Consider the following 57,277-nt stretch of genomic DNA (forward strand, 5'->3'; position numbering starts at 1 on the left):
TCCTCGACGGCGGAAGCGACGGTCGCCGAGATTTCGCTGATGTTCTGAATCGTGCCGGTAATCGCCTGGATGGAGCTGACGGCCTGATCGGTGGCGTCCTGCACGGCGCGGATCTGCGCGGCAATGTCCTCGGTCGCCTTGGAGGTCTGGTTGGCCAGCGACTTCACCTCGTTGGCGACCACCGCGAAGCCCTTTCCGGCCTCGCCCGCGCGGGCGGCCTCGATGGTGGCGTTCAGCGCCAGCAGGTTGGTCTGGCTGGCGATGTCGGTGATCAGGCTGACCACCTCGCCGATGCGCTGGGCGGCGGTGGCGAGGCTGAGGACCTGTTCGTTGACCTCGGCGGCCTGGGAGACGGCGCCTTGGGAGATATCGGCCGAGCGGGAGACCTGCTGGCTGATCTCGGCAATCGTCGAAGACAGTTCCTCGGCGGCCGAGGCGACGGTCTGCACATTGGCGGCCGCCTGCTCCGAGGCGGCGGCGACGGCGGTGGCCTGTTGGCTGGCGCGGTCGGCGACGCCCGACATGGATTGCGCGGTGGCATGCAGTTCGGTCGAGGCCGAGGAGACGCTGCCGACCACGGCCTTCATGCGGCTTTCGAACTCCTTGGCCAGGGCTTCCATGGCTTGGCGCTTCTCCGCCTCGGCCCGCTGCTTCATCTGCTCCTGTTCCTGCTTCAGGCGCTCGGTTTCAAGCAGGGCGTCCTTGAAGATGACCACGGCGCGGGCCATGTCGCCCACTTCATCCTTCTGATCCGCCGCCGGGACGGTCTGCTGCAGGTTGCCTGCGGCCAGGGCGGTCATGGCATCGGTCAGGCCTTGCAGCGGAGAGACGACGTAGCGGCGGACGACCAGCGCGGATAGCAGGATGCCCGTCAGCACGGCCAGGACGCCGACCAGCTGCATTCCCAGCATCACCGAGGAATGGAACTCTTCCAGCTCCACCGTCAGTTGGTTGATCTTCGCGCTGTTGTTTTCCGCCAGGGTCTGGAGTTCATCGTTGAAGCGCTGCCGGGCGGCACGGTTGGCGTCGTTGTCGCCCAGGCGCTGCGCCGCCTGCGGGCCTTCCTCGCGGCCGGCGCGGATCATTTCGTGACGGAACTGGATGAAAGTGTTCGCCTGGTTCTGCACTTCAGCCATGGTGTGGCGCTCGGATTCCGGGACGAGGCTCGTCCATTCCGCAAGCAGGGCCTCCATGGTATTCAGGTCCTGGAGCATCGGCTTGGAGAAGCGCTCGGTGCCGGCGGCATCGGGGGCCGTGTACATGCCCCGGGAATTCAGTCCGATAAGATTGACCAGGCTGTTGATCCGCTCGCCGATGAAGGCGCGGGACGAGGCATTCTTCATTTCCTCGACCTTGGCGGAATAGGTGGTCATGCCCCAATAGCCGAAGCCGCTGACAGCCGCCACGGCAGCCACAAGCACTGCCATGACCAGATAGATTCTGGTCGAAATACGCACTCTCATCTAGTCGTCCTCCCAAGGCGCGCATTCTGCGCGCCTCCTTCACTTTGTCGTTGATGCCATCTATGGCTTATTTACGTGAAGAGGAGGTTAGCACCCTGTCCAATGGCGACGGAATTAGATCGAAAGATAGGGTGCCTGGACGTAAGGAATAGAATAAAGGCAGCGGTTTCAACGAAAACCGCTGCCTGCCTACTGTTCAACCAATAAGTGTGCAGACTTTAGGTATAGGCGCGGAGCGTCTCTCCATTGCCCTGATAGGTGGCTTCGGCCAGCTGCACGAAGCTGTCGGTCACGCTTTCCGCACTTGGCAGGCTCTCGGGTTTTTCCCCGGGGAAGGCCTCGGCGCGCATACGGGTGCGGACGCGGCCGGGGTCGATCAAATTGGCGCGCACATTGGTCTTGGCCATTTCCCCGGCATAGCAGCGGACCATGGCTTCCAGCGCCGCCTTGCTGGCGGCATAGGCGCCCCAATAGGGCTGGTTGTTGGTTGCGACGCTGGAGGTGACGAAGATGGCCCGGCCCGCTTCGGACTGGCGCAGCAGCGGGTCGAAGGCGCGGATCAGGCGGTAATTGGCCGTGACGTTCAGGTTCATGACCTTTTCGAACAGGCTGGGCTTGTAATGTCCCACGGGGCTGAGCCCGCCCAGCTGGGCGGCATTGCCGACCAGGATGTCCAGGCGGCCGAAGCGCTGGAACACGCCGCCGGCCATCTGGTCCAGCTTGTCGTAATCGGTCAGGTCCAGCGGCGCCAGGATCGCCTTGCCGCCGTCGCCGCGGATCTGATCGTCCACTTCTTCCAGCGCGGCCTGGGTGCGGGCGACGAGGATGACTTCAGCGCCCTCGGCGGAGAAGCGGCGGGCCACGGCGGCACCGATGCCGCGCGAGGCACCGGTGATCAGGGCCACGCGGCCTTCAAGACGTCCGCTCATTCTTTCAGTTTCCTCCAGCGGTCATGACGGTAACGGCGGCCTTGCTGTTGCCTTCTTCCTGATCGGTCAGGCGCACCGGATATTCGCCGGTGAAGCAGGCATCGCAGAATTGCGGATCGGCGGGATCGCGGCCTTCCTCGCGCCCCACGGCGCGGTACAGGCCGTCGATGGAGATGAAGGCCAGCGAGTCGACGCCGATCAGTTTGGCCATGCCTTCGGTGTCGTAGGCGGCGGCCAGCAGCTTGTTCTGTTCCGGCGTATCGATGCCGTAGAAGCAGGGATTGACCGTCGGGGGGCTGGAAATGCGCATATGCACTTCCGTCGCCCCGGCGGCGCGGACCATTTCGACGATGCGCTTGGACGTGGTGCCGCGGACGATGGAATCGTCCACCAGGATCACGCGCTTGCCCGCGACATAGGCGCGGTTGGCGTTGTGCTTCAGCTTCACGCCCAGATGACGGATGTTGTCGGTCGGCTGGATGAAGGTGCGGCCGACGTAATGATTGCGGATGATGCCCAGCTCGAAGGGAATGCCCGCCTCGCCGGCATAGCCCAGGGCGGCGGGAACGCCCGAATCGGGCACCGGGATCACCACATCGGCCTCGACGGCGCTTTCGCGGGCCAGTTCGGCGCCGATGCGCTTGCGCACCTCATAGACGCTGGTGCCATCAGCGACGCTGTCGGGGCGGGCGAAGTAGATGTATTCGAAGATGCAGAAGCGGCGCTTCTGGGGCGGGAAGGGCTTGACGCTGCGCACGCCTTCCTTGGTCAGGATGACCATCTCGCCCGGCTCGACATCGCGCACGAAATCGGCGCCGATGATGTCCAGCGCGACCGATTCCGAGGCCATGATCCAGCTTTCGCCCAGCTTGCCCAGCACCAGCGGGCGGATGCCCAGCGGGTCGCGCACGCCCAGCACCATGTCCTTGGTCATGGCGACCAGCGAATAGGCGCCCTCGACTTGGCGCAGGGCGTCGATCAGCCGGTCTTCCACGGTGGAATAGAGGCTGATGGCGATCAGGTGGATGATGGTTTCGGTATCGGTGGTGGACTGGAACAGGCAGCCCCGGCGGACCAGGCTCTTGCGCAGGGTCACGGCGTTGGTCAGGTTGCCGTTATGAGCGATGGCCAGCCCGCCGAACTCGAAATCGCCGAACAGCGGCTGCACGTTGCGCAGCATGGTCTCGCCGCTGGTGGAGTAGCGCACATGGCCGATCGCCATGCTGCCCTTCAGCCGCTTGATGACGCTTTCGGTGCCGAAATTATCAGCCACATGGCCCAGGCCGCGATGATTGTGGAAATGCTCGCCGTCGCAGGACACGATGCCGGCGGCTTCCTGGCCGCGATGCTGCAGGGCATGCAGACCGAGCGCCGCATGGGCCGCGGAGTCGTGATGGCCGAAGATGCCGAAGACGCCGCATTCTTCACGCATCTTGTCGTCATCGAAGGGGTTCGTGGTCAGCATTGCCTGAGCCGGCTCCTGGGTCATGTGAGAACTCTGGTCACTGGTTGCTTTGGAACAGGCGGTCCATGTCCCGCCTTTCGGACGCGCCATAGCTGGGCGTCTGCTGCTCGGGGGCGGGCGTCGGGTTTGCCTGCCGGGGCTGCGGATTAGCCAAGTTGTCATAGGCGCGCTTCAGTTCCAGGGCTTCGCGCGTCTGGTCGGCGGCCCGTCGCGCCTGGGTCTCGCCCATGTTGTATTCGCTGGGCAGCATGGCCTGGATCATCCCGGCCCCTTGCGCCATCAAGGGCCGCGATTTGGCATCGGCCAGCCAGCGGGGATGTTCGCTGGGGTCGACCAGCCAGAGCGCCAACATATAGGCCAAAGAGGCAAGCAGTGCACCCCTTATAAGGCCGAAAACAAAGCCGAGCGAACGGTCTACACTATTTAGTGCGCTGTCCCGGACCTGTTTCGAGATGGTCTTCGTCAGGATCGACAGGATCAGCAGGGTCACCAGGAACAGGACCGCCCCGGCGGCCAGGTCGGCGGCCCAGGCGGTGGGGATGTATTGATGGGCGATGGGGCGCGCCAGCGGCAATCCGTAGAGGGCGGCGAAGGCGGCGCCGACCCAGGCAGTTATCGCCAGGACTTCATGCACGAAGCCGCGCATGAAGGCGAAGAGGCCGGACAGGATCAGGACGGCGATAACGATGACGTCGACGGCATACATTCAGCTTTTATCCCCGCTGGCCTTTCCGTTCCTGGAGGCGGATGGGCTGCCTTCGAGCGGCCTGAACATCGCCACCAGATCCTGGACATGGCCGATCTGGCGGATGCTCGGCGAGACGGCGGGCGCCACGGGCTTGCGGTCCTTGCGGCGGCGGGCAGGCACCAGGGCCTGGGCGAAGCCCAATTTGGCGGCTTCCTTCAGCCTGGTATCCGATTGCGCCACGGCGCGTACTTCTCCCGATAGGCCGATTTCGCCGAAGACCACCATATCGGCGGTGACGGGAATATCGGTGATGGACGAGACCAGGGCCGCTGCCACGGCCAAGTCGGCGGCGGGTTCCGAAATCCGCAACCCGCCGGCGACGTTCAAATAAACGTCATTGCCGCTCAAGGCAAGGCCGCAGCGGGCGTCGAGCACCGCCATGATCATGGCAAGGCGGCTGCTGTCCCATCCGACCACCGCCCGGCGCGGGGTGGAGAGGCTGGATTCGGCGACCAGGGCCTGGATCTCCACCAGCACCGGACGGGTGCCCTCCATGCCGGCAAAGACGCAGGAGCCCGAGACGTTGCCGCGCCGTTCGGCCAGGAACAGGGCGGAGGGATTGACCACTTCCTGCAGACCGGCATCGGTCATCTCGAAGACGCCGATCTCGTCGGTGGCGCCGAAGCGGTTCTTGACGCTGCGCAGGATGCGGAACTGGTGGCCGCGCTCGCCCTCGAAATAGAGCACGGTGTCGACCATGTGCTCGAGCACGCGGGGACCGGCGATCTGGCCTTCCTTGGTGACATGGCCGACCAGGAACAGGGTATAGCCCTGGCGCTTGGCGTGGCGGATCAGCTCCAGGGCGCAGGCGCGCACCTGGGCCACCGTGCCCGGCGCGGAATCCAGGCTGTCCATGTACATGGTCTGGATGGAGTCGATGACCACCACGTCGGGCGTGTCGGCATCGAGCGAGGCGATGATGTCGCGCAGCGAGGTGGCCGAGGCCAGCTGCACCGTGGCATCCGCCAGGTCCAGGCGCTGGGCGCGCATGCGGACTTGGTCCACCGCTTCTTCGCCCGAGATGTAGACGCAGCGGCAATGGCTGGCCAGGCGGGCGACGGCCTGCAGCAGCAGGGTGGACTTGCCGATGCCGGGATCGCCGCCGACCAGCAGGGCGGAACCGGGCACCAGCCCGCCGCCGCAGACACGGTCGAATTCCTCGATGCCGATGATGCGCCGGGGCGGCGGCTTGGCTTCGCCCTTCAGGCCGACGAACTGGATGCGACGTCCCGACTTGCCGCTCAGGCCCTTGGGCGTCGCCTCGCGCGGCTGTTCCTCGACGATGCTGTTCCAGGCGCCGCAGGCTTCGCATTTGCCGATCCATTTCGGATAGTCGGCGCCGCATTCCTGACAGACATAGCGGGTCGAAACCTTCGCCATCAAGAGCCCTTCATATGATGAGGAAGGGGCCTTTCAGCCCCTTCCCAGCTTTCTACCGGCGGATTTCCATGCGGATCGGTCCTTCGGCGCGGCCGTGGATGAACTGGTCCACATAGGCATTGCCGGAATTGTCGATCTGGGACACCGGACCGACCCAGATCAGCTCGCCCTTGTAAAGCATCGCCACACGGTCGGCGATCTTGCGGGCCGAGGCCATGTCGTGGGTGATGGAAATGGCCGTCGCGCCCAGATCCTTCACGCATTTCACGATCAGGTCGTTGATGACATCGGCCATGATGGGGTCGAGGCCGGTGGTCGGTTCGTCGAAAAAGATGATTTCCGGCTCGGTGGCGATGGCGCGGGCAAGGCCGACGCGCTTCTGCATCCCCCCCGATAGCTCGGACGGAAATAGAGCGGCGACATCGGCAGACAAGCCCACCTGGGCCATTTTCTCGATGGCGCGCTCCTTGGCCTCGTTGCGCTTCATCTTCTGGCCCTGGATCAGGCCGAAGGCGACATTCTCCCAGACCGGCAGGCTGTCGAACAGGGCCGCGCCCTGGAACAGCATGCCGAACTTGCGCAGGACGCGTTCGCGGTCGCGCTGCCCCATGCCGACGGTTTCCTCGCCGTCGATGCGGATCGAACCGCGGTCGGGGCGCATCAGCCCCAGGATGCATTTCAGCATCACCGACTTGCCGGTGCCGGAACCGCCGATGATCACCACGGATTCCCCGCGCGCCACGTCCAGCGTCACGCCGTTCAGCACCGTCTTGGGGCCGAAGGACTTGTGCAGATCGTTCAGCTCGATCTTGGCGGGCGCGGATTTGGGGATCTGGTTCATTGGGCGAAGAACAGCTCGGTGATGACGTAGTTGAAGACCAGGATCAGGATCGACGACGACACCACCGCCGCCGTGGTCGCGGCCCCCACGCCCTGGGCGCCGCCACGGGAGTGATAGCCGTTATAGCAGCCCATCAGCGAGATGATGAAGCCGAAGACCCCCGCCTTGACCAGGCCCGAGACCACGTCCATGACCTCCAGCGCCTGCCAGGTGGAACGCAGATAGCCGGCAGGGTTGAAGCCCAGCTTGAAGGTGGCGACCACATAGCCGCCGAAGACGCCGATGATGTCGCCGACCAGGACCAGGCAGGGCAGCATCAGAAGGCCAGCGATCAGGCGGGGCGCAATCAGGTATTTGTAGGGATTGGTGGACAGGGTCACCAGGGCGTCAATCTGTTCGGTCACGCGCATGGTGCCGATCTCGGCGGCCATGGCGGCGCCGATGCGACCGGCCACCATCAGCCCCGCCAGGACTGGCGCGAGTTCGCGGGTGATCGACAGCACCACGACGAAGGCGACGGCGCCCTCGGCCGAGAAACGGGCGAAGCCGGAATGGCTTTGCAGTACCAGCACCATGCCGGTGAAGATCGCGGTCAGCCCCACCACCGGCAGCGAATAATAGCCGATGTCGATCATCTGCCGCAGGATCAGCCGGGGATAGAAAGGCGGCCGGAAACAATGCGACACGGCGATGGCGGTGAAGACCGCCAGTCTACCGGCATGGGACAGGAAGGCGATGAAGATGCGGCCAACCGCAGCGAGGAACTGCATCCTGCTAAGGAGTCCCGACGACATAGCGCCGGTGGTAGCGGTTTCCGAGGCTGGTGAGGATTTCGTAGCCGATGGTGCCGGCTTCTGTTGCGAGAGCGTCGACATCGTGATCCGGCCCGATCAGGTCTGCAAATGCGCCGGCATGGGCGAGGGGAGAGGGAATGTCGGTCACGTCCAAGGTGATCAAATCCATGCTGACCCGTCCCACCACAGGCACGCGGAACCCTCCAATGGAAGCACAACCCTTGTTGCCCAGATAGCGGAGATAGCCGTCGGCATAGCCTACCGCCACGGTTGCGATCCTGGACCTTCGGGTTACGCGATGGGTGGCACCATAGCCAACGGTCTGGGGGCTGTCAACGTCACGGACCTGGATGATCCGCCCCTGCAGCCGCACCACCGGGGCCATGGGATTGGCGGAGCCGGGGCAGGGATTGACGCCATAAAGAGCGACGCCGGGCCGCCCCAGGTCGAAATGATAGTCGGGGCCGAGGAATATCCCCGAGGAATTGGCGAAGCTGGCGCGGAGGGGGCGGCCTAAGAGCTTTTGCAGCCGGGCCAAGCCTTCGCGGAACTCGGCCAATTGGCGGGCGTTCATCTCGTTGCCCGCTTCGTCGGCGCAGGCGAGATGGCTCATGACCAGGGCCAGCGGGATGTTTTTCAGGTCCTCGGGCCGCAGGGCATCGCGCTCGGCGGGCGTCAGGCCCAGCCGGGCCATGCCGGTATCCAGGTGAAGGACGGCGGACAAGGGCCCCCGGCGGGCGCAGAGGGCGCGCCAGGCGGCGATCTGTTCGGGGGAGTTGAGGACCGGGATCAGGCGGTGCTCGGCGAAATCTTCCTCGCAGCCCGGCCAGGGGCCGCCGAGGACGATGATCTCGGCCTCGGGCAGCAGTTTCCGCAGGGTGATTCCTTCGTCGATGATGGCGACGACGAAGTGACGGCAGCCCGCTTGCGCCAGGGCCGGGGCGATGGCGGCGATGCCCAGCCCGTAGGCGTCGGCCTTGACCACGCCTGCGCATTCCTTCCCGGGGCCCAGGCGGTCGCGCAATTGCCGCCAGTTCGCGGCCACGGCCCCCACATCGATGGTGAGCAGGGCGCTGGCGCGGGCGGCGGGCAGGTCGGGGGTCACTCGTAGCTGTCCGAGCTGACGTAGCGGTCTTCGGCGAGATCGCCGAACTTGGTGTAATCGCCGTTGAAGAACAGCCGGACCGTGCCGACGGGGCCGTGACGCTGCTTGGCGACGATCACTTCGCCGGTATTCCACACCTCCTCGCAGCGCTTCTGCCAGGCCGCGTAGCGGTCGTTGAACTTGTCGTCGCTCTCGTCGGGACGGCGCGCGGGTTCGGCGCGTTCGAGATAATACTGCTCGCGGAAGACGAACATGACGATATCGGCGTCCTGTTCGATCGAGCCCGATTCACGAAGGTCGGAAAGCTGGGGCCGCTTGTCCTCGCGCGATTCCACCGAACGGGACAACTGGGACAGGGCGATCACCGGCACGTCCAGTTCCTTCGCCAGGGCCTTCAAGCCGCGGGTGATCTCAGAGACTTCCTGCACACGGTTTTCCGAGCGGGTCGAGGAACCGCGCAGAAGCTGCAGGTAGTCGACCACGACCAGGCCCAGGCCGTTCTGGCGCTTGAGGCGTCGGCAGCGGGTGCGGACGGCGGAAATCGACAGGGCCGGCGTGTCGTCGATATAGAGCTTCAGCGCGTGCAATTCCTGGGCGGCGAGGACCAGGCGCTGGAATTCCTCATTGGACATCTCGCCCTGGCGGATCTTGTGCGACTGCACTTCGGCCTGTTCCGACAGGATACGGGTGGCCAGCTGTTCCGCCGACATTTCCAGCGAGAAGAAAGCCACCACGGCGCCGTCGGCGGCCTTGCGGTTGCCCAGGGCGTCCACCTCCTCGCGATAGCGCTTGGCGGCGTTGAAGGCGATGTTGGTGGCCAGGGCCGTCTTACCCATCGACGGGCGCCCGGCGAGGATCAGCAAGTCGGAAGGGTGCAGGCCGCCCAGCTTCTTGTCGAGGTCGCGCAGGCCGGTGGGCACGCCCGAAAGCTGTCCGGCGCGCTTGTGCGCGGCCTCGGCCATGTGCACGGCGTTGATGACGGCGGTCTTGAAGTCCTGGAAGCCGCCTTCGATCTGGCCGGTGGTGCCCAGTTCATAGAGCTTGGCCTCGGCCTGGCTGATCTGGTCGAGGGCGCTCGTGTCCACGTCGCCTTGGAAGGCGTCGTTCACCAGTTCCTCGCCCAGGTCGATCAATTCGCGCCGCAGATGCAGGTCGAAGATCAGGCGCCCGTAATCCTCGGCATTGATGATCGTCACCACCGATCCGGCCAGCTGCGCCAGATAGTGGGTGCCGCCGATCTCGGCCAGCGCCTGGTCCTGTTCCAGGATGGTCTTCAGCGTCACCGGATTGGCGATCTGGCCGCGATTGATCAGCTTGCCGCAGGCATCGAAGATCCGCGCATGAGCCGGGTCGGCGAAATGCTCGGGACGCAGGAATTCCGAGACCTTCTCATAGGTCCGGTTGTTGACCAGGATGGCGCCGAGAAGCGCCTGCTCCGCCTCGTAATTGTGAGGCGGAGTGCGGAAGGTGGTGGCGGAATGCTCTTCCGCGCCCGGAGGCGAGACCATGGAGGTAGGCATGGCCGGAGGTTAGCAGAAGGCAGCCCCGTTTCGCATCGGGATTTTTTATTTCTGCCCCGCAGTATCCAGTTGCGGAACCGTCGCGGCTTTGTGGACCCGCTCGAATTCATAGATGTAGTCGCGGGTGAGCGGCACGGTGTCGATCCGCCGGGAAAGCTGGATCTGGAAGACCATCATCAGGCCATGGCGGAACGTGGCCTCGCATCCGGCCAGATAGAATTCCCACATCCGGCAGAAGCGTTCGTCGTAGATTTCGGCGGCGCGGCTGCGGTTGGCCTGGAAGCGCCGCGCCCATTCCTTCAGGGTGTCGGCGTAGTGCAGGCGCAGGATCTCCACGTCGGTGACGATCAGCCCGCTGCGTTCGATGGCGGGGAAGACCTCGGACAGGGCCGGGATGTAGCCGCCGGGGAAGATGTATTTCCTGATCCAGGCATTGGTCTGGCCGGGGCCGTCGGCACGGCCGATGGAATGGATCACGGCGACGCCGTCCTCGGCCAGCAGGTCGCGGATCTTCGAGAAATATTCCCGGTAATGCAGGGTGCCGACATGCTCGAACATGCCGACCGAGACGATACGGTCGTAGCGCCCCTGGTGCTGGCGGTAATCCTCCAGGCGGAAGCGCACCTGGCTCTCGAAATGCGCCTGCGAGACGCGATCGGTCGCCATCTTGAGCTGTTCCTCGGACAGGGTGATGCCGGTGACGTCGACATCGTTCATCCGGGCCAGCGTCAGGGCCAGGCCGCCCCATCCCGAACCGATGTCGAGCACCTTCTGGCCGGGCTTCAGCATGAGCTTCGCCGCCAGATGGCGCTTCTTGGCGGCCTGGGCCTCTTCCAGCGAGGTGCCGGGCGCCGGGAAATAGGCGCAGGAATATTGCCGGTCGGCGTCGAGGAAGAGGTCGTAAAGGGAGGAGGACAGGTCGTAGTGATGGGCGACATTGGCCCGCGACCGTCTGACGGGATTGTAATGCTGCAAGCGCCGCCCCAGCATCGCCAGGCGTTCGACGAACCCGATCCCGCAGCCTAGGCCAGCCTGCTGGATATTCTCGGTCAGCAGGGCAAGGCAATTGTAGAGGCCGCCTTCCTCGATGGTCAGCGTGCCGTTCATATAGGCTTCGCCGAAGGCGAGGTTGGGATGCAGGGCCAGCTTCCAGGAAAGGCTCGGATCGTGCAGCCGGATGACGCAGGGAACGAAATCAGGGGAGGGAAGGCCGCTGCGGCGATAGGTCCTGCCCTTGGAGTCAATCACGGTCAAGTCGCCGAGACGGACGAGTCTGTCGAGTAAGCGCTGCAAGAGCATCTTCCGCTCCTTTCCCTAGAGGCTTTTCCGATAGGCTGGAAACGCTCTGATGCTTGAGGGCCGGGGCCATAGGGCGGCGGGACGAAGCGTCCTCAAGCACAACTCGGGCGCATGCATTTTTACCGTCAGATAGAAAATGCCTTCGCCAATAGATAGGGGGGCGCGGGGGGTTGTCCAGTATCTGGTTGATCTAGACGAAAGTAATATACACCAAATGTGCGAAAGGGACGCGCCCTGGCGGGCACGTCCCTCGACGCGGCCTTGGGGAGGGAAGGCGCCTTATTCGGCGTCTTCGGCCTCGACCTCGGTTTCGGTCTCGCCGGCTTCGGCTTCGGCTTCAGCTGCGGCGGCTTCGGCCGCTTCAGCTTCGGCTTCTTCCTGGGCGGCCTGAGCCTGACGCTCGGCTTCCTGCTGCGAACGGGCGACGGTGACGGACACGGTCACGGCCACTTCCGGGTGCAGGGAAACGCGAACCTGGTACTGGCCCAGGCTCTTGATCGGCAGTTCCAGGTTGACCTGGTTGCGTTCGACGGTGAAGCCGGCTTCCTTGATCACGTCGGCCAGATCGCGGGCCGAGACGGAACCATAGAGCTGGCCGCCTTCGCCGGCCTGGCGCACGACCAGGACGTTCAGGCCCGCCATCTTGTCGGCCACGGCCTGAGCTTCTTCACGACGCTTCAGGTTGGCGGCTTCCAGTTGCGCGCGCTGCGCTTCGAACACGGCCATGTTGGCCTTGTTGGCGCGGAGCGCCTTATGCTTCGGCAGCAGATAGTTGCGGGCGTAGCCGGGCTTGACCTTGACCACGTCGCCCATCTGACCGAGCTTCTCGATCCTCTCGAGCAGAATGACTTCCATTACTTTTCCTCCTGACCGCTGCCTCCGGCATACCGCCGGCGCAGCCTCGCCCAATGCCTAATCAAACCAAGTCCGGCGATCACGAAGACCATCCAGCCGGACGCCACAATGAACACCACATAGAACAGCGCCAGCAGCAGCTTGGCGTTCGGCTTGCTCCGCACCGCCCGGTGGACCACGGCCAGGCCGACGAAGACATAGGGGGCTGCGAACAGCACCGCCAAATTCCCCGCCAGATAGCCCAGCGTGCCCCCGGTCAGCAGCGAGGCGATTGCCGTCACCACCAGGGCTCCGGCCACCCAGTCCGGCAGGTCCAGTTCTTCGGACCAGACCGGCGAGGTCCGGATCGCATGGCCCGAACGGACCAGCAATGCCTGCGCCATCGCGCCGTTCACCGCCGCCCCGACCAGCCAAGCAATGCCGACCAGAGCGGGGAACAACGGCGTCCACAATTCAACGACCTGCGTGCGCATGCCTTCCGGAACGTCAGCCGCCATCGCCGACAGCGCCTGCGTCAGCAGGTCATGCACCGCGCCCCGCAGCCCCTCGTCATGCGCCGGGGCCATGGCCGCGCCGATCAGCAGCAGAATCGCCGCCACCGCCGACAGCCAGCCCAGGATGAGGCCGGGCGGATACCATTCCGTTCCGCCATCTTGCGTCGGCCGGCCCAGCAGGGCCTGGCGGACGATGATGACGGCGGGCAGGGCCGCACCAATCGCATAGACCGGGGCCAGGATGCCGCTCGTGGCCAGGGCCGACCCGGCAATCCCGACGCCGGCGGCGATGAGACTCGCCGTCGTCCCCAAGGACAGTCCGACTGCCATCAGGGGAAGGGGTGCCAGATAGGTCAGCAAAGGACCTAGGGCGACATTGCCGACGACCGTCATGAAGAGCAGTGCACTCAACAGGCCGGCAGCCAGCGATAGGCCGTAAAACCGTGTCATGGGGCGTCCTGGATTGGATGAAACCCGGCCTCGGGCCGGGCGGTCATCCGTGATCCGTCTTGCCTTACTTCACCACGTAGGGCAGCAGGCCCAGGAAACGGGCGCGCTTGATGGCCTGGGCCAGGGCGCGCTGCTTCTTGGCCGAAACCGCCGTGATGCGGCTGGGGACGATCTTGCCGCGTTCGGAAATGAAACGCTGAAGCAGCTTGATGTCCTTGTGGTCGATCACCGGAGCATTGGCGCCCGAGAACGGGCAGGTCTTGCGGCGGCGGAAGAAGGGACGACGGGCGGGGGACTTCATGCTTCGGCTCCTTCAGAGTACTGGCGGCGACCACGCGGACGGTCGTCGTCACGGCGCGGACGGTCATCGCCGTCGCGGCGCGGACGTTCGTCGCGCTGGTTCTTGCTCTGCATCATGGCCGAGGGGCCTTCTTCGAGGGCCTCGACGCGGATGGTCAGGAAACGCAGGACGTCTTCGTTCAGGCTCATCTGGCGCTCCATTTCCTTCACGGCTTCGGAAGGCGCGTCGATGTTGAACAGGACGTAGTGACCCTTGCGGTTCTTCTTCATCCGGTAGGCCAGGTTGCGCAGGCCCCAGTATTCCCGCTTGGTGACGTTGCCGCCGCGCTCGGTGAGCACGTTGGCCATTTCATCGGACAGGGTTTCCACCTGCGGGGTGGAAATGTCCTGGCGTGCGATGAACACGCATTCGTATAGTGCCATATCAATGGACTCCTTATGGCTTCTCTCTTCCCGCGGGTTTCAGCCACGAAACCACAGGCATAGCCGGCCCCATGCCGGCAAGGAGCTGGAAAGGGGCGCACTATACATGAATTCGGCCCCCGCGCAAGCATGGGTGGGCCGTTTCTGTCAAGCTGCTTGACAGGGCGGCGGCACCGGCTATTCCTTGAGCCCTTTTTGCATTTCTGTTTCCGTTTTTAGGGGGATGTCCCGATGACTCGCGCGTTCGTCTTTCCCGGCCAGGGCTCGCAGGCAATCGGCATGGGCCGTGATCTGGCCGAAGCCTTCGCCGCCGCCCGCCATGTCTACGAAGAGGTGGACGATGCGCTGGGGCAGAAACTCTCGCGCCTGATGTTCGAAGGCCCCGAAGGCGAGCTGACCCTGACCGAGAACGCCCAGCCCGCGCTGATGGCGGTCAGCATGGCGGTGATCCGCGTGTTGGAAAGCGAGGGCGGTTTCGACCTGGGCGCGCAGGTGGCCTATGTGGCCGGTCATTCCCTGGGCGAATATTCCGCCCTGGCTGCCGCCGGTACCTTCACCATCGCCGATGCCGCCCGCTTGCTGAAGACCCGCGGTCAAGCCATGCAGAAGGCCGTGCCGGTGGGCGAGGGCGCCATGGCCGCGTTGCTGGGCCTGGATCTGGATGCCGCGCAGGAAGTGGCCGAGGCCGCTTCGAGCGCCAACGACATCTGCCAGGCCGCCAACGACAACGCGCCGGGTCAGGTGGTGGTGTCGGGCCACAAGGCCGCCGTCGAGCGTGCCATCGCCCTGGCCGCCGAGCGCGGCGCCAAGCGGTCGGTGCTGCTGCCCGTCTCCGCCCCCTTCCATTGCGGATTGATGGAGCCCGCCGCGCGGGTCATGCAGGAAGCCCTGGCCCAGGTCGCCATGAAGGCGCCGGTGGTGCCGGTGATGGCCAATGTGACCGCCTCGCCGGTGCAGGAGCCCGATGAGATCCGCCGCCTGCTCGTCGCCCAGGTGACCGGGACCGTGCGCTGGCGCGAATGCGTGCTCGCGATGAAGGATCTGGGCGTGACGAATTTGGTGGAAGCGGGCGCGGGCAAGGTGCTGACCGGCCTCGCCAAGCGTATCGATAAGGAGATGACGGCCCAGGCGCTGAACACGCCGGCCGATATCGAAGCCTTTCTGAAGTCTCTGTGATTCAATAGTAGGGGGAGAAGATCCGCATGTTCGAGCTCACCGGCCGGACGGCCCTCGTTACCGGCGCCTCGGGCGGCATCGGCGGGGCCATTGCCCGCGCCCTGCACGCCCAGGGCGCCACCGTCGCCCTGTCGGGCACCCGCAAGGAAGCCCTGGAGGCCATGGCTGCCGAACTGGGCGGCGAGCGCGTCCATGTGGTCGTCGCCAACCTGTCCGATCCGGCCTCGGTCGAGCAGTTGGCCAAGGACGCCGAGGCGGCCCTGGGGTCGCTCGACATCCTGGTCAACAATGCCGGCCTGACCCGCGACGGCCTGGTGCTGCGCATGAAGGACGAGGACTGGCAGAGCGTGCTGGACGTCAATCTGACGGCCGCCTTCCGCCTCTGCCGCGCCGCCGTCAAGGGCATGATGAAGCGCCGCTTCGGCCGCATCGTCAACATCACCTCGATCGTCGGCGTTACCGGCAATCCCGGGCAGGTGAACTATGCCGCCTCCAAGGCCGGCATGATCGGCATGTCCAAGTCGCTGGCCCAGGAAGTCGCCTCGCGCGGCATCACGGTCAATTGCGTGGCGCCGGGCTTCATCACCTCGGCCATGACCGATGCTCTGAATGACGAGCAGAAGGCCCGCCTGCTGGCCGGCATCCCCGCCGGGCGCATGGGGGACGTGCGCGAAATCGCTGCCGCCGTGACTTATCTGGCGAGCGACGAAGCGGCCTATGTGACCGGCCAGACGCTGCATGTGAACGGCGGAATGGCGATGATCTGAGGGCTCTCTGCGAGAGCCTTGTCCCCTAGCGCTAGGCAACGGCGGAAAAGTGTGTTAGGAAACGCCACTTTTTGCCGGATCAGGGGCGGCGTTGGCGCCGCTTTGCCTGGGTCGCCAGCAAGAGATGAAAACTTCCAAGGGAATATTCAGAAATGAGTGACGTCGCTGAGCGGGTTAAGAAGATCGTCGTCGAGCATCTGGGCGTCGAAGAAGCCAAGGTGACCGAGAATGCGAGCTTCATCGACGACCTGGGCGCCGACAGCCTTGATACCGTCGAACTGGTCATGGCTTTCGAGGAAGAGTTCGGCTGCGAAATCCCGGATGACGCCGCGGAAAAGATCCTGACCGTCAAGGACGCCATCGACTTCATCGAGTCGCACCAGTCCTAAAGGTTTGGCGCCGGCTTCGGCCGGCCGCCGACTGACTGTCGTAGTGAAGCACCAGGGCCTTTTTCTATGAGACGTGTTGTCGTCACCGGTTTGGGGATGGTGACGCCGCTCGGTTGCGGCGTTTCCGCCAACTGGCAACGCCTGACCGCCGGCGAGTCCGGTCTTCGGGCCATCGATAGCTTCGATACCTCGGACCTTCCGGCGAAGATCGCCGGTCTGGTGCCGAAGGGCGAGGGCGGTCACCTCTTCAACGCCGAAGCCTTCGTCAGTACGAAGGACCGCCGCCGCATGGACGAGTTCATCGTCTATGCCATCGCTGCGGCTGCCGAGGCGATCGAGGATTCCGGATGGAATCCCGAAAGCGAGGAAGACCGCGAGAATACCGGCGTGATGATCGGATCGGGGATCGGCGGCTTGCCCTCCATCGCCAACACGTCCGTCACACTGGAGACGGGTGGTCCGCGCAAGGTCAGCCCCTTCTTCATCCCGGCCAGCCTGATCAACCTGGCCTCCGGCCATGTGTCGATCCGCTACGGCTTCAAGGGTCCGAACCATTCCGTGGTCACGGCCTGCTCGACCGGTGCGCATGCCATCGGCGATGCCGCGCGCCTGGTGATGCTGGGTGATGCCGATGTGATGATCGCGGGCGGCGCCGAAGCTGCCGTCTGCCGCCTCGGGATCGCCGGTTTCGCCGCCGCCAAGGCTCTCTCCACCGGCTTCAACGATACCCCGACCAAGGGCTCGCGCCCCTGGGACAAGGATCGTGACGGCTTCGTCATGGGCGAAGGCTCGGGCGTGGTGGTGCTCGAGGAATACGAGCATGCTAAGAAGCGCGGCGCCAAGATCTATGCCGAAGTCGTCGGTTACGGCATGTCGGGCGATGCCTATCACATCACCGCCCCGGCCGAGGACGGTAATGGCGGTTTCCGCGCCATGCGCAATGCGCTGAAGCGGGCCGGCCTGAATCCCGAGGACGTGGATTACGTCAATGCCCACGGCACCTCGACGCCGCTGGGCGATGAAATCGAACTGGGTGCCGTCAAGCGCCTGTTCGGCGACCACGCCTACAAGCTCAGCATGTCCTCGACCAAATCCGCCATCGGCCACCTGCTGGGTGCCGCCGGTGCGGTCGAGGCGATCTACTCGATCCTGGCGATCCGGAACAACGTGGTTCCGCCCACGCTGAACCTGGATAATCCCTCCGAAGGCTGCGACATCGACCTGGTGCCGCATCAGGCCAAGGAGCGGAAGGTCGATGTGGCGCTGTCGAATTCCTTCGGGTTCGGCGGCACTAATGCGTCGCTGGTTTTCCGCCGGGCGACGTAAGACCGGCCGATGAGGAAAATTCTTTCCTTGCTTGCCGCCGCGCTGGTCCTGACCGGCGCGGCGGTTGCGTTTGTGGCCTGGCAGGCGCAGCAGCGCTTCGTCTCGCCCGGTCCCTTGCCCGAGGAGCGGGCCGTTATCGTGCCGCGCGGCAGTGGCGTGGACGGTATTGCCCGCCTGCTGGAAGAGCAGGGGGTGATCGAGGATGCCCTGCTGTTCAAGATCGGCGTCAAGCTGACGGGGGAAGCGGGGCGGCTGAGGGCCGGTGAATTCGCCTTTCCCGCCCATGTCAGCCCGCGCGGGGCCATGCAGATCCTGACGGAAGGCCAGACGGTGGTGCATCGCCTGACGGTGCCGGAAGGGTTGACGGTGCGTCAGGTGATCGAACTGCTGCGCCAGAACGAGGCCTTGTCAGGCGAGATCAGCAGCGAAATCCCGGAAGGCAGCCTGCTGCCCGAGACCTATCACTTCACCCGGGGCGACAGCCGCGAATCCGTGATCCAGCGCATGCGCGACGCGATGACCCGCACCCTGGACGAATTGTGGGAAAGCCGCCAGCCCGACCTGCCGCTGCGCAGCAAGGAAGAGGCCGTCATCCTTGCCTCGGTGGTGGAGCGGGAAACCAGCATCGCCGCCGAACGTCCGCGCGTGGCGGGGGTCTTCATCAACCGCCTGCGCCGGGGCATGCCCCTGCAATCCGATCCGACGGTCATCTACGGTATGTCGGAGGGGCTGGGCGTCATCGACCGGCCGCTGACCCGCCGCGACCTGACCGTCCATCACGAATGGAACACCTATACCATCCCGGCCTTGCCGGCGACGCCCATCGCCAATCCCGGCCGGGCCTCGCTCCAGGCCGTGCTGAACCCGGCGAAGACCAGGGACCTGTTCTTCGTCGCCGACGGCACCGGCGGCCACGCCTTTGCCGAGACGCTGGAACAGCACAACCGCAACGTCGCCCGGTGGCGCCGTATCCAGCGCGGGGAGCAATAGAGGATATGTTTTTTTTAAGAAACAGATGAACACAGATGCTTTTAATGCCGCTGCGCGGCAGGAGATTTTTTTATCTGTGTCTATCTGTGTTCATCTGTGTCTCATAGAACATTAAAAAAGCGGAGGCCAAAAACCTCCGCTTTTTTTCTTACACGTCCAACTCGTCCTTGACGAATTTCGCCCGCTCCTGAATGAAGCGGAAGCGCAATTCGGGGCGGCGCCCCATCAGGCTTTCGACCAGGCGCGCCGTGTCCTGGGCGTCTTCGTGGTCTTCCTCGGTGCGGCCATGGGGCACGACCACGCGCAGCAGCGTGCGGTTGGCCGGATCCATGGTGGTTTCCTTGAGCTGTGCCGGAGGCATCTCACCCAAGCCTTTGAAGCGGCTGATCTCGACCTTCTTGTTCTTGAAGGTGGTGCGCAGCAGCTCCTCCTTGTGCTTGTCGTCGCGGGCATAGACGGCGGTGCCGCCGGCGGCGATGCGGTAGAGGGGCGGCATGGCAAGATAGAGATGCCCGTTCTCGATCAGCTTGGGCATTTCCTGGTAGAAATAGGTCATCAGCAGCGAGGCGATATGGGCACCGTCCACATCGGCGTCGGTCATGATGATGACCTTATCGTAGCGCAGCTTTTCCTCGTCATATTGCTCGCGGATGCCGCAGCCCAGCGCTTCCATCAGGTCGCGCAGTTCCTGGTTGCCGCGCAGCTTGTCGGCCGAGGCCGAGGCGACGTTCAGGATCTTGCCGCGCAAGGGAAGGATGGCCTGGGTCTCGCGGTTGCGGCCCTGCTTGGCCGAGCCGCCGGCTGAATCGCCCTCGACCAGGAAGAGTTCGGTGCCTTGGGCGGTGGTGCGGGTGCAGTCCGCCAGCTTGCCGGGCAGGCGCAGGCGGCGCGTGGCGCTCTTGCGGTTGGTCTCCTTGGCCTGCTTGCGGCGCAGGCGTTCGTCGGCCTTCTCGACGATGCGGTCCAGCAGCGCCTTGGCCGAGTTGACGTCGCCCGACAGCCAGTGGTCGAAATGATCCTTCAGGGCATTCTCGACCAGGCGCGCCGCTTCCGGACTGGCCAGCTTTTCCTTGGTCTGGCCCTGGAATTGCGGTTCGCGGATGAACAGCGAGAGTAGGATGCAGGCGCCGCCCATCACGTCGTCGGGGGTGATCTGTGCGGCGCGGCGATTGCTGACCATCTCGCCATAGGCACGCAGCCCCTTGGTCAGCGCCGCGCGCAGACCCTGTTCATGGGTGCCGCCCTCGGGAGTGGGGACGGTGTTGCAATAGGTATTGATGAAGCCTTCGTCGTCGTCCGGCCAGCACAAGGCCCATTCCACCTGCCCCATGTCGTCGGCCAGGTCGGTGGTACCGGCGAAGACGTCCGCCGTGATCAGGGCGCGGTCCTTCAGCGTGTGGCTGAGGAAGTCCTTCAGGCCGTTGGGGAAGTGCAGGGTCGCGCTGGTCGGCGTCAGGTCGCTGTCCTTGACCAGCGATTCGTCGCAGGACCAGCGGATCTGCACGCCGCGGAACAGATAGGCCTTGGAACGGGCCATTCGGAACAGTGTCGGCGCCCGCAGGGTCATCCGCGCGCCGAAGATCTCGGGGTCGGGATGGAAGGTGATGGTGGTGCCGCGCCGGTTCTGCACCGGGCCGACCAGGGTCAGCTTGGTCAGCGGCGTGCCCCGCGCATATTCCTGGCGCCACAGCTGGCGGTCGCGCGCCACCTCGACCACGAAACGGTCGGACAGGGCATTGACCACCGACGAGCCGACGCCGTGCAGGCCGCCCGAAACCTTGTAGGCATCGCCGCCGAACTTGCCGCCCGAATGCAGCGTGGTCAGGATGACCTCCAGCGCCGACTTATCGGGATATTTCGGATGCGGGTCGATGGGGATGCCGCGGCCGTTGTCGCGCACCGTCACCGAACCGTCGGCATGCATCTCCAGGTCGATCCAGGTGGCATGACCGGCGACGGCTTCGTCCATGGCATTGTCCAGGACTTCCGCGACCAGATGGTGCAGGGCGCGTTCGTCGGTGCCGCCGATATACATGCCGGGGCGGCGGCGCACGGGTTCAAGGCCTTCAAGGACTTCGATATCCTTGGCGGAGTACTCGGTGCTCTTGGGGGAGAGCTGTTGGAATAAATCGGACATGCAAGGCATTATAGAGCGGGGTTGCGGCTTCGCAAGCGCATCCGGGGACGGCTCCGAAGACGTCCCTTATACCAGAACGAAAGGGGAATTGCATGTCCGAGTCCGATGATGTGCCGCATGGCGAATTGTCCCTGCGGAGCATTGCCATGCCTGCCGATACCAATCCCTCCGGCGATATCTTCGGTGGCTGGCTGCTGAGCCAGATGGATCTGGCCGGCGGCACGGCCGCGCGAGTCCGGGCGAAGGGGCGGGTGGCCACGGTGGGGGTCGAGCGCATGGCCTTCCACCAGCGCGTCTTCGTCGGCGACGAGGTCAGCTGCTACAGCCGCCTGCTGAAGGTGGGGCGGACCTCTCTGACTTATGTGGTGGAAGCCTGGGTGCGGCGGCAGGACACGACGACGCACTTCAAGGCGACGGAAGGGGTCTTCACCTTCGTCGCCATCACCGAAGACGGCCAGAAGAGGCCCGTGCCGCAAGAGTGATCGATTTTATCGATATAAATCACTTGGATTATCAGTTTTCGGAATAACACCTTCCTGGATTATGGTTTTTTGGCAAGACACGCCATACCAGGCCAGGAGAACATCATGTCAAACAAGCGTCCGACCCTGACCACCGCCGCCGGGATCCCCGTGGGGGACAACCAGAACAGCCTGACCGCCGGTCCGCGCGGGCCGCTGCTGGTCCAGGACTGGCAGCTGTTCGAGAAGCACGCCCATTTCAACCGCGAGCGCCTGCCGGAGCGCGTGGTCCATGCCAAGGGCTCGGGCGCCTATGGCACCCTGACCATCACCGGGGACATCACCCGCTACAGCAAGGCCAAGGTCTTCTACGGTATCGGCCGCAAGACCGACCTCTTCCTGCGCTTCTCGACCGTGGCCGGGGAACGCGGCGCGGCGGATGCCGAACGCGACGTGCGCGGCTTCTCGGTGAAGTTCTACACCGAGGAAGGCAACTGGGACCTGGTGGGCAACAACACCCCGGTCTTCTTCGTCCGCGATCCCTACAAGTTCCCCGACTTCATCCATACGCAGAAGCGCGATCCCAAGACCAATCTGCGCAATCCGACCGCCATGTGGGATTTCTGGTCGCTGTCGCCGGAAAGCCTGCATCAGGTGACGATCCTGTTCTCGGATCGCGGCCTGCCCCGGAACTACCGCCAGATGCACGGCTTCGGCTCGCATACCTATAGCCTGATCAATGCCGCGGGCGAGAGGGTCTGGGTGAAGTTCCACTTCAAGTCCATGCAGGGTATCGAGAACATGAGCCCGCACGAGGCCGGGCAGGTGATCGCCGAAGACCGCGAAAGCCACCAGCGCGACCTGTTCGAGGCCATCGAGAAGGGCGATTTCCCGAAATGGCGCATGTGCATCCAGGTCATGACGGAAGAGCAGGCGGCGCAGACCCCCTTCGATCCCTTCGACCTGACCAAGGTCTGGCCGCATGGCGACTTCCCGCTGATCGAAGTGGGCGTGCTGGAACTGAACCGGAACCCCGAGAACTATCACGCCGAGGTGGAGCAGGCGGCCTTCTCGCCGGCCAATGTGGTGCCCGGCATCGGCCACAGCCCGGACAAGATGCTGCAATTCCGCGTCTTCTCCTATGCCGACGCGCAGCGCTACCGCCTGGGCATCAACCATGCCGCGCTGCCGGTCAACAAGCCGCGCTGCCCGGTCCATTCCTACCACCGCGACGGCGCCATGCGCTTCGACGGCAATGGCGGCGGCAGCGTGAATTACGAGCCCAACAGCTTCGGCGGGCCGGTCGAGGACCCCAGCGTGAAGGAACCGCCTTTGCCGCTCCAGGGACCGGCCGACCGCTACGACCATCGCGCGGGCAATGACGATTACAGCCAGGCGGGCGCGCTCTTCCGCCTGCTGAGCGAGGCCGAGCGCCAGCGGCTGATGGACAATATCGCCGCCGCGATGCGCACCGTGCCGCGCGAGATCGCTCTGCGCCAGATCGGCCACTTCACCAAGGCCGACCCGGCCTATGGGGAAGGCGTCGCCCGCCGCCTGGGGCTGGTGGCCTCGGAAGCGGTGTAAAGGCCAAGCAGGTGACTGCCCCGTCCGGTACGGGCGGGGCAGGGGCTGAGGCGCAGGAACGGCCCGTCCTGCGCCTCAGTCGTTTTTCTGGGGGAAGTCGATCTGGAAGCGGGTGCCGTGGCCGATCTTGCTGGTGATTTCCAGCTTGCCCCTGATCTGGCCCGTCAGGGAACGGACCAGCTTCAGCCCCAGGCTGTTGCTGCGGGCGGTGCCTTCGTTCATGCCGGCGCCGTCATCCTGCACCGTCAGCCGGCCCCAGCCATTGCCCGCCGGTTCCAGGGAGACCAGCAGGTTTCCCTGCTGGGCCTGGGCGAAGGCATGCTTGAAGGCGTTGGTGACCAGTTCGTTGACGATCAGGGCCAGGGGGATGGCCTGCTCGATCTCGACATTCAGCAGGGCCGCCTCGACAGTCATGCACACCCGGCCGCTGGTCTGGGGAAAGGCCTCGGCCAGCGTTCCGAGTAGCGTGTGCAGATATTCCGAAATGTCCAGGTGCTGGGGGTCCGGCGTGCGATAGAGCAATTCATGGATGCGCGCCAGGGCGTCGAAGCGGTATTGCACCTCGCGGAAGCCTTCCCGCACCTTCTCGTCTTCATGCAGCTGCGCCTGCAGCATCAGCAGGGACGCCGCCAGTTGCAGGCTGTTCTTGACCCGGTGGTTGACCTCCTTCATCAGCAGGTCGCGCTGTTCCAGGGCGGCTTCCAGCTCTTGCGTGCGCTCGTGGACGCGCTTTTCGAGATCGGCCTGGATGGAGCGTAATTCCTTCTCCATCTGCACCTGCTTGGTCATGTCCAGCACGGAAATGAAATGGTGCTTGCGCTGGCCGACATTGTCCTGGATCGGCGAGCCGTGAAAGGCGGCGCAGATGACCGTGCCGTCCGCCTTGCGGAGTTCGATCTGGCCGTCGATATGCAGCCCTTCCTCCATTTCGCGGCGGTATTGCTGGGCACGGGGAGAGGAGGGGCCTTCGGCTGTGAAATCGTACCAGGGCTTTTCCAGGACTTCTTCGGCCCTGTAGCCCAGCAATTCCACGAAAGCCGCATTGGCGAAGATGATGCGGTCGTCGCTCTGCGCGTCCGTCAGGATCATGGGCATGCGCGTATGATCGACGGCGGCGACGAAAGGGCCGCCCTTGCCATGCTCGCGTTCGATGATCGCGCGTTCGTGCTTTACGAATGTCTTGTCGGTCATGATCCCGCCCGGGCTGCATCCTTGCAGATGCGAACCGGGCGGGGAACGGTCAAGACGGGACTTAGGCCTGCAACACCAAAGTGCTCCATTCGCCTATCCGGATGCGACGCAGAAGGCGCAGGCCCTGGCGGCGATGGGCATTGATGACCATGCGTTCATGGCGGGTCAGCAGGCCCGACAGGACGGCGATGCCGCCCGGCGCGATGTGACGGCCAAGCTGGGGCGCCAGCCAGGTCAGGGGGCGGGCCAGGATATTGGCGCAGATCAGGTCGTAGGGTCCCTGGCGTTTGATCGCCGGGTTGCGGTAGCCGTTGCTGACCACCGCCTTGATGCGCGAGGGAACGCCGTTGCGGCGGCCGTTGACGCGGGTCACGCGTACCGATTCCGGGTCGATATCCGCGGCCAGCACCTGGACCGGCCAAGTCTTGGCGACGGCGAGCGCCAGGATGCCCGAACCGCAGCCCAGATCGAGCGGGCGGGTGAAGCGGTGCGACTTGGCCAGCCCGTCCAGGGCCAGTAGGCAGCCCCGCGTGGTGGCGTGTTCGCCCGAGCCGAAGGCGGTGCCGGCATCCACCAGCAGGCCGGTGCGCCCCTGCGGCGGCCCGCCTTCCCAATGGGAGCCGTAGACATAGAAGCGTCCGGCATCGATGGGCGGGAAGTTGCGCAGCGTCTCGGCGACCCAATCCATGTCGGGCACCTTGGCGATGTCCAGTTCCGGCAGGTCCGCGCCGCTGACCGTCGCCGCCAGGGACAGATCGGCGATGATGGCGGCGCGGTCGGGCGGCGTGCGGGAATAGGCCTGAAGCGACCACGTGCCTTCGAACTCCCCGTCATCGGTGCCGATATCGTCGTCCATGAACCAGGTGACGGCATCGGCATGGCGTTCCAGCGCCTCCTCGAAGGCATCCAGCGCTTCGACCGGGGCGGTGACCTGGATGCGCCAGATTTCGGGCACGGGCTTCTTCATTTCGGTAACCTTGCAAGAGTCGCGGGCGGTCGTCAGGTCACGAGGCGCTGACGAAGCTGTCCATTACTTTCTTCACTCCGGCCTTGTCAAACGCCACCGTCAGCTTTCCGGCCTCCACCGCTTCGACGGTACCGTGGCCGAATTTCTGGTGGAAGACGCGGTCGCCCGGCTGGAATCCGCCCGTCGGAGCGGCGGTCTTGACCTTCCACGACGTCGCCTCGATCACCGGCGGCTGGCGGTTCTGCCAGCGCGGGCCATAGCCGCCGCCGACGAAATCATTGCCGAAGCCGCCCCCGCCATAGCCCCAATCCATGGATTGGGCGTTGGCAAGGCCATGTTCGGCGGTGCGCTCGACCGCTTCCTCGGGCAGTTCCATGAGGAAACGCGAGGGCATGGTGCTTTGCCACTGGTTGTAGATGCGCCGCCGGTCGGCGGTGGTGATCATCACATGCTTGCGGGCCCGCGTCAGGCCGACATAGGCCAGGCGGCGTTCTTCCTCCAGGCCCTGGTTGCCGCCCTCGTCCATGGCGCGCTGATGGGGGAAGACGCCTTCCTCCCAGCCGGGCAGGAAGACATTGTCGAATTCCAGCCCCTTGGCGGCATGCAGGGTCATGATGGAGACGCGGTCCTGTTCGGCCTTCTCGTCGTTCTCCATGACCAGGGCGACATGTTCGAGGAAGGCCTGCAGGCTTTCATATTCCTCCAGCGCCGAAACCAGTTCCTTCAGGTTTTCCAGGCGGCCGGGGGCTTCGGGGGACTTGTCCTTCTGCCACATCTCGGTATAGCCGCTCTCGTCGAGCACGGTCGCGGCCAGTTCGGAATGGGGCATGGCGTCGAGCAGCGAGCGCCAGCGGATGACGTCGTTGACGAAGCGGGCCAGGGTGGCGCGCGGCTTGGGCTTCAACTCGTCCGTCTCGACCACCCGGCGGGCGGCCTCGAACAGCCCCACCTGCATGGCGCGCGAGGCCATGTGCAGCACTTGAAGCGTGGCATCGCCCAGGCCGCGCTTGGGCGTGTTGACCACGCGCTCGAAGGCCAGGGCGTCGTCGGGCTGCACGATCAGGCGCAGATAGGCCATGGCGTCGCGGATTTCCAAACGCTCGTAGAAACGCTGGCCGCCGATCACGCGATAGGGCACGCCGGTGGTGATCAGGCGTTCTTCGAACTCGCGGGTCTGGAAACCGGCGCGGACCAGGATCGCCATGCTGGACAGGGCATGGCCCTTGCGCTGCAAGGCCTCGATCTCGTCCACCACCATGCGCGCTTCCTGCTCGGCGTCATAGGTGTTGTGGATGCGGATCTTCTCGCCCTCCTGGCCCTGAAGGCCCGGGCGCAGGGTCTTGCCCAGGCGGCCCTGGTTGTGGGAGATCAGATGCGAGGCGGCGGCCAGGATGGTGGGCGTCGAGCGGTAGTTGCGTTCCAGCCGGACGATGGTCGCGCCGGGGAAATCATGCTCGAAACGCAGGATGTTGCCGACCTCGGCCCCGCGCCAGGAATAGATCGACTGGTCGTCGTCGCCGACGCAGCAGATGTTCTTGTGCTTCTGGGCCAGCAGGCGCAGCCACAGATATTGCGAGACGTTGGTGTCCTGGTATTCGTCCACCAGGATGTAACGGAACTGTTCCTGGTATTCGGCCAGGATGTCGCGGTTGTCCGGGTTGCGGAAGATGGTCAGGCAATGCAGCAGCAGGTCGCCGAAGTCGCAGGCGTTCAGCGTCTTCAGCCGTTCCTGATATTGCTCGTACAGTGCCAGGGCGCGGCCGTTGGCGAAATCCGACTTCTCTTCCGCCGTCACCGTCTGCGGCGTGAAGCCCCGGTCCTTCCAGCGCTGGATCACGCCCATCAGCCCTTGGGCGGGCCATTTCTTGGTGTCGATATGTTCGGCTTCCATCACCTGCTTGAGCAGGCGCATCTGGTCGTCCGTATCGAGGATGGTGAAATTCGACTTCAGCCCCACCGCCTCGGCATGACGGCGCAGGATGCGCACGCCCAGGGCGTGGAAGGTGCCCAGCCAGATGCTTTCGGCCATGGGGCCGATCATGCCCGCCACGCGCTCGCGCATTTCCCGCGCGGCCTTGTTGGTGAAGGTCACCGCCAGGCATTGCCAGGGCTGGGCCAGGCGCAGCGTCAGGATATGGGCCAGCCGGGTGGTCAGCACGCGGGTCTTGCCGGTGCCTGCGCCGGAAAGGACCAGGACCGGCCCTTGCGTCGTCTCGACAGCCTGGCGCTGTTCCGGGTTCAGCCCCTCCAGCCAAGGCGAAGAAACGGGCATCTGCGGCCGTTCGGTCGGAAAGGGCGGTTCGTCGTCGAATTCGAAGGGATTGGACATGGGCTGCACTATAGGCATGAAGAACGCCGGGCTCATCCGAAAAATTGGACATTGCCGGAACATCGGCCGCAGGCTATCACCGCCGGCCATGGATAGTGCAATTCTCGGCGCCTTCGTCTTCACCTATATCGGCATGGCCTTGGGCCGGATGCCGGGGTTGAAGATCGACCGCACGGGCATGGCGCTGCTGGCCGTGGTCGCCCTGCTGGCCTTGGGCCGGATCGAGGTCGGCAGCATGGGGGCGGCCATCGACCTGCCGACCTTGCTGCTGCTGTTCGCCCTGATGATCGTCTCGGCCCAGTTCGCCGCCGCCGGTTTCTACCGCGCCGTCGCCGCGCGCATCACCTCCGCCGCCGTTTCGCCCGCTGCGCTGCTGGCCCTGACGGTCGGGGTGTCGGGGCTGCTTTCGGCGGTGCTGGCCAATGACATCATCGCCTTTGCCATGGCCCCCATCATTGCCGAGGGCATCCGGCGGCGCGGCCTCGATCCGCGCCCCTTCCTGATCGGGCTGGCGGGAGGATGCAATGCGGGCAGCGCCGCGACGATCATCGGCAATCCGCAGAATATCCTGATCGGCCAGACGGGCGGGCTGGATTTCTGGCGCTTCCTGCTTGCCTGCGCGCCGCCCGCCGTGATCGGCATGGCGGTGGCCTATGGCGTGGTGCGCTGGGTCTGGCGCGATGCCTTGCGCGCTGTTCCGCCCGGGGCGGATGCCGGGCCGCCGCCCGTGCCGGATCGCTGGCAGACGGCCAAGGGCGTTGCGGCGGTGCTGGTCCTGGCCTTCCTTTTCACCACCGATCTCCCTCATGAGATCGGCGCCCTGGTGGTGGCTGGTTTCCTGCTGGCCAGCCGCCGTCTTGCCAGCCGCGACATGCTGGGGGCGGTGGACTGGCATCTTTTGGTGCTGTTCGCCTGCCTGTTCATCGTCACCGGCGCTTTTGCCGCCACCGGGCTGGCGCAGGACGGGGTGGACTGGCTGACGGCTGCGGGGTGGCTGCCCGACCGGCTGATGGTGCTGGGGCCGCTGATGCTGGCCGCCAGCAATTCCATCGGCAACGTCCCGGCGGTGATGCTGCTGCTTTCGGTGTGGACCGATCCCGGCGAGGGCGCGCTTTATGCCCTGGCGGTGCTGTCCACCTTGGCGGGCAATCTGCTGATCGTCGGCAGCTTGGCCAATATCATCATCGTCGAGCGTGCCGCCAGCGTCGGGGTGCGGCTGGGTTTTGCCGACCATGCCCGCTGCGGGATTCCCATGACGCTGCTTTCCATGGCTTTGGCCGCCCTATGGCTCTGGGCGGCGGGCTGGATGGCCTGGTAAGGGGTCAAATAGGCGAATGCCCGTGGCGCTCGCCCCGGTCTTCCGCACGCTGGCGGACCAAAGCGCGGGTATAGGCGATCAGCACGTCGGATTCGTGAATGCAGCCGACCAGACGGCGGGTTTCGTGGCTGTCGATCACGGCCAGATGTTCTTCGCCGGTCGACAGCATCAGGTTCAGCGCCTGTCCCAGATGGTCGGTGGCCGCGACCACGGGGGGATTGGGGCGGGCGATGGCATCGGCGACGGCATCGCCGTCCTGGTCGGGCAAATCGGCATGGGTGATGCAGCCGGTCAACCGGCCGGTCTCGGTGGTGACGAAAAGCTCGGCATAAGGCACATGGCGCAGGCGTTCACGCAGTTCCGGCAGGGCGGTGTCGGGGGCGACCGGCGCACAGGGTTTCATCACATATCCGACGGGGATCGAGCATAGCAGCCGCGTTTCCTGGCCGCGCAGCAGGTCCAGGCCGCGCCGTGCCAGCTGCAAATGGAAGAAGGACCGTCCATGCAGCCTTGCCATGACCACCGACGCCAGCACGCAGGCGACCATCACGGCGATGGATAGGGCGTAATTCCCGGTCAGTTCGTAGACCATCAGGATGGTCGAGATGGGCGCGCCCAGCACGGCGGCGGCCATCGCGCCCATGCCGACGAAAGCATAGGCGGCGGGGCCGGAGGACAAATCGGGGAAGATCGCGGTGGCGAAGACGCCATAGGCGCCGCCCAGCAGGGCCCCCAGCGCCAAGGCGGGCGAGAAGACGCCGCCGCCGAAACCCGATCCCAGGCTGGCCGCCGTCGCCAGCAGCTTCGCCACGAGCAGCGCCATCAGCAGCCAGAAGGCCATGCCTCCGGAAAGCGCCTGGGCCGTCAGTTCATGGCCGACCCCGAGGACCTGGGGAAAGAACAGGGCCAGACTGCCCACCGCCAGTCCGCCGAACATGGGGCGCAGCCAGTAAGGCGTGCGCAGGCGTTCCCACCCGTCCTCGACGGCGGTGACGCTGCGCACGAACAGGATGGCGGCAAGGCCCGCGATCAGGCCCAGTCCGACGAAGGCGGGAAATTCGAGGAAGGAGGTGACCTCCATCGGCGGCGGCAGGTATTCCGGCTGGGAACCGAACCACAGCCGGGCCAGGATGGTTGCCGCGACACTGGCGATGACGATCGGGCCGAAGGCGGTCAGGGCGTAATGGCCGACCACCACTTCATGGGCGAACAAGGCTCCGGCGATGGGGGCGTTGAAGGATGCCGCCACGGCGGCGGCCACGCCGCAGCCGAGCAAGGTGCGGGCCTGGCGGCGGTTCAGCCCCAACCGGCCCGAGAGCCAGCCCGAGACGGCACCGCCCAGATGCACCGCCGGCCCCTCGCGCCCCACCGAGGCGCCGACGCCGATCGACAGGGCGCTGGCCACGGCCATGCTGAGGCCTGTACCCAGCCGCATGCGCCCGCCGTGCAAGGCACCGGCCTCGATCACATGGGCGACCCCCTGGGGGCGTCCGCCGGGCATGGTGAAATGGACCAGCAGGCCGACCGCCAGTCCGCCCAGGGTCGGCACCAGCAGCAGGCGCCACATCGGCAGCAGCGCGGCGCTGCCCGCCAGATCCTCGGCGCCGGAATGAAAGAAGACCTGTTCCAGCAGGGCAATGGCCTCGCGGAACAGGATGACCGCCACGCCCACCACCAGACCGACCGCCAGGGCGAGCAGGGCAAGACGCAGGTGATCCTCGCGCCGCCACAGGCGCAGGCGCCTTACGATGCGGGCCGGCATGGATGCCTTTCTCCGTCATTGCCAAGCAGGCCTGCCGATCGCACTATGTCCACCCGTCCTTCTCTTTTTCCTTTCCGGAGCCCGCCATGGCCCCCGCCGTCACCATCCGTCCCGCCCGGCCCGAGGATGCCGGGTTGCTGTTGAGGATGATCGGCGAACTGGCCCAGTTTGAACGTGCTGCGGAACCCGTCAAGGCCACAGAACAGGACATCCTGCGCGACGGCTTCGGCGACCATCCCCGCTTCGAGGCGCTGATCGCAGAAAAAGAGGGGCAGGCGGCGGGCTATATCCTGTTCTTTCCCACCTGGTCGAGCTGGCAGGGACGCAGCGGCGTGATGATCCATGACCTGTGGGTGCGTCCCGAGGCCCGCCGCAGCGGCATCGGCGCAGCCTTGCTGAAGGCGGTGGCCGCCCAGGCCGTCAGGCGCGGCTGTACCCGGCTGGACCTCGACGTGCTGGACTGGAACACCGGCGCACAGGACTTCTACGCCCGGATGGGGCTGGAGCGCCTGGAGGAATGGTATTCCTGCCGGATTTCAGGCGACCGGCTGAAGGAACTGGCGGAGGGGTGACCCGGCAGGCCTGCCGAGCCTTACCGTGATTCCTGCACCTGCATCAGGGCGTGCCCCAGATCCTCGGTCTTGAAGGGTTTCCCCAGGACCAGGGAGCCCGGAAACCTGCCTCTCAGGACAGATGAACCATAGGCGGTGGCGAACAGGAAGGGGATGTTGCGCTCGAGCAGGATCTCCGCCACGGGAAAGCTCTCCTCGCCGTTCAGGTTCACGTCGAGGAGAGCGAGATCGAAACTGGCTTCCCGGGCCAATGCGGCCGCATCCTGCACATTTGCCGCGATGGCAACAACGTCATGGCCGAGGTCGAGCAGCATGTCCTCGATCAACAGGGCAAGCATCATTTCGTCCTCGACGACGAGGACGCGATAGGAAATGTGACTCAAGGTTTGATCCCGCCGCCCAGCCCGCTGTTGGGAAGAGGCGCATCGATCGTGCAGACTGCGCCTTCGGGCTGGAACAGGATTTTCGCTTCCCCACCCAATTCTAGCGACAAGCCGCGCTCGATCAGCCGGGTGCCGAAGCCCTTGCTGTTCGGCTGACCGACTTCCGGCCCTCCGCTTTCCCGCCAGGAGAAATACAGCCGCTTTCCAGCGCCATCCTCTGTCACCTTCCAGGTGACATCGACGCGGCCGGTGTCGTTCGAGAGGGAACCGTATTTGACCGCATTGGTCGCCAGTTCGTGAACGGCCATGGCAATGGCGACGGCAGTCTTCGGCGCAAGCTGTACCAAAGGCCCGTCCAGGCGGATGCGGCCGGAATTGTCGTCGGGTTGATGCAGGCCGACGATCTGGCCGATCATCGTTTGCAGGTCCGCACCTTCCCAGTTCTGGTCCGTCAGGAGATCATGCGCCCGCGCGAGCGCGACGAGGCGGGCCGTGAAGGTTTCGCGCACATCGGCCGGGACATCCAGTCCGCGCAAGGTCTGGCTGGCGAGCGACTGGACGATCGCGAGCGTGTTCTTGACCCTGTGGTTCAGCTCGTTGATGAGCAATTGCTGGTGCTTCTGGAAGCGTTCCTTCTCTTCCAGGGCCGCCCGCAATTGCGCGCGGTCGTCCCGTTCCTGGCGCAGGAGGACGAGCTCGTCATAGAGGCGCTGCCCCATCTCGCAGCGTTCGCCTTCCTGATCGTCGAGGAGCAGGGCGGCAAGCTCCTCGTGGTTCCGCAGAAGGGCGTCCATGTCCTCTTCATAATGCAGTTCGGGATGGGTCAGGGTCCAGTAATGGGCCGTGCGGATGAAGGCGAGATAGGCGAGAAGGAATTCCAGGTCGCGCTCACCGATCGCCTTGCGCAAGGCCTCGCGCGCGCGCCGGGCGCGGGCGGGTTCGAGGAAGACGACGCTGGCCGCTGCAAAGATGTCGTATTCCGCCTGGCTTTCGGGCGGCGGGATCTCAAGCGGCGCATTCTGCGATTCGAGCCGCGAAAGCACGGCTTCCAACTCGGCGCCTTCCAGGATGCCGGGGCGGCGCATCAGGGCGACCACCTGTTCGACCGTATGCGGCGGCGCGTCCGGGTCGCCGGCCGGGCGCCCAAGGCCGACCAGGAAGCCGACATGCCGGACGATGCAATAGCGCACCGGGCAGAAGCGCGAGAGATGGACGAATAGCCTTTCCTTGAACAGCGACGGCAACGGGTTGTCGAGATAGGCGGATTTCGCGAAACCCCACAGATGCTCGATCAGCCCCGGCGCACCCGCCGCGGTCTGGAAGAAGTTCGGCAACACGCCGAACCGTCCCGCCACTTCCTCCTGGAAGGCATTCCGGGAGGTCTTTCCATCAAGAAGTTCTGCTCGGTCCGAGGCTGATGTCATGACTGCGTCCTCCAGGATTTGCTTGAGCTTAAGTCTTGGTCATTGGGCACGCATGCACGGGCAAGAGACAGAATATCCGGCCGAGCGGCAAGGTATTGCACGCGGCTATCCCCAAGGAAGATGCCCTAGCAGTCACCTCTGGTGGTAAGCCTCATCCCAGAGGGGATGCTATGGGAAAAGGATTAACCGGACAAGACCCCAGCGAATGACGAATTAGGGGCGGAGATATCCGGCACAGGGGGCTAGGCCCCTTCGTCATGTCCGAATTTGCCCTTCACGCGGGGCAGGGGAATGCCTTCCGCGTCCAAGGCGGCGGCTGGGGCGGTTTGTTCCTCGGCCGGTGGCAAGGATGGGGGTGCCTCGTGTTCGTCCTCGATGAAGGCCCAGTGGGGATCGGGGATCTTCTGCTCGCGCTCGCGGCGGCTTTCCAGCAGCCGTTCCACATGGGCGAGATTACGTTGGGCCACGGCGGCGGGGCGGCGGGCGCCCAGGGCGGTGTAGATCTCGGCGGCCTGGCGCAGGGCGTCGGCGGCTTCGTCCAGATGCTCGCTGCCCTTGGAATGCTTGTCCAGCAGGAAAAGCGCGCTGCCCAGCGTGTTCATCACGGCCGCCCAGGCTACCGGATTGCTTTCGCGCGAGCGGACTTCGGCCACCAGGCGGCAGGCCTCGATGGCCTTCTCCAGCACGTCGGGGCTTTTCATCTGGTCGCCATAGACTTCCAGGGCGAGGGCCAGGTTGTGCATTACCTCTGCCCAGCGCTGGGGCGATTCGGCGCGCGTATGGACTTGCAGGGCCGACTGGAAGGCGACGAAGGCTTCCTTCAGCAATTCCGTGCGGCCGGTCTGCAGGTCAAGGCGGTAGAGGGCGAGGCCCAGGCGGTTCTGCATGGCCGCCCATTCCGCCGGCATGGCGGTGCGCGGCAGGTTTTCCAGCACGCGGCGATAGGCGGCGATGGCGTCTTCGTAGTGATTGGGCTGCTTGCTGCGGTCGGCCTTCGCCATCAGCGCGGAGGCCGTGGATTTCTCCAGCATCTGGCCGTCCACCGGCGGGTCCTGGCGGCCCATGCGCTTGACGGCGGCGCCGAAGACGGTCACGGCCCGGTCGATCCAATCGCCCTTGGGCTCGATCAGGCTCATCAGGGCCGAGATATGGCCATAGCAGGTCAGCAGGCTGCGCTGCTGGGCCATGTTCAGGTCCATGGGCGGACGCTGGACCAGGGGAGTCACGGCCTGGGCCAGCGGCGGCAGCAATTCGCGCTGGCGTTGGCGGCGGGCCTCGTCCTGGGGCTCGGCGGCGGTCAGGATGGTGGCGAAGAGCATCTGCTTCAGCGGATCGCTCAACTCGCCCGGCAGGTCCAGGCAGGTGGCGGGCGTGAAGGGCGCGGGACGGTCGTCCTCGGGCAGGGCCGGGGCGGCGAAGCGCAGGATGGCCGATTCGCCGTCATTGATCACATCGCCCCAGACCAGCACATCGGCCCGTTCTTCCGCCGCCAGATGCCGGGCATTCATGGCCGCCGCCGCCAAGGCGCTCAATTCCCTGACATTCGAGACGCTCAGCGCCTTGCCGCCCTGTCGGACGCTGAAGCCCTCGAAACCGGCCAAGGTGGCGGCGATGCTGGTGGCGGCCTGGCCTTCCACGTCGTTGTTGAGCGGACAGACCAGAACCGACAAGGTGGCGGCCTGGGCCGGTGCGGCGGGCTTGGTCGAGCGCAGGCTGGCGAGGAATTGCCGCAACAGGGCGAGCGCCGCCGATTCCCGCCGGGGCGGGGGCGCTGTCGGGGTCTCGTCTGACGACTCTCCCAGATAAGGACTCAGGTTAACCATCTACCTGCCGCAGCATAAAGACCCGAAGGTAAGCCAGTCCGCCTCAGGAAGCAATCTTACCCACCGATCAGTTCCAGCCACTCCTGCTCGCTCAGCACCGTAACCCCCAGTTCCTGTGCTTTTCTGGCTTTCGACCCCGCGTCGGCACCGGCGATCAGGTAATCGGTCTTGCCCGAGACGGAGCCGGATACCTTGGCGCCCAGGCTTTGGGCGCGGGCCTTGGCTTCGTCGCGGGTCATGGTTTCCAGCGTGCCGGTGAAGACGACGGTCTTGCCGGTGACGGGGGATTCGCTCACGGTCAGGGCGAAATCCTCGACCTGCAACTGTTCTTCCAGCTTCGTCAGGATGTCCAGGTTATGGGGCTCGGCGAAGAAGCGCAGCATGTCCTCGGCCATACTCTTGCCGATGCCGTTGATCGCCAGCAATTCTGCATAGGCCTCGGAATCCCGATCCTGGGCGGCGGCCATCTGGGATTTCCAGTTGTCCAGGCTGTGATAGCGCTGGGCCAGCAGGCGGGCGGTGGCCTGGCCGATCTGGGGAATACCCAGGGCGAAGATGAAGCGGTCGAGGCCGATATAGCGGCGGGCCTCGATGCCGTCGAACAGCTTCTTGACCTTCTTGTCGCCCCAGCCGTCGAAATTCTTGATCTTGCGGAAGGGATCGGCCTGGTCGCGTTCCTGCAGCGTGAAGATGTCGACCGGGCTGCGGATCATCTCCTTCTCCCAGAAGAAATCGACATTCTTCTCGCCCAGCCCGTCGATGTCGAAGGCATCGCGCGAGACGAAATGCTTCAGCCGCTCGCGGGCCTGGGCCGGGCAGGTCAGGCCGCCCATGCAGCGCCGCGCGACTTCCCCTTCGGCCCGTTCGGCATGGGAGCCGCATTCCGGGCAGGTCGTGGGGAAGACATAGGGCGTGGCGCCTTCGGGCCGTTTCTCGATGACGGGGCCGACGATCTGCGGGATCACGTCGCCGGCGCGCTGGACGATGACGGTATCGCCGATGCGCACGTCCTTGCGGGCGATTTCGTCTTCGTTGTGCAGGGTGGCGCGCCCGACCACCACGCCGCCGACATTGACCGGCTCCAGGATCGCCACCGGCGTCAGGGCGCCCGTGCGGCCGACCTGGACGATGATGTCCTTCAGCGTCGTCATGGCCTGTTCGGCGGGGAATTTATGGGCGATGGCCCAGCGCGGCGTGCGCGAGCGGAAGCCCAGGCGCTGTTGCCAGTCGATGCGGTCCACCTTGTAGACCACGCCGTCGATGTCGTAATCGAGGGAAGCGCGCTTCTCGCCCACCTCGCGGTACAGGGCCAGCAACGATTCCTCGTCGGTGCAGCGGCGGGCCAAGGGATTGGTGTGGAAGCCCAGGGCCTGCAGCCGTTCGATGAAACCCCATTGCGTGTCGGCGATGCTTTCCGAGACCTCGCCCCAGGCATAGGCGAAGAAGCGCAAGGGGCGTTCGGCGGTGATCTTGGGATCGAGCTGGCGCAGGGACCCGGCGGCGGCATTGCGCGGGTTGGCGAAAAGCGGCAGGCCGGCGGCGGCGCGCGCCTCGTTCAGGGCCAGGAAGTCGGCCTTGCTCATATAGACCTCGCCGCGCACTTCCAGCACGGCGGGAACCGGGCCTTCCAGGCGTTCGGGAACGTCCTTCAGCGTGCGCAGATTGGCGGTGACGTCCTCGCCTTCCGTGCCGTCGCCGCGCGTGGCGCCGATGACGAAGCGGCCATTCTCGTAGCGCAGGCTGGCCGACAGGCCGTCGATCTTGGGCTCGCCGACGAAGCACAGCTCGGTTTCCGCGTCCAGCTTCAGGAAATCGCGGATGGAGCGGGCGAAGTCGCGCACGTCCTCGTCCTCGAAGGCATTGCCCAGCGACAGCATGGGCACGGCATGACGATGCTTGCGGAAACCCTCGGCGGGCGGCGCGCCGACGCGGCGGCTGGGCGAATCCTCGCGGATCAGTTCGGGATAGCGGGCCTCGATGGCGAGGTTGCGCCGCTTCAGCGCGTCGTATTCCGCATCCGAGATCAGCGGCGCGTCCTTGGCATGATAAGCGATGTCATGGCGCCCGATCTCGGCCGCCAGCCGTTCCAGCTCGGCTTGGGCCTGTTCGAGGGTAAGGTCTTCGACGGGAATGGTGGCGGTGGTCATGAGATCGCAGCTTTGAGAAACAAGGAGGCAGGTTTTATTCGGGACACGGATGAAATTACAGCAGGTTGCTGCTCCGGCAGGCCAAGAAAATTCTTTTACATCGTCATTCCCGCGAAAGCGGGAATCCATGGTGTCGCAGCATCTGCATTGAAGGCTTCACATCCCTGTAAGCCGAAAGATGGACCCCCGCTTTCGCGGGGGTGACGATTTTGGCCGGGCGGCTTGGGGCCTACATCCGCACCATCAGGCTGGCGGCGGCGGCGCGGGCTTCGTCGGTGATCTGGGCGCCGGCCAGCATGCGGGCCACTTCCTCGCGCCGCTCGTCGTCGGAGAGGGCTTCGATGCGGGTGACGACCTTGCCTTTTTCGACTTCGGCCTTGGCGACGCGCCAGTGATGGCTGCCCAGGGCGGCGACCTGCGGCGAGTGGGTGACGACCAGGACCTGCAGGTCGGTGGCAAGGCGGGCTAGGCGTTCGCCGACGGCGGCGGCGGTGGCGCCACCGATGCCGCTGTCCACTTCGTCGAAGACCATGGTACCGGCATGGCCGACGCGGGCCAGCACCACTTTCAGGGCCAGCATGAAGCGCGACAACTCACCGCCCGAGGCGATCTTGCCCAGGGGCCCATGGGGGGCGCCGGGATTGGTCGAGACCTCGAAGGCGACACGGTCCAGTCCGGTCTCGCCCCACTGGCTTTCGTCGAGGCTTTCCACCCGGGTACGGAAATCGGCCTTGTCCAGCTTCAGCGGCTTCAACTCGCCGTTGACCGCCTTGTCCAGGTCCTTGGCGGCCTTGGTCCGGGCGCGGGAGAGGGCGCGGGCGGCTTCCAGATAGGCTTCGCGGGCGGCCTGTTCCTCGCGCCGCAGCCGGGCGATATCCTCGCCGCCGCCTTCCAGGGCACGCAGCTGGCGGGCCAGATCGTCGCGCAGAAGCGGCAGGGAATCGACGTCGGTGCCGTGCTTGCGGGCGCAGGAGCGCAGCGCGAAGAGGCGTTCCTCCACCTGTTCCAGGTGGCGCGGGTCGAGGTCGATCTCGCTGGAGGCTTTTTCCAGCAGGTTGGTGGCCTCGGCGGCTTCGACGGCGGCACGGTCCAGGGCGGCGATGACGCTTTCGAGGCGTCCTTCGGCCTTGTCGGCGATGCGTTCCAGGGCCCGCATGGCCGACCGCAGGCTGCCTTCCACGTCGCCTTTCTGGGTCAGGGCGGCGAAGGCGGCATTCATGCCTTCGAGCAGCTTCTCGCCATGCATCATCACCGAACGGCGTTCGGCCAGTTCCTCTTCCTCGCCAGGCTTGGGGTCGAGCGTCTCGAGCTCGTCCAGGGCGAAGCGCAGGCTTTCCTCTTCCAGGCGGGCACGGGCCAGCTCGGCCTCGGCCTGTTCGCGGCGGTCGCGGGACTCGCGCCAGGCGCGGAAGGCGCCGCGCAAGGCGGCCACATCCTCGTTCAACCCGCCGAAGGCGTCGAGGACGGGGCCGTGGGTCGCGGAATCCATCATGCCATGGGCGTCGAACTGGCCGTGGATCTCCACCAGTTCCTCGCCGATGCGGCGCAAAAGACCGATGCTGGCGGCCTGGTCGTTGACCCAGGCGCGCGAGCGGCCGTCGGTGCCGACCGTGCGGCGCACCACCAGCATGTCCTCGGCCTCGATTCCCTGTTCGTCCAGGATGGCGCGGACGGGATGGTTCGGCGGCAGGTCGAACTCGGCGGTGACGGAAAGCTGACTGGCCCCCTTGCGGACGAGTCCGCTATCTGCGCGCGCGCCGAGGGCCAGACCCAGCGAATCCAGAAGGATCGACTTGCCGGCGCCGGTTTCCCCGGTCAGGACCGAAAGCCCGGCGCGGAAGGCGATGTCGAGCTTTTCGATCAGCACGACGTCGCGGATGGACAGGCTGAGCAGCATGGTCGTTCCGGTGGTGGTTAGAACAGCGACCTGAACCAGCCAGTCCTGGCGGCGCCCGGCGCCTCGCCCTCGGTGACGAGGCCGTAGGAATCCACATACCATTCGCTGCCGGGATAGTTATGGCCCAGCACGGCGGCGGCCTGCATGGCTTCCTTCTCCAGACCCAGGGCGGTATAGGCTTCGATCAGGCGGTGCAGGGCCTCGGGCACGTGGCTGGTGGTCTGGTAGTGATCGACCACGTTGCGGAAGCGGTTGATGGCCGCCAGATACTGGCCCCGGCGCAGGTAATAGCGCCCCACATTCATTTCCTTACCCGCCAGATGGTCGCGGGCGAGGTCGATCTTCAGGCGCGCATCGCGGGCATATTGCGAGTTGGGGAAGCGGTCCACCACCTCTTGCAGCGTCTTCAGCGCGTTCTCGGTCATCTTCTGGTCGCGGCCCACATCGGCGATCTGCTCGTAATAGCTGAGCGCCTTCAGGTAATAGGCGTAATCGACGTCGCGGTTGCCCGGATGCAGCTGGATGAAGCGGTCGAGCGCGATGATGGCTTCGTCATACTGGCTGCGCTCGTACAACGCATAGGCGCCCATCAATTGGGCCTTGGTGGCCCAGAGGGAATAGGGGTGCTGGCGCTCGACTTCCTCGAAAGCCTTGGCGGCGCGTTCGAACTCGCGATTCTCCAGGTAATCCATCGCCTGGTTGTAAAGCTGTTCGACCGGTTGCTCGACATAGGTGTCTTCGGGCGAGGAAGCACAGCCACCCAGCACGAGCAGGGCGGCAAGGGACATGGCGCGCAGGCGCCCGGCAGACGGGAGGAAAGGACGTGTCATGCTCATCCGCTGGCGAGGGTCGCTGTCAAAAAAACCGCCGGGGGTTCCACCCCCAGCGGCGCGACTATAGCACTTCTCGAAGAGATTGACATACCGGCGAGGGCAGGAAAAGCCACCCTTTAGGTCAATGTCTTGCCGACTCAGCCGTTCGCGGCCAAAGGCAGGGCTTCCGGCATCGCTTTCGCGGCGAGCGCCCGGCCTTCCTCCTCGCCGGCATCGGCCCATTCCCAGGCCTGATCATCGGCGAACAGGGCCCGCAGCAAGCGGTTGTTCAGGGCATGGCCCGAACGGATGCCGTGGAAATGGCCGAGGAGCGGCGCCCCGGCGAGATAGAGGTCGCCGACGGCATCAAGGATCTTATGGCGGACGAATTCGTCGTCATAGCGCAGGCCTTCCTCGTTGAGGACACGCTCGCCGTCGCTGGAAATGACCACGGCATTGTCCAGCGAGCCGCCGCGCGCCAGCCCCATCGAGCGCAGCGCCGAGACTTCCTGTTCGAAGCCGAAGGTACGGGCGCGGCTGATCTCGGCCTTGAACGCCCCTTCGGAAAGATCGAGGGCGCATTCCTGGCGGTTGATGGCGTTCGAGGAGAAGTCGATCTCGAAACGCACCGAGAAGCTGTCGGACGGCATCAGGGAGGCCATCTTGTCGCCGTCGGTGACGACCACCGGCTTGAGCACGCGGATGGCGCGGCGCGGGGCGTCCTGCTCGACCACGCCGGCGCATTCGATCAGGAACAGGAAGGGCGCGGCGGAGCCGTCCATCACCGGCACTTCCTCGCCGTTGATGTCGATCTCGGCATTGTCGATGCCCATGCCGGCCAGCGCGGCCATCAGATGTTCGATGGTCTTCACGCCGACGCCCTGATCGTTGCTGATGCAGGTATTCATGCGGGTATCGGAAACGCTGGCCCAATGGGCGGGGATCAGCGCGCCCTTGCCGGGAATGTCGACGCGGCGGAAGACGATGCCGCTATTGGCTTCGCCGGGACGCAGGGTCATGGTGATCTTGGCGCCGGAATGCAGGCCCACACCCTTGCAGGTGATGGCCGATTTCAGCGTGTGCTGGCGCTGCGGACGGACCTTCTCAGAGGAAACCGCTTGGATATCCGGGGTGGGGAGGCGTCCGATCATGACCATGGAAGTACCTTCGCTTTTTACTGCCGGCGCGTCGCGTAACGCCTTCATTTCATGGTCCAAATGTATCAATCGTGGTGCAGTGCCACAAATCAAGGATTGTTACCAATTGTTACGCCGTATGGGGTTCTTGAAAGGGAAAGGGTCCGACCCTTTTGGTCGGACCCTATGCGCAAGGGATTAGGATGAAGAGCCGGGTTTAATTGGCCTGGCGGCGCAGGAAGGCCGGGATGTCCAGGTCGTCGCCCCGGCTGGTGGGGGTGCGGTCAGCCTGGTTGACCGACAGGCCCTGGGACGCCGGTTGGGCCGGGCGTGGAGCCGCCGGTTCGGCCGGGCGCTGGGCGGCCAGCGGCTGCGGCTGGGGCGCATAGGACTGGCCGATCTGCGGCTGCTGGGGCTGCGGTTGGGCCTGCGGGGCCGCCGGTTGCGGAGCGGTGCTCGCCGACGGATAGCCGACGCCGGTGCCGCGGCGCACGGTGGCGGCGACCCGTTCGAACAGGCTCGGCGCGCGGCGCTCGCCTTCGGTCTGCCCGACCGGACGCTGGGCGACGGGCGTCGCCGGGGTCGGATAGGCATGGACCGGAGCCGCCGCCGGGGCGCTGACCGGCGCCTCGGGGATATAGGTGTTGCGCGGCATCGCCGGTTCGGCGGGCTGCGAGACAGCGATTTGCGGCTGCAGGCCCTGTTGCTGGACCTCGGCGCGCAGGGCGGCGAAGCTTTCGCTGGTGGCCTGTTCGGTCTCGGCGGCAACCAGGGAGTCTTCGGCCAGGGCCGGCTCGGCGGGCTGGGTCGTCGCGGCGGGCATCGGGCGCAGGGCCGGCTGGCCGGAGAAGATCGGCGTGCGGACCGTGGCGGCGGCAGGCTGCGCGGGCTGTTCTTCCACGGCAGCGACCTGGACCGGGCGCTGCTGCTGGACTTCCGCCTGGATGCCGGTGGCCACCACGGAAATGCGGATGCGGCCTTCCAGGCTGTCGTCGAAGATCGAGCCGAAGATGATGTTGGCGTCGGGGTCGACCTGATCGCGGATATGGTTGGCCGCTTCGTCGACCTCGAACAGGGTCATGTCCGGGCCGCCGGTGATGTTGATCAGGACGCCGCGCGCACCCTTCATCGAGGTGTCGTCGAGCAGCGGGTTGGAGATGGCGGCTTCGGCGGCATCGACGGCGCGGTTGTCGCCCGAGGCCTCGCCGGTGCCCATCATGGCCTTGCCCATCTCGCTCATCACCGCGCGCACGTCGGCGAAGTCGAGATTGATCAGGCCGGGCATCACCATCAGATCGGTCACGCCGCGCACGCCCTGCTGCAACACGTCGTCGGCCATCTTGAAGGCATCGGCGAAGGTGGTGCGCTCGGTGGCGATGCGGAACAGGTTCTGGTTCGGAATGACGATCAGCGTATCGACGAATTGCTGCAATTCCTCGATGCCCGCCTCGGCCGAACGCATGCGGCGATGGCCTTCGAAGGAGAAGGGCTTGGTGACCACGCCGACGGTCAGGATGCCCATCTCGCGCGCCGCACGGGCGATCACGGGGGCGGCGCCGGTGCCGGTGCCGCCGCCCATGCCGGCGGTGATGAAGACCATGTTGCAGCCCTGGAGATGCGTCATGATCTCTTCCAGGCTTTCCTCGGCGGCGGCCCGGCCGATATCGGGACGCGAGCCGGCGCCCAGGCCTTGCGTGACCCCGGTGCCGAGCTGGATGCGGCGTTCAGTGCGCGACTGGGCCAGGGACTGGGCGTCGGTGTTGGCGACGACGAACTCCACCCCTTCCAGATGCGACATGATCATGTTGTTGACGGCGTTGCCGCCGGCACCGCCGACGCCTACGACCGTGATGCGGGGCTTCAGTTCCGGGCCCCTCTCCGGCAGAAAGGTGATGCTCATGTTCTAGTCCCTCCGCGCTAAATTCCGTGGCGCCGTCCCGACGCAATTCATCTTCAGAAGTGTTCCTTCAGCCACGACCCGATCCGGCCAAGCTTGCCGGAGGGGCGGCTGCTGTTTCGCATAGTCTTCACCGGCGCCGTCTTGGGGGTCAGCGCCGCGTGGCGTAAGAGTCCGGCGCAGGTGGCGAAGGCCGGGCCGCTGGTGGATTCGGTCAGCCCGGTCAGGCCCACCGGGCGGCCCATGCGCACCTGCTTGTCGAGGATCAGGGCGGCGAGGTCGCGCACGCCCTGCATCTGGCTGGCGCCGCCGGTCAGCACGACGCGGCGGCCCGCCAGCTTGTCGAAGCCCTTGGCCTGGAGATGGGAACGCACTAGTTCGAAGGTTTCTTCCAGGCGGGGGCGGATGATCTGCACCAGCATCGAGCGGGCGACCTGATTGCCCGAGGAATCGTCTTCCTCGCCGACCAGCGGCACTTTCAGCAATTCGCGCTCGTCCGAGGGCGAGGGCATGCAACTGCCGTAGAGGGTCTTCATGCGTTCGGCATGAACCAGCGGCGTGGACAGGCCGCGCGCGATGTCGTTGGTGACATGGTTGCCGCCAACCGGGATGACGTCGATATGGTGCAACTGGCCCTGCACGAAGACGGCGATCGAGGTGGTGCCGCCGCCCATGTCGATCAGGGTCACGCCCAGGTCCTTCTCGTCCTCGACCAGGCAGGACAGGGCCGAGGCATAGGGCGAGGCGACGCGGGCCTCGACATCGAGATGGCAGTGATTGACCACCGTGGTCAGGTTGCGCACCGGGCCGGTGGCGGCATCGATCAGGTGGATCGAGACTCCCAGGCGGTCGCCATACATGCCGCGCGGATCGCGGATGCCTTCATTGCCGTCGACGATGAAGTCCATGGGGATGGAATGCAGCAACTCGCGGTCGGGGGCCAGGGAATGGTGGCGGCCGTGGTCGAGCATGCGGCGGATTTCCGACTCGCCGATCTGCTGGCCGGGCAGGGCGATTTCCACCTGCACGGGATGGGAGGTCGGCTGCCCGCCCGAGATGTTGACCACCACTTCGCGGATGCGTTCGTCGGCCATCTTCTCGGCGGCATCGACGGCGGCGCGGATCGAGGTCTCGGCCTCTTCCATGTCGACCACGGCGCCGCTGCGGATGCCGCGCGAAATCTGGTGGCCGATCCCCAGCACACGCAGGCCGCCATCCTCCTCGGCATGCGCGATGAAACACGCCACCTTGGTGGTTCCCACATCCAGAGCTGCGATCAGACCGTTACGCACGTCGTGGCTTCCTTAGTCCTCAGGCTTCCTTGCCGGGAGCACTTTTTCTGTTGCGGATGGCGGTAGGATGGGCGTCGGGGCTGCCGGCGCGCAGCACCAGCCGGTCGGGCAGGCGCAGGTCCACCGCCACGATGTCGCGCGACAGCAGGTTCTGCCGCCGTTCCAGTTCGGCCAGGCGGTGCCAGGCACCGGCCGGGTCTTCCTCGGGCAGATGCACGTCCACGCCTTCCAGGATGTCGTCCAGGCGCAGGTTCCAGCGCCGCTCGCCCACGCGCACGGCGGCCTTCACCCGTTGGGCGAGGTCGGGCTCGGTGGCCAGCATCGCGAACAGGTCGGCGGCATGGGCCGGGGCGCCGTCGCCGACGATCAGCGGCAGATGGGTGAAGAGTTCCACGTCCTCGGGGATCTCGCGGCCTTCGGCGTCGACCATCATGAAGCGCCCCTCGATCTGCCACAGGGCGATGGGATTGCGCTCGGTGAGGGTCAGCACGATCTCGTCGGGCAGGCGGCGCTCGATCGAGGCGCTGGCGACCCAGCCCAGGGCTTCGACGCGCTGGCGGGCGACTTCCAGGTCGATGCCGAGGATCGGATCGCCGCGCTGCACGTTCAACGCGGCCAGAAGATGTTCCGGCGGCGTGCGGCTGCGGCCCCTCACATAGATTTCCTCGACCCGCAGTCCGGCCTGGGCGCCGGTTTCCACCAGGCTGGCCGTCACCGCGTCCAGGGCGCCGTCCGAGACGGCCTTGGCGCCGCCCCAGAAGGCGGCTCCACCCAGCAGGGCGAAGGCGAGCGCCGTCAAGACGCGGCGGCGTCCGCGCGTCAGGGGCAGGCCGAAGCGGCGGGGCTGGCGGTCGTCTGTCACGCGTCGCATGTCGCCTGCTCCACCATCCACGCGACCAGCTGCGGGAAGGAGATCCCGGCATGGGCGGCGATATCGGGAACCAGAGAGGTGGAGGTCATGCCCGGCTGGGTATTGACCTCCAGCACCACGAAGCGCGGCTCGTCTCCGGTGTCGTCATAACGCAGATCGGTCCGGGAAACGCCCCGGCAGCCCAGGGCGCGATGGGCTTCCAGGCCCAGGCGCAGGGCTTCGGCATAATCCTTTTCGGGCAGCGGCGCGGGCATCAGGTGGCGCGAGCCGCCCGGGGCGTATTTGGCTTCGTAGTCATAGAAGCCGCGATCCGAGGTGATCTCCAGTGCGCCCAGGGCCTTGTCGCCCATCACCGCCACGGTGATCTCGCGGCCGGGGACGAAGGTCTCGACCATCACGAATTCGCCGAAGGGCCATTCGTTGAAGGGCAGGGGGGCGTTCTCGCGGATGATGTAGACGCCGACGCTCGATCCCTCGTTCAGCGGCTTCATGACATAGGGCCGGGGCAGGGGATCGCCGTTCAGCACCTCGCGGCGATGGACCACGCGGTCCTCGGCCACGGGCAGGCCGGCGGCGGCCATCAGGCGCTTGGCGGTGGGCTTGTCCATGGCGACGGCCGAGGCCAGAAGGCCGGAATGGGTGAAGGGGATGCCCAGGATGTCGAGCACGCCCTGCACGCAGCCGTCCTCGCCCCAGCGGCCATGCAGGGCGTTGAACACCACGTCGGGGCGGGTCTGTTCGATGGCGGCCAGCAGGGACTTGAGGTCCCGTTGCAGGTCCACGACGGACACCTCGTAGCCGGCTTCCTCCAGCGCCCTGGCGGCGGCCTTGCCGCTGTTCAGCGAAACCTCGCGCTCCGCCGACCAGCCGCCCATCAGGACCGTGACGCGCTTTTTCATGGCTGCTGCTCCTGCTTCTTGACGCCGATGCGGCGGATTTCCCACCGCAGCTCGATCCCGCTGGTCTCGAAGACGCGGCGGCGGACTTCCTCGCCCAGTTCCTCGATATCCTCGGCGGTGGCACCGCCCGTATTGATCAGGAAATTGCAGTGCTTTTCCGACACCATGGCACCGCCGCGCCGCAGGCCCCGGCAGCCGGCCTCGTCGACCAGCTTCCAGGCGCTGTGGCCGGGCGGATTGGCGAAGGTCGAGCCACCGGTGCGGGTGCGGATGGGCTGGCTTTCCTCGCGGGCGGCCTTGATCTCTTCCATCCGGTGGGCGATGACCGAGGGCTCGCTCTTATGGCCGCGCAGGCGGGCGGCGGTGAAGATCCAGTCCTCGGGTAGGCCGCAATGGCGGTAGCTCATGTCCATCTCTTCGGGCGGCAGGCGATGGACATTGCCCGCCGCGTCCAGGATTTCGGCCTCGACCAGGACGTCCTTGATCTCGCGGCCATAGGCCCCGGCATTCATGCGCAACGCGCCGCCGATGGTGCCGGGCACGCCGGAGAGGAATTCCAGCCCGCCGAGACCGGCATCGCGCGCGACCATGGCGACATTAAGGTCGAGGGCCGAAGCCCCGGCCACGATCTCCTCGCCCTCGGGGGTGATGCCGGTGAAGGCGCGGCCCAGGCGGACCACGACGCCGGGCACGCCGCCATCGCGCACCAGAAGGTTGGAGCCAACGCCGATAACCGTCACCGGCACGCCTTCGGGCTTGGCGGCCAGGAAGGCAGCCAGATCATCCCGGTCGGCGGGCTTGAACAGCACCTCGGCCGGGCCGCCCACCTGGAACCAGGTCACCCCGGCCAGGGAAGCGTCGGCCGTCAGCCGGCCGCGCACCGGCGGCAGACGGTCGATCAGATGACGGGAGCGGCGGAAAAGGCTCATCCCTGCAGAACCTCCAGGGAGTCGAGCTGGCCGGGCAGGGCATGGGCCCAGTTGGTCACGCTGCCGGCACCGAGGCAGACCACCATGTCGCCGGGGCGGGCGATGGACTTGACCAGCTCGGGCAGGGCCTCGGGCGAGGGCAGGGCCATGACGCGGCGGTGGCCGTGTTCCTGCAAGCCCTTGATCAGGGCATCCCGGTCATAGCCCTCGATCGGCTGCTCGCCCGCCGGATAGACGTCGGAGACGACGACCATGTCGGCATCGTTGAAGCAGGTGCAGAAATCCTCGAACAGGCTTTTCAGGCGCGAATAGCGGTGCGGCTGCACCACGGCGATGACATTGCCGGGGCAGGCGCTGCGCGCGGCCCGCAGCACGGCGGCGATCTCCACCGGATGGTGGCCGTAATCGTCGATCACCGTCACGCCGCCGGATTCGCCGGTCTTGGTGAAGCGCCGCTTGACGCCGCTGAAATTGGCCATGGCCTTGCGGATCACTTCGTCGGTCAGGCCCATTTCCCGGGCGATGGCGACGGCGGCCAGCGAATTCAGGACGTTGTGCTCGCCATACATGGGCAGATGCACGTCCGCCAGGGTCCGGCTTTCGCCGGTGACGCGGTCGGTCAGGATCACGTCGTATTCGGCGCCCGACATGCCGATGCGCAGATTGGTGGCGCGGATGTCGGCCTGGGGGCTGAAGCCGTAGGTGACGATCTTGCGGTCCGGCACCTTGGGGATCAGGGCCTGGACCTCGTGATGATCGATGCACAAAGCGGCGAAGCCGTAGAAAGGGATATTCTCGACGAAGGTGCGGAAGGCCGCGCGCAGGCGGTCGAAATCGCCCCAATGGTCGAGATGTTCGGGATCGATATTGGTGACCACCGCGATGGTCGCCGGGATCTTGATGAAGGTGCCGTCGGATTCGTCGGCTTCGACCACCATCCATTCGCCTTCGCCCAGGCGGGCATTGGTGCCCCAGGCATTGATGATGCCGCCATTGATCACGGTCGGGTCCAGCCCGGCGGCGTCCAGCAGCGAGGCCACCATGCTGGTGGTCGTGGTCTTGCCATGGGTGCCGGCGATGGCGACGGACCATTTCAGGCGCATCAGCTCGGCCAGCATCTCGGCGCGGCGCACCACAGGCAGCAGCTTGGCGCGGGCGGCCATGACCTCGGGATTGTCGGCGCGTACCGCCGAGGAGATCACCACCACCTTGGCGTCGCCCAGGTTTTCGGCGGCCTGGCCGATATGGATGGTGATGCCCAGGTCGCGCAGGCGCTTGACATTGGCATTGTCGGCCATGTCGCTGCCCTGAACCGAATAGCCCAGGTTATGCATGATCTCGGCGATGCCGCTCATGCCGATGCCGCCGATGCCGACGATATGGATGGTGCCGATGGAAAGCGGCAGGGATCTCATGAAAGCATCTCCGTGGCATGAGGAAGCGGGGCTTGCTGCTGCTGCGGCCGCAGATCGGCGGGGATCAGGTCGGCAACGACATCGGCCAGGCGCTGGGCGGCGTCGGGACGGCCTGCCAGCCGGGCGCAGGCGGCCGCCTTCTCCAGGCTGTGGGGCAGGCTGAACAGGCTTTCCAGCCGGGCCGCCAGGGCTTCGGGCGTGAAGGCGTCCTGGGGCATCAGCCAGGCCCCGCCCACTTCGTCCACCGCATGGGCGTTGGCAGTCTGATGGTCGTCGATGGCATGCGGATAAGGCACCAGGATGGCGGGGCGCCCCGCGGCGGTCAGCTCGGCCACGGTGGACGCGCCCGAGCGGGCGATGACCAGATGGCTGGCGGCCAGGCGCTGGGGCACGTCGTCGAAGAAGCTTTGCAGCGTCGCCGCGATGCCCGAGCCCTCATAGGCGGCCCGCACCTGATCGATATCCTCGGGGCGGCATTGCTGCGAGATCTCGATGCGGCGGCGCAGCGCCTCGGGCAGGGCGGTCAGGGCGGCGGGGACGACCTCGCTCAGCGCGCGGGCTCCCTGGCTGCCGCCGAGAACCAGCAGGCGCAAGGCGCCGTCGCGGCCCAGCGCCGGATAGGGGGTGTCGCGCAGGGCGGCGATTCCCGGGCGCACCGGATTGCCCACATGCACGACCTTGTCCCGGGCCGTTTCCGGCAGGTGCTTGACCTCGGCGAAGGAGGTGGCGATGCGGTCCACGCGCCCGGCCATCAGGCGGTTGGCCCGGCCCAGCACGCCGTTCTGCTCGTGGATGACGGTGCGGAAGGAGCTTTGCGCGGCCATCATGGTCGGCACCGAGGCATAGCCGCCGAAGCCCACCACCACGGCGGGTTTCAGCTTGGCCAGGATGCGCCTTGCCTGCAGGCCGCCCAGGGCGAGGTCGATCACGCCGCGCAGGCGGCCCATGAGGCCGCGTCCGGCGATGCCGCCGGCACGGATGCGCCAGGTTTCCAGGCTGCCCAGCTTGCCGCCATAGACGGCGCCGCGCCGGTCGGTGATCAGGGCGAGGCGGTAGCCGCGGTCGAGCAATTCGCTGGCCAGGGCCTCGGCGGGAAAGACGTGACCGCCGGTGCCGCCGGCGGCCAGCACGATCAGGGGGGCGGTCATTGCAATCCTCCGGTGCCGAACCTGCGACGGGACAGCGCCAGCACCATGCCCATGGCGATGGCCAGGGCCAGCAGCGACGAACCGCCGTAGGAGATGAAAGGAAGGGTCATGCCCTTGGTCGGCATCAGATGCAAGGTCGAACCCATGTTGATGACGGCTTGCAGGCCGAACTGGACCAGCAGGCCCGCTCCCGCCAGCAGCACGAACAGATTGTCCTCGTGCAGCATCCGGGCGAAGCCGCGCAGCACGATGAAGGCGAACAGGCCGACCACCACCAGGCACAGGATCAGGCCGAATTCCTCGCCCGCCACGGCCATGATGAAATCGGTATGGGCATCGGGCAGCACCGCCTTGACGCGGCCTTCCCCCGGGCCCAGGCCGAAGAAGCCGCCTTTCTTGAAGGCCTGCATGGCGGTGGCGACCTGATAGCTGTCGCCCGAACTGGGATCGAGGAAGCGGTCGACGCGGCTGGCGACGTGGGGGAAGCTCTGATAGGCGCCGATCACCCCGGCGACGCCCGCCATGATGCAGATGACCACCAGGGCCAGCGGCAGCCCGGCCAGGAAGAACTGGGCGAAGAACACCGCCGACAGCACCAGGGTCATGCCCACGTCGGGTTGCAGCAGCAGCAGGGACGCAACCACGGCATAGAGGCCGCAGGCGATCATGTTGCCGGGGAAGGCGTTGCTCTCGCGGGCTTCGGCGAACATCCAGGCGGCGACGACGGCGAAGAAAGGCTTGGCGAATTCTGACGGCTGGAGCGAGATGCCCGCGATGTTGATCCAGCGCGTCGCGCCCTTGATCTCGGGGCCGATCAGCAGGGTCAGGATCATCAGCAGGATCGCCGCCAGCAGGCCGATTGCTGCCAGCCGCCGCACGCCGCGCGGGCTGAGCAGCGACACCGCCAGCATGACCACGATGCACAGCGGCAGGAACATGAACTGGCGGCGCACGAAATGGAAGCTGTCGGCCCCGATGCGCTCGGCCACGGCCGGGCTGGCCGCCAGGATCAGCATGGCGCCGACGGCGATCAGGGCTGCCAGCGCCGCCAGCAGCCAGCGGTCGACCGTCCACCACCATTCGCCGAGGATGCTCGTATCGGTACGGCCGAAGCCGATGGAAACGCTCATTCCCGCGCCTCCTTTCCGGCGGGCAGCGCCTGGACGAGCTGGCGGAAGGTTTCGCCGCGATGCTCGAAGCTCTTGAACTGGTCCCAGGAGGCGCAGGCCGGAGACAGCAGCACTACCGCGCCGGGGATCTTCTCCGCCGATGCCATGTCATGGGCGCGGGCCAGCGCCGTCGCCAGATCGCCGCATTGGCTGAAGGGCACCTTGCCTTCCAGGCTTTTGCCGAAGGCTTCCGCCGCCTCGCCGATCAGGAAGGCATGGCGGATGCGGCCGAACAGGGGCGACAGCGTTTCGATGCCGCCTTCCTTGGCCAAGCCGCCCGCGATCCAGTAGATGGCGTCGTAGCAGATCAGGGCTTTCTCGGCGGCATCGGCATTGGTCGCCTTGCTGTCGTTGACATAGGAGATGCCGTCGACCACGCGGACCAGTTCCTGGCGGTGCGCCAGGCCGGGATAGGTCTTCAGGCCGGTGCCGATCTGGCCGGGGCTCAAGGACAGCGCGCGGGCGGCGGCGTAGACGGCGGCGGCATTCTGCCAGTTGTGGCGGCCGGGCAGGGTGGCCACCTCGCGCAGGTCGATGGCGGCGCAGCCCTCGCCGTCGCAATCCGCATACAGCACGCCCGCCGGGGCGGAGACGCCCTGTCTGACCCGGTTCCGGGCCGAAACGGGCATTACGCGCAGGCGGCCTTCGGCGACCAGCTCGTCGTGGATGGCGCGGCAATATTCGTCATCCATGCCGATCACCGCCGTCCCGCCATCGCGGACCATGCCGAAGATGCGGCGCTTGGCCGCGACATAGCCGTCCATGCCGCCATGGCGCGACAGATGGTCGGGGGTGATGTTGAGCAGCACGCCCACATCCAGCTTCAGCGAGGGGCAGAGTTCCAGCTGATAGGAGGACAGTTCCAGCACATAGGTGCCGTCGCCGCCCAGGGCATCCAAGTCCAGGGCGGGGCGTCCCAGATTGCCGCCCACGGTGATGGAGCGGCCGGCATTCTTCAGCACATGGGCCAGCAAGGTCGTGGTGGTGGACTTGCCGTTGGTGCCGGTGATGGCGGCAAAGCGGGCATCGGGGCGGGCGCGGGCCAGCAATTCCACGTCGCAGACCGGCTCCAGCCCCAGGGCGCGGGCTTTCTCGGCCACTTCATGGGGCTTGGGGAAGGTGTGCGGGATGCCGGGGCTCCACACCAGGCAATCGAACCGGGACAGGTCCTGGTCGCGCAGATCGGCCACGGCAATGCCTTCGGCCTGCGCCTGGGCGCGGGCGGCTTCGCCGTCGTCCCAGGCGACCACCTCGGCGCCGCTTTTGATCAGCGCACGGGCGGTGGCCGTGCCGGACTTGCCCAAGCCCATCACGCTCACTTTCCGTCCTGCCATGAAGGGAAGTTCGATCACGCTTTGACTCCCGCTCAGCGCAACTTCAGCGTGGACAGGCCGATCAGGGCCAGGATGCCGGCGATGATCCAGAAGCGGATGACCACGGTCGGTTCCGCCCAGCCCTTCTTCTCAAAGTGATGGTGCAGTGGCGCCATGCGGAAGACGCGCTTGCCCGTCAGCTTGAACGATACGACCTGCACGATCACCGAGACGGTCTCCAGCACGAACAGGCCGCCGACGATCGCCAGGACCAGTTCATGCTTGGTCACCACGGCGATCGAGCCCAGCGCGCCGCCCAGGGACAGCGAACCGGTGTCGCCCATGAAGACCATGGCCGGCGGGGCGTTGAACCACAGGAAGCCCAATCCCGCCCCGCACAAGGCGCCGCAGATCACCGCCAGTTCGCCGGTGCCCGGGACATGATGGATCTGCAGGTAATTGGCGAAGACGGCATTGCCGACGAGATAGGCGATCAGGGCGAAGACGGCGGCGGCGATCATCACCGGCACGATGGCCAGCCCGTCCAGGCCGTCGGTCAGGTTCACCGCATTCGAGGCGCCGACCATGACGAAGACCGCCATGGGCACATAGAAGAAGCCCATCTCGATCAGCACGTTCTTGAAGAACGGCACGGTCAGGCTCTGGTTCAGCGGCGGCAGGGTGGCGGTGACGGTCAGATAGGCGGCGACCGAGGCGATGATGATCTGGAGGGCCAGCTTCATCTTGCCCGAGACGCCCTTGGGATTGCGCTTGGTGACCTTCAGGTAATCGTCCCAGAAGCCGATCAGGCCATAGCCGGTGGTGACCAACAGTACCACCCAGACGAAGGGATTGGTCAGGTCCGCCCAAAGCAGCGTAGCGATCGCCAGGGCCAGCAGGATCAGCACGCCGCCCATGGTCGGCGTGCCTTTCTTGGTCAGCAGGTGGCTTTCGGGGCCGTCGGTGCGGATGGGCTGTCCCTGCTTTTGGCGGGCGCGCAGCCAGCGGATCACGAACGGCCCGGCAATGAAGGCGACCAGCAGCGCGGTCAGGATCGCCCCGCCCGTCCGGAAGGTCAGGTAGCGGAACAGGTTGAAGACCGTGTACTGGTCTGCCAAGGGAAACAGCAGATTATAAAGCATTAACGAAAGCTCCTGTCGGCGCCGCTTTGGGCTGACGACCACGTCTGGATTGCCTCGACCACGCGCCCCATGCGGCTGCCGGCGGATCCCTTTACCATCACCACGTCGCCTTCGCCCAGTGCGGCCGTGACTTGCGGCGCAAGTGTGGCCGAGTCGGGGGCATGGGCGCCGCGCAGTTGTGGCGGCAGGGTCTCGTACAGGCGTTCCATCAGCGCTCCCGCGGTGAAGACAAGGTCAATTCCCGCTTCCCGCAAGGATTCGGCAAGGCCGGCATGCAGCGAAGCGGACTTCTCGCCCAACTCCAGCATGTCGCCCAGCACCGCGATTCGACGCCCCGCAGCGACCGGCCGGGCCGCCGCCAGAGTGGCGATGGCGGCCCGCATGGAAACCGGGCTGGCGTTGTAGCTCTCGTCGATTAATTCCACGTTAGCGGCCAATTTATGGCGTTGTCCGCGTCCCTTGGGGGCGGACAGCTTGGCCAGCGACGCGGCGGCCTGTCCGGCATCCGCGCCCAGGGCATGAATGGCGGCCAGAACGGCCAGGGAATTCTGCACCCATTGCCGCCCCGCCACGTTCAGGCGATAGCGGATTTCCTTGCCGCCGATACGGGTGGCGACGTCGCTTCCCTCGGCTCCGATCACGCAATCGAGAAGCCGTGCCTCGGCCTTTTCATCGGCGCCGAAGGGCAAGATGGTGACGCCGCGCGCGGCACAGGCCGCCGCCAGACGGTCGTACCAGGGATTGTCGCGGTTCAGTACGGCGGTGCCGCCCGGTTCCAGCCCCTCGAAGATTTCCGCCTTGGCGTCGGCGATCTCGGCGACCGAGGCGAAATGTTCCAGATGGACGGCCTCGACAGTGGTGACGATCGCCACATGCGGCCGCACCATGCGGGTCAGGGGCGAGATTTCCCCGGCATGGTTCATGCCGATCTCGAACACCCCGAAGCGGGTATCGCGGGGCATGCGCGACAGGCTGAGCGGCACGCCCCAGTGATTGTTCAGGCTGCCCAGGCTGAAATGGGTCAAGCCCTGGTCGGACAGGGCCAGGCCCAGCATTTCCTTGGTGCTGGTCTTGCCCACACTGCCGGTGACGGCGACGATGCGGGCCTTGGAGCGGGCGCGCCCGGCGCCGCCCAGGGCCTGCAGGCCCGTCATCGTGTCCTCGACGCGCAGCAAGGGCGCCCCGGCGGGCAGGCCCTCGGGGACCGCATGGACCATGGCGGCGGCGGCCCCGGCTTCGAAAGCCTTGGCGACGAAGGCGTGGCCGTCGAAATTCGGTCCTTGCAGGGCGATGAACAGGTCGCCCGGCTGCACCGCGCGGCTGTCGATGGCGACGCCGCCGGCACTCCACGCGGCTTGGGAGTCGCCGTGGACCGCCTGGGCGGCCTCGTCCGCGGTCCAAAGATTGTCGGCGCTCATGCCGTACCTCCGTCGATCTCGGTCACGGCCTTGCAGGCTTCTTCCGCATCGTCGAAGGGCAGGACCTCCGATCCCACGATCTGGCCGCGTTCATGTCCCTTGCCGGCGACGACCAGCAGGTCGCCCGCTTCCAGTCCGGCGACGGCTTCGCGGATGGCCCTGGCGCGGTCGCCGATCTCGGTGGCGCCGGGACAGGCAGCCATGATGGCGGCGCGGATGCCCGAAGCGGCCTCGCTACGCGGATTGTCGTCGGTGACGATCACCCGGTCGGCCAGGGCCTGGGCGATGGCTCCCATCTGCGGACGCTTGCCGGGATCGCGGTCGCCGCCGCAGCCGAAGACCACCCACAGGCGGTTGGCGGCATGGGGGCGCAGGGCGCGCAGGACCGTTTCCAGGGCGTCGGGCGTATGGGCGTAATCGACATAGATGGCGGCGCCGTTCTTGCGGGCGGCGACCCGCTGCAGGCGGCCGCGCACGCCCTCCAGATGTTCCAGCGCCTCGGCGGCCTGTTCCGCATCGCCGCCGCAAGCCACCACCAGACCCAGCGCGCACAAGGCATTGGCCGCCTGGAAGCCGCCGGCCAAAGGCAGGCGCAGGTCGCGGCGGCGGCCGAAAAGTTCGAGCTCCAGGCTCTGGCCGTCGGGCTCGGGAATCTGTCTCAGCAGGCGGATATCGCATTCCGGCGCGGAGCCGAAGGTCAGGACGCGCAGGCGATGGGCGGCGCAGGCGACCCGGATGGTCGGCCAGAAATCGGAATCGGCATTGACCACGGCCCCGGCACCGGGCGGCAGGACCTCCGTGAACAGGCGCAGCTTGGCCTCGCCATAGGCTTCCATGCTGCCGTGATAATCCAGATGGTCGCGGGTCAGGTTGGTGAAGGCGCCCGCAGCCAAGCGGATGCCGTCCAGGCGGAACTGGTCCAGACCGTGGCTCGACGCCTCCATGACGGCATGGGTGACGCCTTTGCCCGCCAGTTCGGCCAGCATTTCGTGCAGGGCCGCCGTATCGGGCGTGGTCAGCCCGCCGCCCAGGTCGATCCCCGGCGCCTGCACGCCCAGCGTCCCCAGGCTGGCGGCGGGATGGCCGAGCCGGGACCAGATCTGGCGGGTGAAGCTGGCGACCGAGGTCTTGCCGTTGGTCCCGGTGACGGCGGCCATGATGCCGGGCTGGGCGCCGAAGAAGCGGGCGGCCATCAGGGCGAAGGCACGGCGGGGATTCTCGTCCTCCACCAGTGCCGTTCCTTCCGGGACAAGCGTGCCGGGCGGGGCGAGCACGGCGACGGCTCCGGCGGCGACGGCCTGGGGAATGAAGGCGCGGCCATCCGCCTTGGTGCCGGGCAGGGCGGCGAAGAGCATGCCCGGGCCGACCTTGCGGGAATCAGCCGTCAAGCCCGTGACCTGGGGATCACGGGCCAAGGCGGGCGCCTCTGTCGGCAGAAGGTCACTCAGTCGAGGCACTGGCGGTACTCTTGGTCAGGGTGTGGAGGTAGCGGATGGGCAGCACGGCTTCGGCCTGATCCTCGGTAGTGGAGGGAACGCCAAGCATCGGACCGATCTGGGAGATCACGCGGCCGACCGCCGGGGCGGCCGTCCAGCCGCCGGTGGCATAGCCGAAGGTTTCCTTGGTCCCCTGGGGCTCGTCGATCATGGCGAGAACCACATAGCGCGGATCATGCATGGGAAAGGCCGCGATAAAGGAGGAGAGCAGCGATTTGCGGCGATAGGTGCCGCCGGCTCCCAGCTTTTCCGCGGTGCCCGTCTTGCCGCCGACATGATAGCCCGGCACTTCCGACATGCTTCCCGAACCGCCCATCACCGTCAGGCGCATCAACTGGCGCATCTGGTAGGAGGTCTGCTCCTTCAGCACGCGCTGCCCGGCCGGTTCTGCCCCCGGTTCATGCTTGACCAGCGTCGCCGGGCGCAGGATGCCGCCATTAACCAGGGCGGAAACGCCGGTGACCACCTGCAAGGGCGTTACGGCGATGCCGTGGCCGTAGCTGATGGTCATGGTGTTGATCTCGCGCCAGGGTGAGGGGACGAGGGGCGATCCGACTTCCGGCAGCTCGATGGCCGCCGTGCGCAGCATGCCCAGCGCGCCCATATAGGCCCGCTGGGTTTCGGTGCCGTAATCGATTGCCATCTTGGCCGAGGCGATGTTCGAGGAATGCATCAGCACTTCCGGCACCGTCAGGGGGCGGTTCTTGCCGTGGAAGTCGGAGATGGTGAAGCGGGCGACGCGCAGCGGCTTGCTGGCATCATAAACGCTTTGCAGGGTCGACTTGCCGCTGTCCAGCGCGATCGCCGTGTTCAGCAGCTTGAAGGTTGAGCCCATTTCGTAGACGCCCAGCGTCGCCCGGTTGAACATGTTCTCGGCGGTCGTCGCGCCGGGATTGTTCGGGTCGAAGTCGGGCAGCGAGACCATCGAGATGATCTCGCCGGTATGGACGTCCATCACCATGCCGATGGCGCCAATGGCGCTGAAGGTCTCGACGGCGCGCAGCAATTCGTTGCGCATCACCGTCTGCACGCGGGCATCCAGCGCCAGCCTCAGCGGCGTGCCCGATTTCAGCAGGCCGTCGAAGGTCTTCTCCAACCCGGCGATGCCGTTGTTGTCGATGTCGGTCAGGCCCAGCACATGCGAGAACAGGCCGCCATGCGGATAGATGCGCCGCTCGCCCCGCTCGAAATACAGGCCGGGAATGCCCAGGGCGTTGACCTCGTATTGCTCGCGCGGGGTCAGGTTGCGCTTGAGATAGACGAAGTTGCGCGGCGCCGACAGGCGCGCCTGCACATCGGCGCGCGACAGGTCGGGCAGCACGCGGACCAGCTTGGCGGCGGCTTCCTCGGGGTCGAGCACCTCGTTGGCATTGGCATAGAGCGAGACGGTGGGCAGGCTGGTGGCCAGCACCACGCCGTTGCGGTCCACGATGTCGGCACGGCCCATCTCCAGCGGCGCGGTGCGCGCCATGCGGGCCTGCTGGCGGACCTGCGTCTCACCGCCCTTCAGCACGGTCAGGTCCACCATGCGTCCGGCGATGACGGCAAAGGCCAGCGTGAACATGATGCCGGTGAACAGCAGGCGGTTGCGCCCGGTCTCGATGGCGCGGCGGCGCTGGGCCTCGGCGCGC

Annotated in this window: 48 protein-coding genes (1 of these 48 cut by a window edge); 9 read left to right on the top strand and 39 right to left on the bottom strand. The window is 66.0% G+C overall.

Features of this window, described 5'->3' with window-relative positions:
- The 14 genes from EPD66_RS11670 to rpsF form a co-directional block, all read right to left on the bottom strand.
- Positions 1-1,463, bottom strand: a 1,463-nt coding sequence (locus EPD66_RS11670; protein ID WP_142848692.1) for a methyl-accepting chemotaxis protein, incomplete at its 3' end; no start/stop codon positions are given.
- Between the two features lie 218 nt (positions 1,464-1,681).
- Positions 1,682-2,392 (bottom strand): SDR family NAD(P)-dependent oxidoreductase, encoded by a 711-nt coding sequence (locus tag EPD66_RS11675; RefSeq protein ID WP_142848693.1) that lies wholly within the window; start codon positions 2,390-2,392, stop codon positions 1,682-1,684.
- Positions 2,393-2,396: 4 nt separating this feature from the next.
- Positions 2,397-3,857: an amidophosphoribosyltransferase gene (gene purF / locus EPD66_RS11680; RefSeq protein WP_142848694.1), complete on the bottom strand. Its 1,461-nt coding sequence runs from the start codon at positions 3,855-3,857 to the stop codon at positions 2,397-2,399.
- Positions 3,858-3,894: 37 nt separating this feature from the next.
- Positions 3,895-4,563 carry a CvpA family protein gene (locus EPD66_RS11685; protein WP_142848695.1) on the bottom strand — a complete coding sequence of 223 codons (669 nt, stop codon included), beginning with the start codon at positions 4,561-4,563 and terminating at the stop codon, positions 3,895-3,897.
- Positions 4,564-5,985, bottom strand: coding sequence for a DNA repair protein RadA (gene radA, locus EPD66_RS11690; protein ID WP_142848696.1), 1,422 nt, complete (start codon positions 5,983-5,985; stop codon positions 4,564-4,566).
- A gap of 52 nt (positions 5,986-6,037) precedes the next feature.
- Complete coding sequence (locus EPD66_RS11695; RefSeq protein ID WP_142848697.1) at positions 6,038-6,826, bottom strand: ABC transporter ATP-binding protein; 789 nt, start codon at positions 6,824-6,826, stop codon at positions 6,038-6,040.
- On the bottom strand, positions 6,823-7,596 hold the full coding sequence (locus EPD66_RS11700; RefSeq protein WP_142848698.1) for an ABC transporter permease: 774 nt from the start codon (positions 7,594-7,596) through the stop codon (positions 6,823-6,825). The genes EPD66_RS11695 and EPD66_RS11700 overlap by 4 nt, the downstream gene beginning before the upstream one ends.
- Positions 7,597-7,600: 4 nt before the next feature.
- The gene (alr, locus tag EPD66_RS11705; protein WP_142848699.1) at positions 7,601-8,725 is read right to left on the bottom strand and encodes an alanine racemase; all 1,125 of its coding nucleotides are present in this window, start codon (positions 8,723-8,725) and stop codon (positions 7,601-7,603) included.
- Positions 8,722-10,233: a replicative DNA helicase gene (locus tag EPD66_RS11710; RefSeq protein WP_142848700.1), complete on the bottom strand. Its 1,512-nt coding sequence runs from the start codon at positions 10,231-10,233 to the stop codon at positions 8,722-8,724. The genes alr and EPD66_RS11710 overlap by 4 nt, the downstream gene beginning before the upstream one ends.
- A gap of 57 nt (positions 10,234-10,290) precedes the next feature.
- Positions 10,291-11,544 carry a cyclopropane-fatty-acyl-phospholipid synthase family protein gene (locus EPD66_RS11715; RefSeq protein ID WP_142848701.1) on the bottom strand — a complete coding sequence of 418 codons (1,254 nt, stop codon included), beginning with the start codon at positions 11,542-11,544 and terminating at the stop codon, positions 10,291-10,293.
- Positions 11,545-11,823: 279 nt separating this feature from the next.
- A complete protein-coding gene (gene rplI, locus EPD66_RS11720; RefSeq protein WP_142848702.1) occupies positions 11,824-12,399 on the bottom strand; it encodes a 50S ribosomal protein L9 in 576 nt (191 codons plus the stop codon).
- Entirely contained in the window at positions 12,399-13,343 is a 945-nt protein-coding gene (locus EPD66_RS11725; RefSeq protein WP_142848703.1) for a DUF2232 domain-containing protein, read from the bottom strand. The genes rplI and EPD66_RS11725 overlap by 1 nt, the downstream gene beginning before the upstream one ends.
- 64 nt (positions 13,344-13,407) lie before the next feature.
- Positions 13,408-13,644: a 30S ribosomal protein S18 gene (rpsR, locus tag EPD66_RS11730; RefSeq protein ID WP_142848704.1), complete on the bottom strand. Its 237-nt coding sequence runs from the start codon at positions 13,642-13,644 to the stop codon at positions 13,408-13,410.
- Positions 13,641-14,066 carry a 30S ribosomal protein S6 gene (rpsF, locus tag EPD66_RS11735; protein WP_142848705.1) on the bottom strand — a complete coding sequence of 142 codons (426 nt, stop codon included), beginning with the start codon at positions 14,064-14,066 and terminating at the stop codon, positions 13,641-13,643. Before rpsF ends, rpsR begins: the two co-directional genes overlap by 4 nt.
- Before the next feature lie 231 nt (positions 14,067-14,297).
- Between rpsF and fabD the strand changes: the two genes are divergently transcribed.
- The 5 genes from fabD (at position 14,298) to mltG (ending at position 18,714) form a co-directional block, all read left to right on the top strand.
- The gene (gene fabD / locus EPD66_RS11740) at positions 14,298-15,242 is read left to right on the top strand and encodes an ACP S-malonyltransferase (RefSeq protein WP_142848706.1); all 945 of its coding nucleotides are present in this window, start codon (positions 14,298-14,300) and stop codon (positions 15,240-15,242) included.
- Between the two features lie 26 nt (positions 15,243-15,268).
- Positions 15,269-16,009 carry a 3-oxoacyl-[acyl-carrier-protein] reductase gene (fabG, locus tag EPD66_RS11745; protein WP_142848707.1) on the top strand — a complete coding sequence of 247 codons (741 nt, stop codon included), beginning with the start codon at positions 15,269-15,271 and terminating at the stop codon, positions 16,007-16,009.
- Between the two features lie 152 nt (positions 16,010-16,161).
- On the top strand, positions 16,162-16,398 hold the full coding sequence (locus EPD66_RS11750; protein WP_142848708.1) for an acyl carrier protein: 237 nt from the start codon (positions 16,162-16,164) through the stop codon (positions 16,396-16,398).
- A 66-nt stretch (positions 16,399-16,464) separates the two neighbouring features.
- A complete protein-coding gene (fabF, locus tag EPD66_RS11755) occupies positions 16,465-17,724 on the top strand; it encodes a beta-ketoacyl-ACP synthase II (protein WP_142848709.1) in 1,260 nt (419 codons plus the stop codon).
- A 9-nt stretch (positions 17,725-17,733) separates the two neighbouring features.
- Positions 17,734-18,714, top strand: a complete 981-nt coding sequence (gene mltG, locus EPD66_RS11760; protein ID WP_142848710.1) for an endolytic transglycosylase MltG — start codon at positions 17,734-17,736, stop codon at positions 18,712-18,714.
- Positions 18,715-18,862: 148 nt separating this feature from the next.
- Here the strand turns inward: mltG and parE are convergent, their stop codons facing one another.
- Complete coding sequence (gene parE, locus EPD66_RS11765; protein ID WP_185961382.1) at positions 18,863-20,851, bottom strand: DNA topoisomerase IV subunit B; 1,989 nt, start codon at positions 20,849-20,851, stop codon at positions 18,863-18,865.
- Between the two features lie 92 nt (positions 20,852-20,943).
- Between parE and EPD66_RS11770 the strand changes: the two genes are divergently transcribed.
- Positions 20,944-21,333, top strand: coding sequence for an acyl-CoA thioesterase (locus tag EPD66_RS11770; protein ID WP_142848712.1), 390 nt, complete (start codon positions 20,944-20,946; stop codon positions 21,331-21,333).
- 105 nt (positions 21,334-21,438) lie between these two features.
- Entirely contained in the window at positions 21,439-22,896 is a 1,458-nt protein-coding gene (locus EPD66_RS11775) for a catalase (RefSeq protein WP_142848713.1), read from the top strand.
- Between the two features lie 75 nt (positions 22,897-22,971).
- On the opposite strand, the gene EPD66_RS11780 is transcribed toward EPD66_RS11775, so the two are convergent.
- From EPD66_RS11780 to EPD66_RS11790, 3 genes are all read right to left on the bottom strand, one after another.
- Entirely contained in the window at positions 22,972-24,087 is a 1,116-nt protein-coding gene (locus EPD66_RS11780) for a sensor histidine kinase (RefSeq protein ID WP_142848714.1), read from the bottom strand.
- A 61-nt stretch (positions 24,088-24,148) separates the two neighbouring features.
- Entirely contained in the window at positions 24,149-25,054 is a 906-nt protein-coding gene (locus EPD66_RS11785; protein WP_142848715.1) for a 50S ribosomal protein L11 methyltransferase, read from the bottom strand.
- 37 nt (positions 25,055-25,091) lie between these two features.
- Positions 25,092-27,401 (bottom strand): ATP-dependent helicase, encoded by a 2,310-nt coding sequence (locus EPD66_RS11790; RefSeq protein WP_370511878.1) that lies wholly within the window; start codon positions 27,399-27,401, stop codon positions 25,092-25,094.
- Between the two features lie 70 nt (positions 27,402-27,471).
- On the opposite strand from EPD66_RS11790, the gene EPD66_RS11795 reads away from it, so the two are divergent.
- Complete coding sequence (locus EPD66_RS11795; protein WP_142848716.1) at positions 27,472-28,701, top strand: anion transporter; 1,230 nt, start codon at positions 27,472-27,474, stop codon at positions 28,699-28,701.
- A 4-nt stretch (positions 28,702-28,705) separates the two neighbouring features.
- Here EPD66_RS11795 and EPD66_RS11800 read toward each other — a convergent pair whose 3' ends face one another.
- Positions 28,706-30,463 (bottom strand): chloride channel protein, encoded by a 1,758-nt coding sequence (locus EPD66_RS11800; protein ID WP_142848717.1) that lies wholly within the window; start codon positions 30,461-30,463, stop codon positions 28,706-28,708.
- An 86-nt stretch (positions 30,464-30,549) separates the two neighbouring features.
- Here EPD66_RS11800 and EPD66_RS11805 point away from each other — a divergent pair, with 86 nt between their 5' ends.
- Positions 30,550-31,035 carry a GNAT family N-acetyltransferase gene (locus EPD66_RS11805; protein ID WP_142848718.1) on the top strand — a complete coding sequence of 162 codons (486 nt, stop codon included), beginning with the start codon at positions 30,550-30,552 and terminating at the stop codon, positions 31,033-31,035.
- Between the two features lie 20 nt (positions 31,036-31,055).
- On the opposite strand, the gene EPD66_RS11810 is transcribed toward EPD66_RS11805, so the two are convergent.
- From EPD66_RS11810 to EPD66_RS11905, 20 genes are all read right to left on the bottom strand, one after another.
- Complete coding sequence (locus tag EPD66_RS11810; RefSeq protein WP_221930964.1) at positions 31,056-31,418, bottom strand: response regulator; 363 nt, start codon at positions 31,416-31,418, stop codon at positions 31,056-31,058.
- Positions 31,415-32,842 (bottom strand): sensor histidine kinase, encoded by a 1,428-nt coding sequence (locus EPD66_RS11815; protein ID WP_142848719.1) that lies wholly within the window; start codon positions 32,840-32,842, stop codon positions 31,415-31,417. The genes EPD66_RS11810 and EPD66_RS11815 overlap by 4 nt, the downstream gene beginning before the upstream one ends.
- A gap of 242 nt (positions 32,843-33,084) precedes the next feature.
- Positions 33,085-34,665 (bottom strand): hypothetical protein, encoded by a 1,581-nt coding sequence (locus tag EPD66_RS11820; RefSeq protein ID WP_142848720.1) that lies wholly within the window; start codon positions 34,663-34,665, stop codon positions 33,085-33,087.
- Positions 34,666-34,721: 56 nt separating this feature from the next.
- Entirely contained in the window at positions 34,722-36,812 is a 2,091-nt protein-coding gene (ligA, locus tag EPD66_RS11825) for an NAD-dependent DNA ligase LigA (RefSeq protein WP_142848721.1), read from the bottom strand.
- A gap of 229 nt (positions 36,813-37,041) precedes the next feature.
- Positions 37,042-38,709, bottom strand: a complete 1,668-nt coding sequence (recN, locus tag EPD66_RS11830) for a DNA repair protein RecN (RefSeq protein WP_142848722.1) — start codon at positions 38,707-38,709, stop codon at positions 37,042-37,044.
- A gap of 17 nt (positions 38,710-38,726) precedes the next feature.
- The gene (locus EPD66_RS11835) at positions 38,727-39,539 is read right to left on the bottom strand and encodes an outer membrane protein assembly factor BamD (protein ID WP_142848723.1); all 813 of its coding nucleotides are present in this window, start codon (positions 39,537-39,539) and stop codon (positions 38,727-38,729) included.
- 140 nt (positions 39,540-39,679) lie between these two features.
- Positions 39,680-40,672, bottom strand: coding sequence for a UDP-3-O-acyl-N-acetylglucosamine deacetylase (gene lpxC, locus EPD66_RS11840; protein WP_142848825.1), 993 nt, complete (start codon positions 40,670-40,672; stop codon positions 39,680-39,682).
- A 202-nt stretch (positions 40,673-40,874) separates the two neighbouring features.
- Complete coding sequence (ftsZ, locus tag EPD66_RS11845; protein ID WP_142848724.1) at positions 40,875-42,557, bottom strand: cell division protein FtsZ; 1,683 nt, start codon at positions 42,555-42,557, stop codon at positions 40,875-40,877.
- A gap of 53 nt (positions 42,558-42,610) precedes the next feature.
- Positions 42,611-43,846 carry a cell division protein FtsA gene (gene ftsA, locus EPD66_RS11850; RefSeq protein WP_142848725.1) on the bottom strand — a complete coding sequence of 412 codons (1,236 nt, stop codon included), beginning with the start codon at positions 43,844-43,846 and terminating at the stop codon, positions 42,611-42,613.
- Between the two features lie 19 nt (positions 43,847-43,865).
- Positions 43,866-44,717 (bottom strand): cell division protein FtsQ/DivIB, encoded by an 852-nt coding sequence (locus tag EPD66_RS11855; RefSeq protein ID WP_142848726.1) that lies wholly within the window; start codon positions 44,715-44,717, stop codon positions 43,866-43,868.
- Positions 44,705-45,616, bottom strand: a complete 912-nt coding sequence (locus tag EPD66_RS11860) for a D-alanine--D-alanine ligase (RefSeq protein WP_142848727.1) — start codon at positions 45,614-45,616, stop codon at positions 44,705-44,707. Before EPD66_RS11860 ends, EPD66_RS11855 begins: the two co-directional genes overlap by 13 nt.
- Positions 45,613-46,545, bottom strand: coding sequence for a UDP-N-acetylmuramate dehydrogenase (gene murB / locus EPD66_RS11865; protein ID WP_142848728.1), 933 nt, complete (start codon positions 46,543-46,545; stop codon positions 45,613-45,615). Before murB ends, EPD66_RS11860 begins: the two co-directional genes overlap by 4 nt.
- The gene (gene murC, locus EPD66_RS11870; RefSeq protein WP_142848729.1) at positions 46,542-47,960 is read right to left on the bottom strand and encodes a UDP-N-acetylmuramate--L-alanine ligase; all 1,419 of its coding nucleotides are present in this window, start codon (positions 47,958-47,960) and stop codon (positions 46,542-46,544) included. Before murC ends, murB begins: the two co-directional genes overlap by 4 nt.
- Positions 47,957-49,108, bottom strand: a complete 1,152-nt coding sequence (murG, locus tag EPD66_RS11875; protein WP_142848730.1) for an undecaprenyldiphospho-muramoylpentapeptide beta-N-acetylglucosaminyltransferase — start codon at positions 49,106-49,108, stop codon at positions 47,957-47,959. The genes murC and murG overlap by 4 nt, the downstream gene beginning before the upstream one ends.
- Entirely contained in the window at positions 49,105-50,238 is a 1,134-nt protein-coding gene (gene ftsW, locus EPD66_RS11880; protein WP_142848731.1) for a putative lipid II flippase FtsW, read from the bottom strand. Before ftsW ends, murG begins: the two co-directional genes overlap by 4 nt.
- The gene (gene murD / locus EPD66_RS11885) at positions 50,235-51,629 is read right to left on the bottom strand and encodes a UDP-N-acetylmuramoyl-L-alanine--D-glutamate ligase (RefSeq protein ID WP_142848732.1); all 1,395 of its coding nucleotides are present in this window, start codon (positions 51,627-51,629) and stop codon (positions 50,235-50,237) included. Before murD ends, ftsW begins: the two co-directional genes overlap by 4 nt.
- A 14-nt stretch (positions 51,630-51,643) precedes the next feature.
- Positions 51,644-52,732, bottom strand: a complete 1,089-nt coding sequence (gene mraY, locus EPD66_RS11890; RefSeq protein ID WP_142848733.1) for a phospho-N-acetylmuramoyl-pentapeptide-transferase — start codon at positions 52,730-52,732, stop codon at positions 51,644-51,646.
- Positions 52,732-54,150, bottom strand: a complete 1,419-nt coding sequence (locus tag EPD66_RS11895; RefSeq protein WP_142848734.1) for a UDP-N-acetylmuramoylalanyl-D-glutamyl-2,6-diaminopimelate--D-alanyl-D-alanine ligase — start codon at positions 54,148-54,150, stop codon at positions 52,732-52,734. Before EPD66_RS11895 ends, mraY begins: the two co-directional genes overlap by 1 nt.
- Positions 54,147-55,607, bottom strand: a complete 1,461-nt coding sequence (locus tag EPD66_RS11900) for a UDP-N-acetylmuramoyl-L-alanyl-D-glutamate--2,6-diaminopimelate ligase (RefSeq protein WP_255448458.1) — start codon at positions 55,605-55,607, stop codon at positions 54,147-54,149. Before EPD66_RS11900 ends, EPD66_RS11895 begins: the two co-directional genes overlap by 4 nt.
- Positions 55,591-57,277, bottom strand: partial view of a penicillin-binding protein 2 gene (locus EPD66_RS11905; protein WP_255448459.1) — the 3' portion only. It continues 92 nt past the right edge of the window; the window shows 1,687 of its 1,779 coding nt (coding positions 93-1,779); the start codon falls outside the window, past its right edge; its stop codon occupies positions 55,591-55,593. Before EPD66_RS11905 ends, EPD66_RS11900 begins: the two co-directional genes overlap by 17 nt.

The organism is Telmatospirillum sp. J64-1 (genome assembly GCF_006980715.1).
GTDB classification, from domain to species: Bacteria; Pseudomonadota; Alphaproteobacteria; order Rhodospirillales; family Magnetospirillaceae; genus Oleiliquidispirillum; species Oleiliquidispirillum nitrogeniifigens.

Coding starts and splice junctions, on each gene's coding strand:
- ftsW (WP_142848731.1), bottom strand. CDS start 50,238: ATGAGCGTTTCCATCGGCTTCGGCCGTACCGATACGAGCATCCTCGGC.
- EPD66_RS11700 (WP_142848698.1), bottom strand. CDS start 7,596: ATGCAGTTCCTCGCTGCGGTTGGCCGCATCTTCATCGCCTTCCTGTCC.
- mraY (WP_142848733.1), bottom strand. CDS start 52,732: ATGCTTTATAATCTGCTGTTTCCCTTGGCAGACCAGTACACGGTCTTC.
- EPD66_RS11895 (WP_142848734.1), bottom strand. CDS start 54,150: ATGAGCGCCGACAATCTTTGGACCGCGGACGAGGCCGCCCAGGCGGTC.
- EPD66_RS11685 (WP_142848695.1), bottom strand. CDS start 4,563: ATGTATGCCGTCGACGTCATCGTTATCGCCGTCCTGATCCTGTCCGGC.
- EPD66_RS11780 (WP_142848714.1), bottom strand. CDS start 24,087: ATGACCGACAAGACATTCGTAAAGCACGAACGCGCGATCATCGAACGC.
- EPD66_RS11820 (WP_142848720.1), bottom strand. CDS start 34,665: ATGGTTAACCTGAGTCCTTATCTGGGAGAGTCGTCAGACGAGACCCCG.
- murC (WP_142848729.1), bottom strand. CDS start 47,960: ATGAGATCCCTGCCGCTTTCCATCGGCACCATCCATATCGTCGGCATC.
- EPD66_RS11815 (WP_142848719.1), bottom strand. CDS start 32,842: ATGACATCAGCCTCGGACCGAGCAGAACTTCTTGATGGAAAGACCTCC.
- EPD66_RS11695 (WP_142848697.1), bottom strand. CDS start 6,826: ATGAACCAGATCCCCAAATCCGCGCCCGCCAAGATCGAGCTGAACGAT.
- EPD66_RS11750 (WP_142848708.1), top strand. CDS start 16,162: ATGAGTGACGTCGCTGAGCGGGTTAAGAAGATCGTCGTCGAGCATCTG.
- recN (WP_142848722.1), bottom strand. CDS start 38,709: ATGCTGCTCAGCCTGTCCATCCGCGACGTCGTGCTGATCGAAAAGCTC.
- rpsF (WP_142848705.1), bottom strand. CDS start 14,066: ATGGCACTATACGAATGCGTGTTCATCGCACGCCAGGACATTTCCACC.
- mltG (WP_142848710.1), top strand. CDS start 17,734: ATGAGGAAAATTCTTTCCTTGCTTGCCGCCGCGCTGGTCCTGACCGGC.
- parE (WP_185961382.1), bottom strand. CDS start 20,851: ATGTCCGATTTATTCCAACAGCTCTCCCCCAAGAGCACCGAGTACTCC.
- radA (WP_142848696.1), bottom strand. CDS start 5,985: ATGGCGAAGGTTTCGACCCGCTATGTCTGTCAGGAATGCGGCGCCGAC.
- fabF (WP_142848709.1), top strand. CDS start 16,465: ATGAGACGTGTTGTCGTCACCGGTTTGGGGATGGTGACGCCGCTCGGT.
- EPD66_RS11835 (WP_142848723.1), bottom strand. CDS start 39,539: ATGACACGTCCTTTCCTCCCGTCTGCCGGGCGCCTGCGCGCCATGTCC.
- EPD66_RS11790 (WP_370511878.1), bottom strand. CDS start 27,401: ATGCCTATAGTGCAGCCCATGTCCAATCCCTTCGAATTCGACGACGAA.
- fabD (WP_142848706.1), top strand. CDS start 14,298: ATGACTCGCGCGTTCGTCTTTCCCGGCCAGGGCTCGCAGGCAATCGGC.
- ftsZ (WP_142848724.1), bottom strand. CDS start 42,557: ATGAGCATCACCTTTCTGCCGGAGAGGGGCCCGGAACTGAAGCCCCGC.
- fabG (WP_142848707.1), top strand. CDS start 15,269: ATGTTCGAGCTCACCGGCCGGACGGCCCTCGTTACCGGCGCCTCGGGC.
- lpxC (WP_142848825.1), bottom strand. CDS start 40,672: ATGATCGGACGCCTCCCCACCCCGGATATCCAAGCGGTTTCCTCTGAG.
- murB (WP_142848728.1), bottom strand. CDS start 46,545: ATGAGCCTTTTCCGCCGCTCCCGTCATCTGATCGACCGTCTGCCGCCG.
- ligA (WP_142848721.1), bottom strand. CDS start 36,812: ATGACCACCGCCACCATTCCCGTCGAAGACCTTACCCTCGAACAGGCC.
- EPD66_RS11775 (WP_142848713.1), top strand. CDS start 21,439: ATGTCAAACAAGCGTCCGACCCTGACCACCGCCGCCGGGATCCCCGTG.
- EPD66_RS11675 (WP_142848693.1), bottom strand. CDS start 2,392: ATGAGCGGACGTCTTGAAGGCCGCGTGGCCCTGATCACCGGTGCCTCG.
- EPD66_RS11805 (WP_142848718.1), top strand. CDS start 30,550: ATGGCCCCCGCCGTCACCATCCGTCCCGCCCGGCCCGAGGATGCCGGG.
- purF (WP_142848694.1), bottom strand. CDS start 3,857: ATGCTGACCACGAACCCCTTCGATGACGACAAGATGCGTGAAGAATGC.
- EPD66_RS11785 (WP_142848715.1), bottom strand. CDS start 25,054: ATGAAGAAGCCCGTGCCCGAAATCTGGCGCATCCAGGTCACCGCCCCG.
- EPD66_RS11855 (WP_142848726.1), bottom strand. CDS start 44,717: ATGCGACGCGTGACAGACGACCGCCAGCCCCGCCGCTTCGGCCTGCCC.
- EPD66_RS11715 (WP_142848701.1), bottom strand. CDS start 11,544: ATGCTCTTGCAGCGCTTACTCGACAGACTCGTCCGTCTCGGCGACTTG.
- EPD66_RS11710 (WP_142848700.1), bottom strand. CDS start 10,233: ATGGTCTCGCCTCCGGGCGCGGAAGAGCATTCCGCCACCACCTTCCGC.
- EPD66_RS11795 (WP_142848716.1), top strand. CDS start 27,472: ATGGATAGTGCAATTCTCGGCGCCTTCGTCTTCACCTATATCGGCATG.
- EPD66_RS11770 (WP_142848712.1), top strand. CDS start 20,944: ATGTCCGAGTCCGATGATGTGCCGCATGGCGAATTGTCCCTGCGGAGC.
- EPD66_RS11860 (WP_142848727.1), bottom strand. CDS start 45,616: ATGAAAAAGCGCGTCACGGTCCTGATGGGCGGCTGGTCGGCGGAGCGC.
- rpsR (WP_142848704.1), bottom strand. CDS start 13,644: ATGAAGTCCCCCGCCCGTCGTCCCTTCTTCCGCCGCCGCAAGACCTGC.
- rplI (WP_142848702.1), bottom strand. CDS start 12,399: ATGGAAGTCATTCTGCTCGAGAGGATCGAGAAGCTCGGTCAGATGGGC.
- EPD66_RS11800 (WP_142848717.1), bottom strand. CDS start 30,463: ATGCCGGCCCGCATCGTAAGGCGCCTGCGCCTGTGGCGGCGCGAGGAT.
- EPD66_RS11725 (WP_142848703.1), bottom strand. CDS start 13,343: ATGACACGGTTTTACGGCCTATCGCTGGCTGCCGGCCTGTTGAGTGCA.
- murG (WP_142848730.1), bottom strand. CDS start 49,108: ATGACCGCCCCCCTGATCGTGCTGGCCGCCGGCGGCACCGGCGGTCAC.